Below are 57,671 nucleotides of genomic sequence, written 5' to 3' on the forward strand. Positions count from 1 at the left end.
GCACCGTCTTCGGCGAAACGTTCGATCTCCACCGTGGTGGCGTACGGCAGTTCTTCGCCAAGCTGGCGCATCAGCTGCTCACGGACCAGCTCGCCAGCCAGGAAACGCTGGCTGCGGTCGGTGATTTCGTCTTCGCCATACATCGGCGGGGCTTCCGGCACCAGACCAATCAGGTCGCGTACCAGCGACTCCAGGCCGTTGCGCTTGAGCGCCGAAATCGGGTGCACGGCGGCGAAGTCGCGGCCAACGGTGATCTCCTGCAGGAACGGCAGCAGCGCACCCTTGTCCTTCATCCGGTCAACCTTGTTGACCACCAGCACCACCGGGATACCGGCGTCGCGCAGCACATTGAAGGCCAGGGTGTCTTCTTCGTCCCAGCGACCGGCTTCGATGACCAGCAGGCCGGCGTCCACGCCTTCCAGCGAGGCACGGGCGGCACGGTTCATCACCCGGTTCATCGCTCGCTTCTGCTGGCGATGCAGTCCGGGCGTATCGACCAGCACCAGCTGCCCTTCCGGGTAGGTGGCGATGCCGAGCAGCCGGTGACGGGTGGTCTGCGGGCGGTTGGAGACGATGCTGACCTTGGCGCCCACCAGGGCATTGGTCAGGGTCGATTTACCGACGTTGGGGCGGCCGATGACGGCGACGCTGCCACAGCGATGAGAGGAGGTGTCGTTCACTTGGAATCCAATTGCTCTATTGCGGCGGCTGCCGCCTGTTGTTCGGCCAGCCGTCGCGAAGTGCCTTCGCCTTCGGTACTTACGGCAGGGTCAGCCACGCAACAGCGCACATGGAAGTGCTTGGCGTGGTCGTCGCCGGTCTCCGATACCAGCTCGTATACCGGCAGAGGCTTCTGCCGGGCCTGCAACCATTCCTGCAGACGGGTCTTGGGGTCTTTCTCGGGCTTGCCCACCGGCACCGCCGACAGCGAGGCCTCGAACCACGGCATGATCCGCGCGCGGCAGGCTTCGAAACCGGCATCCAGGTAGATCGCCGCAACCACCGCCTCGACCGTGTCGGCCAGGATGGAGTCGCGACGATGGCCGCCCGACTTCATCTCGCCCGGGCCCAGCGTCAGCCGCTCGCCCAGTTCCAGGGTTCGGGCGATCACCGCCAGGGCGCTTTCACAGACCAGCGAGGCGCGAGCACGGGTGAGCGCGCCTTCGTCAGCCTTGGGCCAGCGCGTGAAAAGCGCTTCGGCGATCAACATGTTGACGATGCTGTCGCCAAGGAATTCCAGGCGCTCGTTATGCGGCGCACCGGCACTGCGATGGGTCAGGGCCTGCTTCAGCAAACCCTGATCCTTGAATGGATGACCGATCAGGTCACCCCGTTGGAACGTTCTAGTCAACACTGCTTCCAGTCAATTCCTGCGAATTCTCGAAGTTGCCGACGATGTCCAGGTTACCCACCAGCGGACGGCGAACTTCGTACTTGACGTTCATGCGGACACCACCATCGATGCGCTCGAACTTGATGTCGTCACGCGTCACCGACTCGGAGCTGTTGATGTCCATGCGCTTGAAAAACAGCTCCAGCGCCTTGTTCGGATCTGAACTACCCGGTTCGCTGGCCAGCGACTTCATCGAGGTCTTGACCGCGTAGAACTCCTGGTACATCGGAAACAGCTTCATCCCCACGTACAGGCCGAAGCCCACCACCGCCAACACCATCAGGAACGAGGTCAGCGTCATACCTGCTTGCTTGTGCTTCATTGCGATCTCCCCAGAAACGCGTTGTCCACTCATTGAATACCCGTCCCGATACGCGACGGCTCGAAACTACCCTTGCAGAACCAGCCTTCACAGTTCAGCCAGATCAGGAAGGCCTTGCCGCGCAGATTCTCTTCCGGCAGGAAATGGGTCTGCTGCCAGAAGCGACTGTCCTCGCTGTTGTCGCGATTGTCACCCATCACGAAGTACTGGCCTTCCGGCACCACCCAGTCACCCTGCCCGCGCGGGTCGGCACGGCCCAGCAGTTCCAGGATGGTATGGGTGCGACCCGGCAACTGCTCGCTGAGCAGCGAGGCGCCGGTCATTTCCGCGCCACGGCCCTTGCCCACGTACTCGCCGCGGTCTTCGTAGACCATCGGCACGCCGTTGATCGACAAGGTATCGCCGTGAAAGCCGATACGGTCGCCCGGCAGGCCGATCACCCGCTTGATCCAGTTCTGGTCCGGCGCATGCGGCGGCTTGAACACCACCACGTCGCCACGCTTGGGCTCGGACACCGGGATGATCTTGGTGTTGGTGATGGGCAGGCGGAAACCGTAGGAGAACTTGTTGACCAGGATGAAGTCACCGATCAGCAGGTTGGGCATCATCGAGCTGGACGGGATCTTGTACGGCTCGGCCACGAAGCTGCGCAGGATCAACACCACCGCCAGCACCGGGAAGAACGCGCGCGAGTAATCCACTACCGCCGGCTCTTCGCTGTCCAGCAGGCTGGCCTTTTCGGCGCGGCGCTTGCGCAGGTACAACTTGTCCAGCAGCACCACCAGGCCCGAGCCCAGGGTCAGCACGACCAGGATGATTTCAAACCATTTCATTCGGTGTTCCTTCGGAATGGGACTGGTGACGGGGGCCGCCGGATTGGCAATTGCTGGAGCGGATGCTGCGCTCTCCAGTCACCAGTCCCAAGCCCCCGATCACTGTTACTTATCCATCTGCAGCACAGCGAGGAAGGCTTCCTGCGGGATCTCCACACGGCCCACCTGCTTCATGCGCTTCTTGCCTTCCTTCTGCTTCTCCAACAGCTTCTTCTTACGCGAAACGTCGCCACCATAGCACTTGGCCAGAACGTTCTTGCGCATGGCCTTGACCGTGGTGCGGGCGATGATCTGCGCGCCGACCGCAGCCTGGATGGCGACGTCGAACATCTGCCGGGGAATCAGGTCCTTCATCTTTTCGCACAGCTCGCGGCCGCGTCGATCGGCATGGCTGCGGTGCACGATCAGGGACAGGGCGTCGACCTTGTCACCGTTGATCAGCACGTCCAGGCGCGCGAACGGGCCAGCCTCGAAACGCACGAAGTGGTATTCCAGCGAGGCGTAGCCACGGCTGACCGACTTGAGCTTGTCGAAGAAGTCCAACACCACTTCTGCCATCGGCAGCTCGTAGCTGATCTGCACCTGGCTGCCCATGTAGTTGATGCCGATCTGGCTGCCGCGCTTTTCTTCACACAGCTTGATGATGCTGCCGATGTACTCCTCGGGGGTGAGGATGTTGGCGCGGATGATCGGCTCGCGGATTTCGGCCACGGAATTGCCGCCCGGCAGCTTGGCCGGGTTGTCCATCATCAGGATGCTGCCGTCGGTCTTGAGCACCTCGTAGACCACCGTCGGTGCAGTGCTGATCAGATCGAGGTTGTACTCGCGCTCCAGCCGCTCCTGCACGATTTCCATGTGCAGCATGCCGAGGAAACCGCAGCGGAAGCCGAAGCCCATCGCCTCGGAGCTTTCCGGCTCGAAGCGCAACGCAGCGTCGTTCAGGCGCAGCTTGTCGAGGGCTTCGCGCAGGTCCGGGTAGTCCTCGGCGTCGACCGGGAACAGGCCGGCGAACACGCGCGGCTGCATTTCCTGGAAGCCGGGCAAGGGCTCGGACGCCGGGTCGGCCATCAGGGTCAGGGTGTCGCCGACCGGCGCACCGTGCACGTCCTTGATGCTGGCATTGATCCAGCCCACTTCACCGGCACGCAGCGCAGGCATTTCCTTGCGCTTGGGGGTGAAGACGCCGACCTTGTCGACCAGATGCCAACGGCCGGTGGACATGACCTGGATCTTGTCGCCGGCCTTGATCTGGCCCTGCATCACGCGCACCAGCGAGACCACGCCCAGGTAATTGTCGAACCAGGAGTCGATGATCAGCGCCTGCAGCTTGTCGCTGCCACGGTCAACCGGCGGCGGGATGCGGTGCACGATGGCTTCCAGCACCTCCTCCATGTTCAGGCCGGTCTTGGCACTGACCGCCACTGCGTCGGAGGCATCGATACCGATCACCGCCTCGATCTCGGCCTTGGCACGGTCGATATCGGCCGTGGGCAGGTCGATCTTGTTCAGCACCGGCACCACTTCCAGGCCCTGCTCGATGGCCGTGTAGCAGTTGGCCACCGACTGCGCTTCCACGCCCTGGGCCGCATCGACCACCAGCAGCGCGCCTTCGCAGGCGGCCAGCGAGCGGCTGACTTCATAGGAGAAGTCGACGTGGCCGGGGGTGTCGATGAAGTTCAGGAAGTAGGTCTGGCCGTTGCGGGCCGTATACGGCACCGACACCGACTGCGACTTGATGGTGATGCCACGTTCGCGTTCGATCGGGTTGTTGTCCAGGACCTGCGCTTCCATTTCGCGCGCGGTCAAGCCGCCACACAACTGGATGATGCGGTCGGCCAGGGTGGACTTGCCGTGGTCGACGTGGGCGATGATGGAGAAGTTGCGGATCATCCGCATTGAATCGTGTGACATAGGTGGCGGCGGCGGCGCTGCGTCGTCAGGATAACGGGGCATTATCGCACGGCCGGGCCAAGCCCCGCACAGGGTTTGGCCGGCAGATGAACGAAAGGAGCCGCCCGAAGGCGGCTCCTGTAGCTGCGACAAGGCCTGTGCGGCTTATTCGCCGGCCCGGATCGGGACAAAGGCGCTGTTGGCGCCGGCGCGGACCAGCAACATCACCACATCACCCTTCTTGTAACCGGCCAGCTCGCGGTTCAGCGCGGCGACACTGCCCACCGGGACCCGCCCGACCTGCAGCACCACCATCCCCGGAGCCAGACGCGCCTCGCGGCCGGACTGGCTGTTGACACCGGTGATGCGCACGCCTTCACCGGCATCCAGACCCAGCTGGCGACGCTCGGCAGCGGTCAGGTCGGCCACTTCCAGGCCCAGCAGGGCGTTGGCGCCAACCTGCGGCTTGCCCTCATCGGCACCGGCGGCGGCGCTGCCCGGCCGTGCGGCATCTTCCTCCAGCTCGTTCAGGGTGACGGTGATCTCACGCGGCTTGCCGTCACGCAGGATGCTCATCCGCACCTTGCTGCCCGGCGCCATCGCGCCAATCATCGGCGGCAGTTCGCTGGAGGTGTTGATCTCGGTGCCGTTGACCGCGCGGATCACGTCACCCACCTCGATCCCGGCCTTGGCGGCCGCGCTGTCGGGCACCATCTGGTTGACCAGCGCGCCACGGCTATCGGGCAGCTTGAAGCCCTGGGCGATATCGCTAGTCACCTCACCAACCATCACGCCCAACTGGCCACGGCTGACCTTGCCGGTCTTCTTGATCTGCTCAACCGCATTCATTGCCAGATCGATCGGGATCGCGAAGCTGATGCCCATATAACCGCCGGACGCGGAGAAGATCTGCGAGTTGATGCCGACCACTTCACCGCGCGTATTCAGCAGCGGACCACCGGAGTTGCCCTGGTTGATCGCCACGTCGGTCTGGATGAAGGGCACATAGCGCTGCTCGTTACCACCGGTATTGCGGCCCAGCGCACTGACGATGCCGGCGGTGACCGAGTGATCCAGACCGAACGGCGAGCCGATCGCCACCACCCACTGGCCGGGCTTGAGCGAGTTGGAATCACCCACCCGCACGGTCGGCAGGTTCTTGGCCTCGACCTTCAGCAAGGCCACGTCGTACTGGGCGTCGCTACCGACCACCTTGGCGTTGAACTCGCGGCGATCGCTGAGGGTGATCTTGACCGACTCGGCGCCGTCGATGACATGGTGGTTGGTCAGCACATAGCCGTCATTGGAGATGATGAAGCCCGAGCCCATGCTGCGCCCGCGCGGACCGCTGTCCGGCCCCTGCTGGCCCGGCCCCGGCATCTGGAAGTCCGGCCCGAAGAAGCGGCGGAAGAACTCCGGCATCTGGTCCATGTCCGGGCCCTGCTGGGCAGTACGCGGATTGCGGCGGGCGCCGATCACGGTGTCGACCTTGACCACGCCCGGGCCAACCTGGTCGACCAGTTGGGTGAAGTCAGGCAGGCCCTGCACCAGCTGCGGCGCGGGCGCGGCGCGGGTAGCGGCAACCTGCTCGGCCGGGGCACTCGGCGCCGGGCTCTGTGCGCAAGCCACCAACGGCAGGGTCATCGCCAAAAGGCCAAACACCTTTTTTTGGATAAGTGGGGTCATCAGCTCGAGCCTCCAATTCAGTCAAAGCGGGAAAGAACAGCCAAGCCCGGTACGCCCAACCACAGCGCACAAACCTGGAATCCGGGGGAAAACCGGTCGCCCAGAGCTGGACGACCGGCAAGCAACACTTACTGACGCGGCAACAGCCTGCGCGACTCACCATCGTCGGCGTTTTGTGCCGGCATGCGCGGTTCAAACGGGTAGAACGTCGCCCCACCCTGCTCCTGCGCCGGGAAACTTGCGTTAAGCGCCCCCTGCGACAGCGACGGCGCAACCGACGAGCGCGGCCAGGGCCGGGCATGCAGCACGCCGTTGCCGGTGGCAAACGGGTCCTGGCGCAAGGCCGGCGTTGCCGGCAGTACCGGCGCGGCGGCAATCGCCCGCTGCGGCTCGGCCATGCGCGCAGTGCCGGCGCGTGCCGCCTGCTGGGTGCGGGTTGCGCTACCACGGCGGGCGGTGGCGTCCTGACGACGGCTCACCGCTGCGGCAACCGCAGGGGCAGCCGCAACCAGGCCAGCGACATTGCCCGCATCCGCCGAGGTCGGCGCAGCCGGTTGCACAGGCGCGGGAGCGACTTCGGCAGTGGTAGCGATCACCGGCGTGGGCGCATTGGTTACCGGCAGCTGCTCGCGGGCCATGAACAAGGCCACCGCCGCTACCGACGCCGCCAGCGCGGCACCGCCGCCCCAACGCCGCCAAACCCTGTGGGGCTTGCCCGGCGCAGCGGGCGCGACAAGCACCGGCCCGTTCTGCTGGGCATCGGCGTCCATCGCCTGGCGCACGCGCGCACTGAAATCCAGCGGGGCCGGTGCGCAGGCCTGGCCGCGCATCACATCGCCCAACACCTGCCAGCGCTCCTGGCAGGCAGAAAGCTCGCTGTCGTGTTCCAGCCGGCGCAGCATGAAGCGCGCCTCATCGGCCGCCAGCTCGCCATCCACCAGCGCCGACAGCTGCTGGCGGTAATGCAATTCGAATTTATCCGGCGCAACACCGGCCGGGTTACGGTCTTGCGTGCTCATACGCGACTCCGTTCACGGGTAGCGCTGGGGGTATCCAGCAAGGGACGCAGCTGTGCATCGATGGCCTCACGGGCACGGAAGATCCGCGACCGCACCGTTCCGATAGGGCATCCCATTTTCTGCGCGATATCCTCGTAACTCATGCCTTCCACCTCTCGCAACGTAATGGCCGAGCGCAGCTCTTCGGGCAGCGCGTCGACCGCCTTCATCACGGTCTGTTCCAGTTCCTGGCGCATCAACTCACGCTCGGGCGTGTCGTTGTCACGCAGCCGGACCCCGCTGTCGAACTGCTCGGCGTCACCGATCTCGATGTCGTCGGTGGGCGGGCGCCGGTTGTGTGCTGCCAGATAGTTTTTTGCGGTATTCACTGCGATCCGATGCAACCAGGTATAGAACTGGGCGTCGCCACGGAAATTCCCGATCGCGCGGTAAGCGCGGACGAAAGTGTCCTGGGCCACGTCCTGACATTCACTCCAGTCGGCGATGTAGCGCCCGATCAACGCGATGACCCGATGCTGGTACTTGCGTACCAGGACATCGAACGCCGCGCTTTCGCCGCGCTGCACACGCCGGACCAGTTCCAGGTCCAGCTCCTGCGGTGTTTCAACCTCGGCCATAACGGGCCGCACTCCTGTCAGCCCAACCGACGTCGGGCAATAAGACCGCTGTTCGCGGCAAAAGTTCAGCACCCTGTCGCAGCGGTACCGCACCAGCTTTTAACTCCCGTTCGGTTAGCCTTGCGGGGCGCTGACCAGATAAGCCCAACACACTTCCTGACATTGGGATTTGACGGCAGGGAAACAACCTCTGGATCATAGCGGTCTTCTCCATACACAACCGGATGGAACGTCCCATGCTCTCAGGCTTCGACGGGCTCCGCTTCAATCATTGGCACACCGAACTGCGCGAAGACGGCGTGGCTGTGCTCAGCCTCGACCGCAAAGACAGCCCGGTCAATGCCATGTCGCAGGACGTGCTGCTGGAACTGGGCGACATCATCGAGCGCCTGGCCATCGATCCGCCCAAGGGCGTGGTGGTGCGCTCGACCAAGGCCGCCGGCTTCATCGCCGGCGCCGATCTGAAGGAATTCCAGGAATTCGACCGCCGCGGCACCGTCAACGACGCCATCCGCCGCGGCCAGAGCGTCTACCAGAAGCTGGCCGAGCTGCCCTGCCCGACCGTGGCCGCGATCCACGGCCACTGCCTGGGTGGCGGCACCGAGCTGGCCCTGGCCTGCCGTTACCGCGTAGCCTCCAACGACCCATCCACCCGCATCGGCCTGCCGGAGACCCAATTGGGCATCTTCCCGGGCTGGGGCGGCAGCTCGCGCCTGCCGCAGCTGGTGGGCGCCCCGGCGGCAATGGACATGATGCTGACCGGCCGCACCCTGTCGGCATCGGCCGCCCGCGCCATTGGCCTGGTCGACAAGGTTGCCGCCCCGGCGGTACTGCTGGATGCGGCCGTGGCCCTGGTACAGACGGGGGTGACCCGCCCGTTCAAGCAACGCGCCACCGCCTGGGCCACCAACACCTTCCTTGCCCGCAAGATTCTGGCCCCGCAGATGGCCAAGCAGGTCGCGCGCAAGGCCAAGAAGGACCAGTACCCGGCGCCGTACGCGCTGATCAGCACCTGGGTGCGCACCGGCGGCAGCCCGATCCAGAAGCGCCTGGACGCCGAGCGCCGCGCCGTGGTCAAGCTGGCCAGCAGCCCGACCGCACGCAATCTGATCCGCATCTTCTTCCTGACCGAACGGCTCAAGGGCCTGGGCGGCAAGGACTCGGGCATCAAGCACGTACACGTGGTGGGTGCCGGCGTGATGGGCGGCGATATCGCCGCCTGGGCCGCCTACAAGGGCTTCACGGTGACGCTGCAGGACCGCGAGCAGCGCTTCATCGACCCGGCCATGACCCGTGCCCAGGCCTTGTTCGACAAGAAGGTGCGTGACGAGAGCAAGCGCCCGGAAGTGGCCGCACGGCTGAAGGCCGACCTGGCCGGCGACGGCGTGGCCCAGGCCGACCTGGTGATCGAGGCCATCATCGAGAACCCGGAGGCCAAGCGCGAGCTGTACCAGACGCTGGAGCCGAAGATGAAGGCCGACGCGCTGCTGACCACCAATACCTCCTCGATCCCGCTGGTCGAGCTGCGTGACCACATCCAGCGCCCGGCGCAGTTCGCCGGCCTGCACTACTTCAACCCGGTGGCACAGATGCCGCTGGTGGAAATCATCCACCACGACGGCATGGCGGCAGAGACCGAGAAGCGCCTGGCCGCATTCTGCAAGGCACTGGGCAAGTTCCCGGTACCGGTCGCCGGCACCCCTGGCTTTCTGGTCAACCGCGTGCTGTTCCCGTACATGCTGGAAGCCGCGACCGCCTATGCCGAAGGCATCCCCGGCCCGGTGATCGACAAGGCCGCGGTCAAGTTCGGCATGCCGATGGGCCCGATCGAGCTGCTGGATACAGTCGGCCTGGACGTGGCCGCTGGCGTCGGCAAGGAGCTGGCACCGTTCCTCGGCCTGCAGATCCCGGCCGCATTGGCGACGGTGGAGCCGAACAAGCGCGGCAAGAAGGACGGCCAGGGCATCTACAAGTGGGAGAACGGCCGTGCGGTGAAGCCGGAAGTGGCCAAGGACTACCAGGCGCCGTCGGACCTGGAAGACCGTCTGATCCTGCCCCTGCTCAACGAGGCCGTGGCCTGCCTGCACGATGGCGTGGTGGCCGATGCCGACCTGCTCGATGCCGGCGTGATCTTCGGCACCGGCTTTGCCCCGTTCCGCGGCGGCCCGATCCAGCATATCCGCGCCACCGGCGTTGATGTACTGGTCGAGAAGCTGAAGACCCTGCAGGCACGGCATGGCGATCGTTTCGCCCCGCGTCCGGGCTGGGACATGCCGGAACTGCGTGAGCCGGTTGCTTGAGCTTTGTGAGTCATTGATGGAATGCAAAACGGAGCCGAAAGGCTCCGTTTTGCGTAACAGCTGTAGTGCCGAGCCATGCTCGGCACTACCTTCAGCGGTGCACATGCCCGTGATGACCTTGATGATCCGGCCCATGCGCATGACCTTCGTGATCGTGACCATGCCCATCGTCGTCAGCATCCAGCCTGGGCTTCACCTCGGCGCAATCATCACCACAGTGATCAACCTCCACCTGCACCGTCACATGATCGATATCAAACCGCTCATGCAGCATGTCGGCCAATTGCCGACGCAAGCCGTCCGGTGCCTGCCCATCATTCATCACAACGTGCACGGTCAGGGCCGGCGTACTCGAGGCCAGCGCCCACACATGCAGATCATGGATACCGGCCACGCCGGGAAACGCACGCAATGCCTGCTCGATATCCGCCAGCACCACACCCTTGGGCACACCCTCCAGCAGCACATTGAGCGCATCGCGCAGCAGCACCCAGGTGCGCGGCAGCACCCACAAGCCGATCAGTACGGCAAGAATCGGATCAACCACGGTCCAGCCGGTGAAGTGGATGATCACACCGCCAATGATCACCGCCACCGAGCCGAGCATGTCGCTCCAGACTTCCAGGTAGGCGCCCTTGACGTTGAGGCTCTCGCCACTGCCCGCACTGAGCAGGCGCATCGCGATCAGGTTCACCACCAGACCAAACGCCGCCACCCACATCATGCCGGTGGAGGCGATTGCCTGTGGCTGCTGGAAGCGCTGTGCAGCCTCCCAGAGAATGTAGATGCCTACGCCGAACAACAGCAGGCCATTGGCCACCGCGCCCAAGGCTTCCAGGCGCGCATAGCCATACGTACGCTTGGCATCGGGCGGGCGCCGGCTTAGCCGCACGGCGGTCAAGGCGATCATCAACCCGAGCGCATCGGTGGCCATGTGCGCGGCATCGGACAGCAGCGCCAGGCTGTTGGTCCAGAAGGCGCCAATGACTTCGACCACCAGATAGGCGGTGGTCAGTCCCAGCGCCCACCACAGCGGCTTCTCGTGGCGGATTTCGCTGGGCAGATGGTTGTGGTCGTGGCTCATGACTGGCTCCTTTTAGCGGGGCCAGCTTAGTCAGCCTGCGGTGGCGGAGACTATTACATCGCCGCCACCGATTCAGCGATCAGCGTGGGCCGAGCACCGTCTGCATGTCATCACCCTGCGGCATGCCCGAGCGCATCTGCACGGTGCCATCGGCATCCTTGAACAGGATCCCCGGGGTGCCCTGGAAGCCCAGATCCAGCATCAAGGCTTCATTGGCGCGCAGCTTGGCCTGCACCGCCGCCGGCACCGTCGCCAGCGGCTTGATGCCGCCCTTGGCGAAGTCCCGCTCGTTCTGGATCAGCGCCTGCTCCGGCGAGCTTGCTCCCAGAATGGCAGCGGCCTTGTTGGCGCTGTCTTCGCGGATCACGCCAACCAGGATCTGCCGGATCTGCACCTTGCCTGCAGCCACCCACGGCTGCGCCGCTTCCCAGAAGCGATTGCAGTACGGGCAGTTGGGGTCGCTGAAAGAATAGATGACGCGCGGTGCATCGGCCTTGCCGTCGCGCACCCAATGGCTGGCTTCCACCTTGGCCCAGGCCTGCTGGCCCATTGGCCCGGACACCAGCTCCTTGAGCTTGGCCGCGCTGACATCTTCACCCTTGGCATTGACCAGGGTGCCCACCACGGCGTACTGGCCGTCCTTGGACACATAGACGCCCAGCGGACGTTGGCCGGCGACACCGGCGTAACCCGTCAGGCCAACCGGGGTTTCGAACGTGCCCATGAATTCCACGCCCTGCGAGCGCAGCGTGGCAACCACGGCCGGCTCGTTGGCCGCCGCCGGCTTGCCGGCGGTGGAAGCCGGGGCACCGGCCGTCTGTGCACAGGCCAGCGGTGACAGGGCAAGCAAGGAAAACAGCAACATCGAACGCGAACGCATCATCGTGTATCTCTTCCAGTAAGGGGTTATTGCATCGCGCGCAAACGCGCTTCCAGGGTGGCACGCGACAGCTCGCCCATATGCACATCGTGCAGACGGCCATCGGCGCCGAAGAACAGGGTGGTCGGCAACGCGCGCGCGCCGGTCTGCTGCATCACCCGCGAGTCGGCATCCAGCAACACATTGCCGAGCTGCATTTTCTCGGCACTCAGATACGCTGCGACCTCATCGTGGGTTTCGCCTTGGTTGGCAAACACGAACTGCACCTGCGGATGCGCCTGCTGCGCCTGCGCCAACACCGGCATCTCGCGGCGACACGGCCCACACCAGCTGGCCCATAGATTGATCACGGCCGGTTTGCCGGCGAATGCCGCCAGTGGCGCGGGCTGGCCCTGCATGTCCACCAGCACCGCATCGGGCAAGGGTATCGATGAACGCTGCAGCGCGAACAACGCCATGCCGCCTACCACCCACAACGCGGCAGCGGCGGACAAGCCCAGCAGCACCGGCTTGCGCAGAATGCGCTGCCGCGTCTTCCACAGCGCATAGGCCGCTGCAACCAGCAGCCCCGCCCAGATCGAAAAGCCACCATCACCCAGCCGGATGATGGACAGGGGTTGTGCCAGGTAGTCGCCTGCATGCAAGCCCACATGTGCCAGACGCGCGCCGAGCAGCCCCAGCAGGAATGCATCCAGCACCACGGCGCCGGCGCGGCTGCGCATGCCTTCCGCCACCGGCGTCAGCGCGCGCGCGAAGAACCATCCAACCGCCAACGCCAGCAAGGCAAGCAGGGCCATCAAGGGGAACGGACCGGCGCTGATCATCGGCTCAACCCACAATCGCGCAGCACAACCGCACTTGAACAAACAGTGAACACAGCTATCAACACAAAGTCCTCAAAATCCGCTTGTTGCTGCCGATAATGGTCGGCTGCCTCTTGGCACTTTAACGATCACACGCATGAATATCGCCCCCTCGCCCAATCCCTCTTCCGACACCGACAGCAGCGCGCTGGCCGATGCCTGGAAATACAGCCTCGAGGCTGCCGGCCCCGCTGCAAGCAGCGTGTTGGCCGGTCTGGCCGAGGGCCATGCCGCCGAACTTGCCGCGCATTTTTACAAGATCATGATGAACGACGCGCGTGCCTCACGCTCGATGTCACATGACCAGGTGCGGGTGCGCCTGCAACCGGCGATGCAACGCTGGGTCAGGGACCTGCTACGCGCCAGCACTGCCGACGTCGAACAGTTGATCGCCAACCAGCGTGTCATCGGCGATGTACATGCACGCGTGGGCATACCGGTGGATCTGGTCACCCGCGGCACCCGCGTACTGAAACAACGCCTGTTCCAATTGATCGGCGAACACGCCGGGCATAGCGAAACCGCGCATGCGGCCATCGCCAGCCTTACCGCTTCGTTCGATATCGCGCTGGAGGGTATGACACTTGCCTATTCCAATGCACGGGAACGTTCCTCACGCACCGATGCCGCCTACCGCCTGTTCTCGCTGGTGCAGAACGTCAGCACCGAGCGCGAACGCCAGCGCGCCCTGCTGCTGGACTGGGAAAACACCTTGCTTTACGCACTTGCGGCGCAGGGCGACATGGGCGGTTTCCAGACCCTGGCGCGTTCGGAATTCGGCCTGTGGTTCAACCACAAGGGCATACCGAGTTTTGGCGAGAGCTCGGAAACCCGCCAGATCAGCGCCCTGATCAACGAGGTTGACCAGCTGCTGCAGCACACCCTGCAGCAGGAAAGCGATCCGGCCGTGCGCACTGCACGGCTGCAGGATGTGCGGTCCAAGGTCAGCCAGGTGCGCAGCCTGCTGGGCATGCTGTTCGAGCGCATCGGCGAGTTGGATGCCGGCTGCGATGCCTTGACCAACCTGCTCAATCGACGCTTCCTGCCCACCGTGCTACGTCGCGAGATTGAACTGGCGGAAAAATCATCCGGCAGCTTCGGCGTGCTGTTGCTGGACCTTGACCATTTCAAGGCGATCAACGACACGCACGGCCACGAAGCCGGCGACCGCGCCCTGCAGCATGTGGCAGGCATCCTCAGCCAGTTCACCCGCGGCAGCGACTATGTATTCCGCTATGGTGGCGAAGAGTTCGTGGTTGTACTGGTCGCTGTGGAAGCGCGCCAGGCAATGGTGATTGCCGATGGCCTGTGCCGGCGCATGGCCGAGACCCCGGTCGTTCTGGCCGATGGCCAGCTGCTGGAGATCAGCGCCAGCATCGGCGTGGCCCTGTATGACGGCCACCCGGACTACGAGCGGGTGATGGCACGCGCCGATGCCGCCATGTACCAGGCCAAGAAACAGGGCCGCAACCGGGTGGTACTGGGCAGTGACGCCCTGCCCGCTGCCCCGGGACGCAACGCGCTGCGCCGCGATTGAGCGCGCGCAACCAACCGATAGCACATGCCGTGCAGGCAGCAGCGGCCTAGGCTGGGTTCGGGTGCATCAGGCCACCCGATTCCGGAATCCGCCATGCCCGTCGTAACCCGCGCCCTGCTGATCGCGCTGCTGTGCAGTGCCCTGCCCCTATCGCAAGCCATCGCCCGCGAAGTGCCTGAACCGGCCGACCATGTACAGGCCGATGGCCCCTACATCTTCCGCGACGGCACGCGGCTGCAGGCGCAATGGATCTGTGACGACCGCGTGGTGTCGCGGAAATACCGGGGCAACCGCAACAACGTACGCCGCGCAAGCCGCGATTGCGGTTACCCGCATACGCTGCACATCGCCCCGCTTGCCGATCCCGCCATCGCCATACTGCCGGCGGTGCCGCGCATCGTCGCCGTCTCCGACATCCACGGCCAGTACGGCCTGCTGCGGCAGCTGCTGCGCGCCAACGGCGTGATCGACCCGGACGACAACTGGGCACTGGGACGCGACACGCTGGTGATCGCCGGTGATGTGTTCGACCGCGGCCCACAGGTCACCGAAGCGTTCTGGCTGCTGTACAGCCTGCAGCAGCAGGCCGCACAGGCTGGCGGCGCGGTGCACTTCGTGCTCGGCAACCACGAAACCATGGTGCTGTACGACGACCTGCGCTACGTCAATCCAAAATACCTGCGCAGCGCGCAGCTGCTGGGCCGCAGCTACCCGCAGCTGTACGGTGCGGATTCGGTGATCGGCCAATGGCTGCGGACCCGGCCGGTGCTGCTGCGCATCGGCGATACCTTGTTCCTGCACGGCGGCATCTCGCCCGAGGCTTTGCCGTTGGCGCTGGATCAAACCGCAACCAATACGGCCTACCAGGCATCGCTGGGGCGGCCCAAGGCCGAGGTCAAGGCCGATGCGACAACTGCGCCGCTGTACGACGGCAAGACCAGCCCAATCTGGTACCGCGGCTATTTCGACGGCCGCCTGGATACGGCCGGCGTGCAGGGCGTGCTCGACCAGCTCGGGCTCAAGCGCATCGTCGTCGGCCACACTTCTATGCCGCATGTCAGCAGCTTTCACGGCGATCGCATCATCGCCATCGACAGCAGCATCAAGAATGGCGAGAACGGCGAACTATTGTTCATCGAAGACGGCAAGCTCAGCCGCGGCTTGCTGGATGGCAGCCGGGTGCCGTTGGCGATAGGTCAGATGGAAAGTGAGGACTGAAAAACGCGCCACGCAAAGCTCTCAGGAGTTGACTCTTTATGACATCAGGTTTCATCCGATATTCACGTAGTAATAACCTCATCTCGACCATGGTAAATGGGCAGGCTCGGCGCGGATTCGAGGGAGGCGGTCGGCGCGCGGGCAGCGGTTAAAACAGGATATCCCGTGGCCGGAATCCGTTCCGGCCGCCAATGGTGTTTCTTCCCCCGGAACACGCGATGAAACCACTGACGCTGGCCACATTGCTGCCCTTTGCACTGCTGCCTGCCACGGCGGGCGCGCAGGACTCCGTCGCTGCCCTGCGCGCGGAAATCGCCCAGGCCCAGCAGCATCTGCAGTCGCTCAACGCTCGGCTTGATGCACTGGAGCAGGGACAGGGCAGTCCTTCGGCAAAACCTCCACCATCTCCGGCTTCTGCATCGCAGATCTCAATCGCGCCGCCCAAGCCTGAAACTCCCCGCACCAATCAAACGTCGCTTGCGCAGGCCATCATCCCCGCCCGCGATTCGGTTGCCGATCCATCTACCGGCGCCTCGCGCCCGGACAACGCGCCCCCGCCCAACGACCCCGAACTGAAAGGCTTCATCGCCATTCCCGGCACGCAGACCCTGATCCGGCTCGGTGGCTACGCCAAGCTCGACGCCATCACCGATAGCCGCGCCGCCGGCGACACCGAGCAGTTCATTCCCTCGTCGATGCCGGTGGATGGCCCCCACCGCGATGTCTCGCATTTCGGCATGCATGCCAAGCAGACCCGTTTCAGCTTCGAGGCGCGCCGACCAACCACGCATGGGAACCTGCGCTTCTACCTGGAAAACGACTTCTTCGGCAGCAGCGACAGCTATCAGTTCCGCCTGCGTCATGCCTATGGTCAGCTGGGCAATACCTATGCCGGCTACGGCTATTCCACCTTCATGGATGCCGACTCGCTGCCGGACACGCTGGACTTTGCCGGGCCCGGTGCGGCCGGCTACCTGCTGGTTGCCGGCATCCACCACAGCTTTGCGCTGGGCAAGGGCAATACCTTGACCGTGGCCGCCGAAGACCCGGATTCGCAGCTGGCCAACACCGGCCAGAGCGACAGCAGCGTCGAGCATCTTCCCGATGTCAGCCTGATCGCGCGCATGGAGCGTGATTGGGGCCACCTGCAACTGGGCGCGGTGCTGCGCAGCCTGGGCTATGACGGCGATGGCCGCAGCGACCGTACGTTCGGTGGCGGCCTGCAGCTGAGCGGCTCCTATGCGGTGGCCGAGCGTGACCTGTTGCTGTTCGGCCTGGTTGGCGGCAAGGGTATCAGCCGCTATACCGCCGACCTCACCGGCTCCAACCTGGATGCCGCCATCGATGGCGACGGCCGGCTCAAGGCGCTACCGCTGCGCGGTGGCTTCTTCGGCTACACCCACTACTGGTCGGAGCTGTGGCGGTCCAACCTGATCTACGGGCAACTGCAGATCGACAGCGCCGACGCGCTCGCCAGCGATGCCTTCCGCCGCAGCCGCTATGCCGCACTGAACCTGCTCTGGAGCCCGGCACCGTCGTGGACCATGGGCATGGAGCTGCTGTATGGCCAGCAGCAACTGCAGGACGGCCGTGATGCGGACACGCTGCGCCTGCAGGGCAGCCTTCAATACAACTTCATCAAGTAACAGGCAGCTGATGCCTGCACGCGCCACGTGCAGCTCGCCACCCAACGATTCACGCAATGTCCTTCCCATCGAATGAACCGGCAATGCCGGTGAAAGGAGATAGTCATGGCAGGTCAGAAGAAAATCGGGGTCGTTGGCGCGACCTTCCTGGTGGCAGGCAACATGATGGGCTCAGGGGTGTTCCTGCTGCCATCGAGCCTGGCAAAGATCGGTACCGCCTCGATCTGGGGTTGGCTGGTAACCACGGCCGGCGCGCTGTTGCTGGCCTTCGTATTCGCAAAACTCGGCAAGCTGGCGCCCAAGGCCGGTGGCCCGTATGCCTATGCGCGTGACTGGTTCGGCCCCTATATGGGCTTCCAGACCAATACCATCTACTGGTTCGCCAACTGGATCGGCAATGTCGCCATTCCGATCGCAGCGGTCGGCTACTTCAGCTATTTCTTCCCGGTGCTGTCCGATCCAGTGCCCCGCTGCATCGCGGTGCTGCTGCTGGTGTGGGCATTGAGCTTTGCCAATGTGATCGGCCCGTCCTTCGTCAGCCGCGTGCAGACGGTGACCACCAGCTTCGCGTTGGTGCCGATCCTGGGCATTGCCATCTTTGGCTGGTTCTACTTCGACCCCGCCATCTTCAAGGGTGCCTACAACGTTTCCGGCCAATCCAATTTCGGAGCGGTCTCCAGCGCCGCGGCACTGACCCTGTGGGCCTTCATTGGCGTGGAATCAGCATCGGTCACCGCCGGCGTGGTGGAAAACCCGGAGAAGAACGTGGCCCGTGCAACCCTGGCCGGCGTGTTTCTGGCGGCAATTGCCTATATCGCCAGCTCCTCGGTGATCATGGGCATGGTGCCCAACGCCGACCTGCAGGTATCGGATGCACCGTTCGCGTTGGCCGCAGCCAACGCGGTGGGTGGCTGGGGCGGCGCGCTGGTGAGCCTGTGCGCCTTCGTCGGCGCTGCCGGCTCATTGGGCGGCTGGATCCTGTTGACCGCGCAGAGTGCCAAGGCAGCCTCGGATGATGGCCTGTTCCCCAGCGTTTTCAGCAAGATCAACAAGGACGAGGTGCCGGTCAAGGGCGTGCTGATCGTCGCGGTACTGATGACGCTGGCGGTGCTGATCACCTCCACTTCGGAAACCGCCTCGGCACAGTTCGACGTGATCACCTCGGCGGCGGTGGTACTGACCCTGCTGCCCTATATCTACTCCTGCGTGGCCTGCTATTTCGTGGTCGAGCGCTCGCATACGCTGGCCCACACCGGCGCGTTCTGGGTCCTGACCAGCATCACCGTCGTCTACTGCCTGTGGGCCATCTATGGATCGTCCGGCAGCATCGTCCAGTACGCCTTCCTGTTCGTACTGTTCATCACCGTGTTCTATCCGTTCTTCAGCGATGAGCGCCGCAAGCAGCGCCTGGCCAAATTCACTCCGAATGGCACCGCACGTGCCAGCACGAACTGATCCCCCGCTCGGTAGATAGGAACAACGCCATGTACTTCAAATCACTGGACTACCCGATCGTCATCATCGATGCCGACTACGAATCGCCGCGTATCGCCGGCATCCTGATCCGCGCCCTGGCCGATGAGCTGCGCAAGAGCGACCAGCGCGTGCTCACCGGCCTGAACCTGGACGATGCCCGTGCCGGCGCACGCACCTATGTGGCCGCGTCGGCGGTACTGATCTCCATCGACGGCACCGAGGACGATGACGACCAGTTCCAACGCCTGCTCGCCTTCCTGCGGGAGCAGAGCCAGCGCCGCGCCGACCTGCCGGTATTCCTCTACGGCGAACGCCGCACCATCGAGAAAATACCGAGCAAGCTGCTCAAGTTCGTGCACGGCTACATCTTCCTGTTCGAGGACACCAAGAGCTTCATCGCCCGCCAGGTGATGCGCGCCGCCGACGACTACATGGCCAAGCTGCTGCCACCGTTCTTCAAGGCGCTTATCCATCACTCCGCGCAATCCAACTACTCCTGGCATACGCCCGGACACGCCGGCGGCGTCGCCTTCACCAAGTCACCGGTAGGCCGTGCACTGCACCAGTTCTACGGCGAAAACACCTTGCGCAGCGATCTGTCGATCTCGGTGCCGGAGCTGGGCTCGCTGCTCGACCACACCGGCCCGATCCGTGACGCCGAAGCCGAGGCCGCGCGCAACTTCGGTGCCGACCATACCTTCTTCGTCACCAATGGCACCTCCACCGCCAACAAGATCGTCTGGCATGGCACGGTTGCGCGTGGCGACATCGTGTTTGTCGACCGCAACTGTCACAAGTCGCTGCTGCACGCGCTGATCATGACGGGCGGCATTCCGGTGTACTTCACCCCCAGCCGCAACGCGCACGGCATCATCGGCCCGATCAGCTTGGATCAGTTCTCCGCTGAAGCGTTGCAGAAGATGATCCAGGCCAATCCGCTGGCCAGCAAGGCCGTCAAGCCCGGCGTCAAGCCGCGCATAGCGGTGGTCACCAACTCCACCTATGACGGGCTCTGTTACAACGCCGAAAAGATTGCCGACAACCTCGGCTCAGCGGTGGACTTCCTGCACTTCGATGAAGCCTGGTACGCCTATGCCGCGTTCCACCCCTTCTACGAAAACCACTACGGCATGGCCAAGGGCAAGCCACGCGAGCAGGACGCCATCATCTTCACCACCCATTCCACGCACAAGCTGCTGGCTGCGTTCTCGCAGGCATCGATGATCCATGTGCGCAATGCGGCAACGCGCGAACTGGATGCAGAGCGCTTCAACGAATCATTCATGATGCATACCTCCACCAGCCCGCATTACGGCATCATCGCCTCCTGCGATGTCGCCTCGAAGATGATGGAAGGTGAGGCCGGTAAATCGCTGGTGCAGGAAATGCACGATGAAGCCGTTACCTTCCGCCGAGCGATGCTGCACGTCAGCGAGGATCTTGGCCGCGATGACTGGTGGTTCAAGGTCTGGCAACCCGATGGCGTGGAGCGCAACCTGGCCAAGGGCGACAGCTCCAAGCCGATGGTCACCTCGCGCCCGGACTGGTATCTGCGCCCGGATGCGCGCTGGCACGGTTTCGACAACCTCGCCGATGACTATGTGCTGATCGATCCGGTCAAGGTCACCCTGCTGACCCCCGGCCTGTCGATGGATGGCGAGATGGGCAAGCTCGGCATCCCCGCGGCGATACTGAGCAAATTCCTGTGGTCGCGCGGCCTCACCGTGGAAAAGACCAATCTGTACTCGGTGTTGTTCCTGTTCTCGATGGGCATCACCAAGGGCAAGTGGAGCACACTGGTCACCGAGCTGCTGGCGTTCAAGGACCTGTACGACACCAACGCACCGCTGAGCCAGTCACTGCCCAGCCTGCTCGAAGACAATGCTGCAGCCTACGCCGGCTGGGGCCTGCGCGACCTGTGCATGGCCCTGCACGAGTTCAACCGGGAGTTCCGTGTTGCCGAGGTGATGCGCGAGATGTATGTGGATTTGCCGGAGCCGGTCATCACCCCTGCCGAAGCCTATAACCATCTTGTGCGTGGCGAGATCGAGCGGGTGGACATCGACCAGCTCAGCGGCCGCGTCGCCGGCACCATGCTGGTGCCCTATCCGCCGGGTATTCCAACCATCATGCCGGGCGAACGCTTCGGCGCCAGCGACGAACCCATCATCCAGTCACTGCGCATCGCCCGCGAACAGAACGCGCGTTTCCCGGGATTTGAGTCGGATGTGCATGGCTTGATCATCGACAACAGCGGCGAGCAGCCGAGTTATCGGGTGGAGGTTTTGAAGATTTGAGGCAGGTTGCAGAAACAGCTGCAGGCATTCCCTTCTCCCGCTTGCGGGAGAAGGTGCCCCGCAGGGGCGGATGAGGGGAGCTTCTGGCTTCTGGCTTCTTGCATCTTTGTTTTTACTATCGCTCCGCTCAGCTCAAGATCTGCTCCACGTGCTTTCAAAGCGCCCTCACCCCAACCCCTCTCCCGTAAACGGGAGAGGGGCTTTTCAAGCCTGGCGCCCTTACATCCCGAACCGCCCCTTCGCAGAGCCAAATGACCAGCACACGCAAGGAACAACAGGTTTTGCAACGCTCGATCGCAGCAACCGTGCTGGTTGCGGCGATCGGTTTCTTTGGCGGCATGCTCGCCCGCTCGCAGGCGATCCTGTTCGACGGCATCTACAGCATGGTGGATCTGGCACTGACGCTGGTCGCATTGGCTGTGCTACGGCTGATGGCCAAGGAACAAAGCCCTCGCTTTCAATATGGTTTCTGGCACCTGGAGCCCATGGTCGAGGCGCTGGGCGGCGCCATCCTCAGCCTGGCCTGCATCTACGCCCTGGCCAATGCAGTGATCGGCCTCAGCGATGGTGGCCACGAGACGCGGCTTGGCCCCGGCCTGCTCTGGGCCGCGCTGCTGGTGGTGGTGGACCTGGCAATGGCGGTGTGGATCGGCCGCCATGCACGTCGCCTGCAATCGGGCCTGCTGACCCTGGATGCGCGCGCCTGGCTGCTGACCGGCATGATGAGCCTGGCGGTGGTGCTGTCCTTCGTCCTTGCGCTGGCATTGCGCGGTGGCGCGCATGAACACTGGATCCCCTACCTGGACCCGTTGGTGCTGGCCTGCATCAGCCTGGCCACACTGCCCGTGCCGCTGCGTGGCGCATGGAAGGCCGCCCGCGAAGTGCTGCAGGTTGCCCCCGACGAGCTGGACCAGCTTGTCCAGCAGGTGATGCAGCAGTTCGTCGCCAAGCATCAGTTTGAAGGCTTCACCAGCCATGTCGCCAAGATCGGCCGCATGCAGTTCGTCGAGATCCACATCCTTACCCGCCCCGACACCCAGCTGGGCAGCATCGGCGATGTCGACCGCCTGCGCGATGAGATCGCATCACAGCTGGACGCACGCTCCGGCCGTTTCTGGTTGACCATCGATTTCACCTCCGATCGGGCCTGGACATGAGCGCGGCAACATCGCGGAAAATGGGCCTGACCATGGCGACCATGCTGGTCGCCGGCAACATGATAGGCACCGGCGTATTCCTGCTGCCAGCCAACCTGGCCACGGTCGGCAGCATCTCCTCGGTGGGCTGGCTGATCGCCACCGCCGGCGCCATCGCGCTCGGGCTGGTGTTCGCACGCCTGTCGCAGCTGGATCCGCAACCGGGCGGGCCATACGCCTATGCGCGCGATGCGTTTGGCAACTACATCGGCTTCGTCAGCAACTATGCCTATTGGTTCGGCAACTGGATCGGCAATGTCGCCATTGCCCTGGTCGTAACCGGCTACCTCAGCCACCTGTGGCCATGGCTGCAGGATGTCTATCCACGACTTGGCTTCACCCTGGCGGTGATCTGGCTGCTGAGCCTGGCCAACGCACGCGGCGCCCGCTGGATCGGCGCGCTGGAAACCAGCACCCTGCTGCTGGCCTTGATCCCGATACTGGGCATCGCCATCTTCGGTTGGTGGTGGTTCGACCCGGCGCTGTTCAGTGCCGGCTGGAACGTCAGCGGCATGGACGACAGCGCCGCGATCTCGCGCAGTGCCTCCATCGCGCTGTGGGCGTTCATGGGTGTGGAGAGCGCGGCGGTATCGGCCGATGTGATCGACAACCCCAAACGCAACATCCCGCTCGCCACCCTGCTCGGGCTGGCGCTGGCGGCGGTGATCTACATCAGCTGCTCGCTGGTGATCATGGGCATGGTGCCGATGGCACAGCTGCGCGACTCCTCGGCACCGTTCGCCGATGTCGCCCAGCTGATGATCGGCCCCTGGGGCGCGCTGGTGATCGCCTTGTGCGCGATCCTCAAATCAGCCGGCGCGCTGGGCGGCTGGATGCTGCTGGTCGGGCAATCGGCCAAGGCAGCAGCCGAGGACGGCTTGTTTCCTCGGGTGTTCTGCAAGCTCAACAAACACGGCATGCCGGGCACTGGCCTGATGATCGTGGCAGTGCTGATGAGCGCCTTGCTGCTGGTCACCTCCTCGCCCACGCTGGCCCGCCAGTTCGACCAGCTGACCAATATCGCGGTACTGCTGACCATCATTCCCTACCTGTTCTCGGCCGGCGCGCTGATCTGCTCCACCCTGGAGCGTGGTGAACAGGGTTGGATGCGCGCTGCCAGCCTGTTCACTGCCGCCGCCGCGGTCGCCTACTGCCTTTACGCCTTGCTCGGTGCAGATGCGAAGCTGCTGGCTTACGCCACGGTGGCGATCCTGTTCAGCGCTGCCCTGTATCCATTCTTCCGCCAGCCTATGTTCGAAGCCGCAAAGGCCAACAAGAGCAAACGCGGATAGTCCTCGCCCACTGCGCTGGGGGCCGTGCCTGATCGGCCTCGAAGCTGTTGCAGTCATAACTCGGACACACGCAAAAAACGCCTGCTGTTGCGCTTGGGCGGCAATCTCGGTTGCCCTTGGTGGATTGCAGCCAGATACAACTGTCGTGGGAAGTAGATGATTTGACATGCCTATGCCTTTCTACGGTGGCGCCATCCGTGCATGACCATGAGCTCCCAACTGTTCGGAAAAGCGCAGAAAAACCTGTAGCCATTTCCGACGGCATGCTCAATCATCACTCCCACCGATGGCGCAGAACCATCACGCCAGCGCAGCAAACCTCAGCACTGCTGATCATGCGCGCGCCGCACCGCACCCATATCACCGTAGCCACTCTCGATAGAAATCAAACAGCTACCCCATACCGATGCGACTGTAACCTGCTCGTGGAATGTTCCAGTTCGCGCATCTCGCGCAACTGCCGTTGACAAAGATATCGCCACTTAAAGATCTTCCCTCCCGTAGATCATGAAAGTCATCGATCAACGTGTGTGGAGCCGACCCAGCAATGGAACGTACACCGGTATCGCAGTGCGGCATGCCAACTAACGGCATACCGCCTGCAACATTGAAGCTGACGGAACCAGCGTTCCGCGCAGGTATTTTCACTGTCTACTTCCCGCATAAGCCAGCCGCTGTTGGTCGCGACCACACTTCGATCAGGACTCCTGAAACAACGCCGATCGCCCCGAAAGTTTCCGGCGGTTATTTGGCCTACGGAGCCAAACCCATGAATGCTGCGCTCTGCGCAATATCCATGAGAACCGCGACAAGACCAATCATGCGAAGTGCACCTTCGGCGAGCCGACTTTAGGCACTACACGCATCGCCACCCGAGTTCTTCCAAACTCCAGTCCGCGCAGCCCTTCTACCAGAACCGTGTCCTGAACCCGTCCTGCGCTCAGCGCGCGGGACAGCGTGCCGGTGGGCAACGCCATGACCAAACACGATGGTTCACTGCCGCGCGCAGCGGCATGCGCCGCGTCACAAGAAACAACGTCCAAGCGCTGTACCGCAACACATAGATCGCTGTACACAACGCCGGCTAAGCCGGTCCCGCAAGCACCATCACCGGAGAGAAACGCGTGACAAAAGCCCCCCGACCAATATTTCGGCACACAGCTTCCAGGATCCGTTGCAATCACCTGTCATTGGCTCTGCTTTCAGCGTTGGCCGCTGCACACCCCGCGCTGGCCCAGGACGCGGCAGGTGGGGCTGAACCAACGACCAAGGACCTCGATACGGTCATGGTCAGATCCACACATCAGGTAAAGCCCCTGCAGAGCACACCGATCTCCATCAGCGTGGTCACCGCCGAGCAGCTTGACCGTACCAACATGAGCAGCATCTCCGATCTGCAATACGTCGCCCCGGGCGTATCTTTTTCCGCTACAGCGGGCACCGCGAATGGCGGCGGTTTCCAGGTGCGCGGCATAGGCACCCAGGCGTTCAGCGTCGCCTCGGAACAGACGGTTGGCACCGTGGTCGATGACGTGGTCATCGGCATCCCGCGTGACCCCGGCGTGGCGGGCTTCAGCGACATCGAGCACATCGAAGTACTGCGCGGGCCCCAAGGCACCTTGTTCGGCAAGAATGCCTCAGCCGGCATTGTGAACATCAGCACCCGCGCCCCGGAGATCGGTACCACCAGTGGCTCCGCCGCATTGTCGCTGGGTGAGCGCAATGAACATGTCGCGCGCCTCACCGCCAATCTGGGCATCTCGGACACTTCAGCGCTGCGTCTTTCCGCCTACTACAAGGACCAGGATGGCGCCACCGCCAATGCTTTCCACGACTGGAACATCGGTGACCAGACCGGGCGCGGCATCCGCGGCAAATGGCTGTGGAAGCCAACCGAACAGCTGGACATCCTGGTTGCGGCCGAACGCCAGACCTTGTTCAACCGCGGCGTCGCAACGCTCTACAGCTTAGGCACGGAAGAGAACTACAACGCCAGTTTCGCCGGATTCGGGCATATCGGCGGCGACAGCTTCACCAGCCAGGCCGACGCCGACGCATTTGCCTTCCAGGGCGTGACCGGCTTTTCGACCAAGGCCGACCTGCGTCTTGCCAACGACGCGCAGCTCACCTCAATCACCGCCTATCGCGCCTCAACCGTCAACCAAGTGCACGACATCGACCAGTCGCCTGCGGACTTCATCAACAAGAACATCACCACGATCCGTGCCCATCAGATCAGCCAGGAATTCCGCTTGGCCGGCGCCACACAGGACGAACGCCTGGACTACGTGCTGGGTGCTTACTACGCAAATGTCGACAGCACCTACGAGTACTACGCTTACGGCGGCTTCAATTTCGATCCCGTGCCGCCTAGCGTATATCTCTCCCTCACCGGGCCCAGGCAGCATATCCACGCCGACACCAAGAGCCACGCGCTCTACGCCAACTTGGGCTACAAGCTGACCGATCGCTGGTCCACCAGCGCTGGACTGCGCTACACCCATGACAAGGTGGTCGCCTCCATGACGCCCATCGAGATGCCCACCGCCGAAGGCAAGCCGGTGATCTACCTTGGCACTATCCTTCCCTCGCAGGGAGAGATCAGCAAGCAGAACGTATCTGGAAAGCTCGCCCTGCAGTTCCAGCAGAACGCTACGTTGATGTGGTACGCCAACATCGCCACCGGTTACAAAGGCCCCACCATTGATCCGATCTGGAACCAGTCCACCCTGATCCAGCCGGAGAAATCCACCGCCTACGAACTGGGCGCGAAATCGCAGTTCTTTGACCGCAGCCTCACCGTCAACGTCAGTTTGTACAAGACCGACTACAAGGATTTCCAGGCACAGGTCTACATCCCGCAGACCTTGGGCTGGGCCATGTCGAACGCCGGCGAGATGCGCACCAAGGGTGCTGAGCTGGAAGTGAGCTGGCGTCCCAGCGCGGATTTCTCGTTGATCGCCACCGGCGCGCTGACTGACGCCGAGTTCCGGGACTACTTCACCACCTGCGAGAACAACCGGGATGCTCCCTGTCGCCTCGTCGACGGCATTGTGCAGGCCGACCTGACGGGATTCACGCCGCCGTATGTGTCCAAGTACAGCTATTCGCTCAGTGGCAACTACTATCACGCCCTCGGCAACGGCCTGGCCGTCAACGCCAATGCCGGCTGGAGCTACAAGAGCCATTTCTACAACACCGCCGCGCAATCCTCCACGCGGACACCGGGATACGGCGTGGCCAACCTTTCCGTCGGCATCGGCGCCGAGGACGGTAAATGGGAAGTGTCGCTGTACGCACGCAACCTGCTGGACAAGCACTACCGTAGCCTCATTGACTACAGCCCCACCCTCAACAGCGGTGGCTTGATGCAATACCTGTCACCAGACAGCTTCCGCACAGCAGGGGTATCGCTGACCTTGAACTTCTAAGCAACGTTGCCCGACCATGACGGTAGTGCAGGCGCCCTTCCTCTCGTTGCCGGACGCAACCGGTCAACGCGCCTTCACTACGTCCTCGCTAGGCAGGCCTCATCCGCAAGGCAGATCAATACCAGACTCACTATCGGGCTTGCCCCCATCCGTGCTGCGCCTTCCAATATGAATCGGCCTCGGCATTCAGGGACTCGGCATGCATGCTCAGCGCCGCGATGTGGCAACGTCTGCTCCCGCAACCCGCTGGCGCTCGCCCCAACTGGCCTCGTCCATCCCCGACACTGCGCCTACAATAGCGGTCCTGTGCCCTTGCCCGGCAAATTGAAGTGGACTCCGCGTGACCGAGAAGAAGCCCGAACACACCCCGTTGATGAAGCAGTTCTTCGCAGCCAAGTCCGAGTATCCGGACCTGCTGCTGTTCTTCCGGATGGGCGATTTCTACGAACTGTTCTATGACGACGCGCGCAAGGCCGCGCGTCTGCTGGATATCACCCTGACCCAGCGCGGCAGCTCCGGCGGCGCGCCGATTCCGATGGCTGGCGTGCCGGTGCATGCCTTCGAGGGCTACTTGGCGCGGCTGGTGGCAGTCGGCGAATCGGTGGCGATCTGCGAACAGATCGGCGACCCGGCGCTGGCCAAGGGCTTGGTCGAGCGCAAGGTGGTGCGTGTGGTCACCCCCGGTACGGTCACCGATGAGGCACTGCTGGACGAGCGCCGCGATACCTTGCTGATGGCGCTCTCGCGCAGCAAGGCCGGTTACGGCCTGGCCTGGGCCGATCTGGCCGGCGGCCGCTTCCTGGTCAACGAAGTCGATACCGACGACGCACTGGAAGCCGAGCTGGCCCGCCTGGAACCGGCCGAGCTGCTGGTCCCGGATGAAGAAAACTGGCCCGAATTCCTGCGCCACCGCAATGGCGTGCGCCGCCGCGCACCGTGGTTGTTCGATGCCGACAGTGGCCGCCGCCATCTGCTGAACTTCTTCAAACTGCACGACCTCAGCGGTTTCGGCATCGATGACAAGCCGCGCGCCACCGGCGCCGCCGGCGCGCTGCTGGGCTACGTCGAGGAAACCCAGAAGCAGCGGCTGCCGCACCTGACCTCCATCTCGATGGAGAACGCCGGCGAAGCAATCGCGATGAATGCGGCCACCCGCCGTCATCTGGAGCTGGATACGCGTGTCGATGGCGACACCCGCAACACCTTGCTCGGCGTGCTCGACAGCACCGTCTCGCCGATGGGCGGGCGCCTGCTGCGACGCTGGCTGCACCGCCCACTGCGCCTGCGCAACGTACTGCAGCAACGCCACCACGCGGTTGCCACGCTGATTGATCGCGGCACCGACTCCGACCTGCGCGACAGCTTCCGCGCGCTTGGCGACATTGAACGCATCCTCACCCGCATGGCCTTGCGCTCGGCGCGGCCACGCGACTTTTCCACCCTGCGTGATGGCCTGGGCCTACTGCCGGCCATCACCGCGCAGCTGGATACGCTGGATTCACCGCGCCTGCAGCAATTGCGCGCCGAACTCGGCTCGCACGATGAAAGCGCGCAGCTGCTGGCCAGCGCCATCGCCGAACAGCCGCCGCTGAAGCTGTCCGATGGCGGCGTGATTGCCGAGGGCTACGACGCCGAGCTCGATGAGCTGCGCCGCCTGTCCACCCACGCCGACCAGTTCCTGATCGATCTGGAAGCGCGCGAGCGCCAGGCCAGCGGCATCGCCACCTTGAAGGTCGGCTACAACCGCGTGCACGGTTACTACATCGAAATCAGCAAGGGCCAGTCCGACAAGGCGCCGGTGCACTACACCCGCCGCCAGACCCTGACCAATGCCGAGCGCTACATCACCGAGGAGTTGAAGAACTTCGAAGACAAGGTGCTGTCGGCCCGCGAGCGCTCGCTCAGCCGCGAAAAACTGCTGTACGAAGGCCTGCTCGATATCGTCGCTGAGCACCTGGAGCCGCTGAAGCGCTGCGCCGGCGCATTGAGCGAGCTGGACGTGCTGGCTGCATTCGCCGAGCGCGCACAGGCACTGGACTGGTCGCAGCCGGAACTGCAGGAGGACGCCTGCCTGCGCATCGAACGTGGCCGTCACCCGGTAGTCGAAGCCGTGCGTGACACGCCGTTCGAACCCAACGATCTGGACCTACACCCGGACCGCCGCATGCTGGTCATCACCGGCCCGAACATGGGCGGTAAGTCGACCTATATGCGGCAGAACGCGCTGATCGTGCTGCTGGCGCATATCGGCAGCTTCGTGCCGGCCAGCCGCGCGGTGATCGGCCCGATCGACCGCATCCTGACCCGCATCGGCGCTGGCGACGATCTGGCCAAGGGCCAATCCACCTTCATGGTGGAAATGGCCGAAACCAGCTACATCCTGCATCACGCCACCGCCCACTCGCTGGTGCTGATGGACGAAATCGGCCGTGGCACCTCGACCTATGACGGCCTGGCGCTGGCCGACGCGGTAGCCCGTCACCTGGCCTACCAGAACCACTGCTACACGCTGTTCGCCACCCACTATTTCGAGCTGACCGCGCTGGCCGACGAAAGCCATGAAGGCGGCGCCAGCGGCATCGCCAACGTCCACCTGGATGCGGTGGAACACGGCGACACGCTGGTGTTCATGCATGCGGTGAAGGACGGCCCGGCCAATCGCAGTTTTGGTCTGCAGGTGGCCGCCCTGGCCGGCCTGCCCAAGTCCACCGTTGCGCAGGCGCGGCGTCGCCTGGCCGAACTGGAACAGCGTGGCGGCGAAACCCAGAGCGCAGCGATGGCGCCGCAGGCGCTGGATGCGCCGCAGCAGTTTGGTTTGTTTGCTGCGCCGAATTCGGCGGCGCTGGATGCCTTGCAGGCGATTGATCCGGACGAGTTGACGCCGAAGCAGGCGTTGGAGGCGTTGTATCGGGTGAAGTCGTTGATCTAGTCGGGCGCTGGCGATCCTGCTTAAGCCCCTCTCCCTTTGCGGGAGAGGGGTTGGGGAGAGGGGCGACGGAGTAGCAATGTAGGGCCGTCGAAGCGCCTCCACGAAGCCTGCTGTTGTCCGGAAAGGCCGGAAATGCCGGAAATATTGTCAGAGCATGATTTCCTCGGCGGTTTCCTTGCCTTTAGCTTCGCGGCTTACGCCGCTCCCACACTTGCGCTGCTTGCTGCTTTCCGGAAGCGCCGGGTAGATGACCGGAGCTTGATTTGCTTGGCGGTTCCCTTGCTCCCAGCTTCGCGGCTTACGCCGCTCCCACAGCTTCCACAGCCGGGATCAATGCATCATCCTTGGCGTTGCCACGCACTGCCGCTGGTCGCTGCAGATGCGGTGCGACGTAGTTCTCGAACGCCGCCAGTGGCTCCAGCTCGCCTACCCGCAGGTGGTAGCTGAGGAAGGCGGTCATATACAGATCGGCCACGGTGAAGCGGTCACCGACCAGATACTTCCTGCCCTCGACAGCGCCGACCAAGGTGCGCATCAGGTCTGCCTCACTGCCGTAGCCGGCCTCGATCGCCGGTGCCAAGGCACCATGGCGGCGCGCGGTGATGAAGGACTCCATCGGTCCGGCAGCAAAGAACATCCAGCGGTAGCACAGGCCACGCTCAGCGCTGCCAACCGGCGGCAGCAGGCCCTTGTCCGGCACCAGGTCGGCCAGGTGCAGGCAGATGGCCGCGTTCTCGGTCAGCACCACGTCGCCCTGGCGCAGTGCCGGCACCTTGCCCATCGGGTTGATCGCCAGGTATTCGGGCGACTTCATGCTCTTGCCGAACTCCAGCAGCACCTCGTCGTAAGGCAGACCGGTTTCTTCCAGCATCCAGCGGGCGATACGGGCACGGGAATAAGGATGGGTATAGAACGTCAGCGTGTTGCTCATGGCAGGCACCTTGTTGGAAGAGCCTGCAGTGTGCGCAGGGGCTGCTGACAGCTGCTGTCAGCAGTCAGCCATTGCGGTGCTGCAGCTGCAGCGCTCGCCAGCGCTTGAGCAGGCTGTGGCGCTGATCGGGATAGCGGCGGCCGGTATCCTCCAGGGCCAGCATCCGGTCGGCGCGGAAATGGCGGAAATCGCCACGCATTTCGCACCAGGCGGCGAGGAACCGCAGCTCGGCCATGAAGGCCATCGCAAACGGCCAGATCACCCGTTCGCTGGCCTGCCCTTCGGCATCGCAGTACTGGATGCGCACCGCATTGCCCTCGCGGATCGCCAGCCGCAGTGCCGGCAACCACGGCTCTGGCTCGCTGCGCTTCCATTGCGGGGCGAACAAGCCGCTGGTCTCCACCTGCAGCCGCAGCGGCTCGGGCAACACGCCGGTTAGCCTGTCCAGCGCGGTGCCGGCGGCAGTAGCCAGTTCCGGATCGGCATGCGATACCACCCAGCGCGCACCCAGCAACAGCGCTTCCAGCTCCTCGGCGGAGAACATCATCGGCGGCAGCAGGAAGCCCGGCCGCAGCTGGAAGCCAATACCCGGATCGCCGACGATCTCCGCGCCCTGCCCGCGTAATGCATCGATATCCCGGTACAGCGTGCGTAGGCTCACCTCCAGCCGTTGCGCCAGTTCGGCCCCGCGCACCGGCGTGCGCCGGCGCCGCAGTTCGTCAAGCAGGTGCAGCAATCGGGTGGCGCGCTGGCTCATGGAATGGTCCGGTGAATGGGGCATGGCAGCAGTGCCGGCACAAAGCCGAGCCGACACCGCGCTTGAAAGAGGCAGGATTGATTCAAGCATCCTGACTGATAGACAAACCCTATGGCAATGAACGGATCATTTGATTACTCATTTAACGGTTCCGTGGTTAAAGTCGATGAAAGATGTCCCCCAACGCCAGCAGGAGCCAGCCATGAGCAACGACACCAAGCCGACCTGTCCGTATCACCAGGCCCCCTCACCGGAACAGGCTGCGCAATCGCAGCGCGACACCAGCACCACGCCCAAGCAGAAGCACGGCGATGCGCCGGTAACCCCACTGACCACCGCCTTCGGTGCGCCGGTGGTGGACAACCAGAACAGCAAGACTGCCGGCCCGCGTGGCCCGCTGCTGATGGAAGATGTCTGGCTGCTGGAGAAGCTGGCCAACCTCAACCGCGAAATCATTCCCGAACGCCGCATGCACGCCAAGGGCTCCGGCGCGTTCGGCACCTTTACCGTCACCCATGACATCAGCAAGTACACCCGCGCAAAGATCTTCTCGGCGGTGGGCAAGCAGACCGAGATGTTCGCCCGCTTCACCACCGTGGCCGGTGAGCGCGGCGCGGCCGATGCCGAACGCGACATCCGCGGCTTCGCGCTGAAGTTCTATACCGAAGAAGGCAACTGGGACTTGGTGGGCAACAACACGCCGGTGTTCTTCCTGCGTGACCCGCGCAAGTTCGGCGACCTCAACAAGGCGGTCAAGCGCGACCCGCATACCAATCTGCGCAGCGCCCGCAACAACTGGGACTTCTGGACCCTGCTGCCGGAAGCGCTGATGCAGGTCACGGTGGTGATGAGCGACCGCGGCATTCCGCGCAGCTTCCGCCACATGAACGGCTTTGGTTCGCACACCTACAGCTTCACCAACGACGGCGGCGAGCGCTTCTGGGTCAAGTTCCACTTCGTCACCCAGCAGGGCGTGCAGGCGCTGACCGATGCGCAGGCCGAAGTGCTGGTCGGCAAGGACCGCGAGAGCCATGGCCGCGACCTGTTCCAGGCGATCGAGCGCGGCGAGTTCCCGAAGTGGAAGCTGTTCGTGCAGGTGATGCCGGAGCTGGAAGCGGAAACCTACCGCATCCATCCCTTCGACCTGACCAAGGTGTGGCCGAAGAGCGATTACCCGCTGATCGAAGTGGGCGAATTCGAGCTCAACCGCAATCCCGACAACTGGTACATGGACGTGGAACAGTCGGCATTCGCACCGAGCAACCTGGTGCCGGGCATCGGCCCGTCGCCGGACAAGATGCTGCAGGCGCGGTTGTTCGCCTATACCGATGCGCAGCGCTACCGGCTGGGCGTCAACCATCACCAGATTCCGGTCAACGCCGCCCGCTGCCCGGTCTTCAGCAACCACCGCGATGGCGCCATGCGCGTTGACGGCAACTACGGCGGCCTGCCGCACTACGAGCCCAACAGCTATGGTCAATGGCAGGAACAGCCGCAGTACCGCGAGCCGGCGCTGAAGATCCGTGGCGATGCCGACTTCTGGAACTTCCGCGAAGACGACAACGATTACTTCAGCCAGCCCGGTGCGCTGTTCCGCAGCTACAACGCCGTGCAGAAGCAGCGTCTGTTCGAGAACACCGCCCGCGCCCTGGGCGATGCGCCGGACTTCATCAAGCAACGCCACATCGACAACTGCAACAAGGCCGACCCGGCCTATGGTGCCGGTATTGCTGCCGCCCTGAAGAAGCTGGGCGAGGCCAGCGCGCCGGCCGATCCGTTCGCACCGCCGCCGCATCCGGGCAGTGACTTCCCCGCCGCCACCCCGGGCGCGGAGGACATCGAGCTGTAAGCCCGGCCCGATGCCGCAATACGGGTCAACGCACCGCCCGCCTCGCGCGGGCGGTGCTGTTTCTGCCCACAAACCAACACGTCATTGGCCTCTTCACTTACGCCCCCTTGCGGGGGTTACCATGCCGCTCGGCAACCCAACCTTCAAGGATCCACCCGATGAGCCTGACCGACGACCTTCTCTCCCAACTGCAGGGCGCACCGCTGCAGCAGGTTTCGCAGCAGCTGGGCATCGACAGCCAGCAGGCATCGACCGCGATCAGCGCCGCGCTGCCGCTGCTGATGGGCGCATTGGGCAACAACGCGGCCAAGCCGCAGGGCGCTGAAGCGCTGTTTGGTGCTTTGCAGAACAACCATAGCGGCATGGACATCGGCAGCGTGCTGGGTGCGGTGATGGGCGGCGGCAACAGCCCGGCTGCCAATGGCGCCGGCATCCTTGGCCACATCTTTGGTGGCAGCCAGGACCGCGCCGAAACCGGCCTGGCCCAGGCCACCGGCCTGAGCCCGAGCACCTCCAGCCAGCTGCTGAAGATCCTCGCCCCGATCGTGATGGCCTATATCGCCCAGCGCATGAGCAGCGGCGCCGCACCGGCCAATCCGGACGGCCTGGCGCAGGTCCTGGGCCAGGAGAAGCAGCAGGTAGCCCAAGCCGGCGGCATCGGCGGCGGCCTGCTGGGCAGCGTGCTGGACCAGGACGGCGACGGCCAGTTCGGCGTCAGCGACCTGATCAAGCTGGGCAGCGGCCTGCTGGGCAGCGGCAAGCGCTGAGCAGCCGAAGCTTGAATGAAAACGCCACCGCAAGGTGGCGTTTTTGTTTATGTAGTGCCGAGCCATGCTCGGCAGGGGCTTCACAAGCAATGCCCTGTAGTGCCGAGCCATGCTCGGCAGAGGCCTTACCGGTAATGCCCCCTGCCGAGCATGGCTCGGCACTACACCCCCTCCCTTGCGCCGAAGGCGGAGGGGAGGGTTGGGGAGGGGTCGGCTTTTGGGCCTTTCGCGCATCGCCAGCTTCACGGCTTACACCGTTCCTACAAATCGGTGCTACTGGTAACGCCCCTGCCGAGCATGGCTCGGCACTACATGTTTGGCTCTACCGGTAACGCCCCTGCCGAGCATGGCTCGGCACTACATGTTTGGCTCTACCGGTAACGCCCCTGCCGAGCATGGCTCGGCACTACAGGGCCTCCCCTTGCCGACCATCCTCAGAGCGCGTCCAGGTCGCCCAGGGCGCGGATCAAACGACGGGCGCGTTTGTCGGGGCGGTGTTCGGGGGCCTGGTAGCCGGTGCGTTCGGCGGCGCGGCGCAGGCGTAGTTCGTCGCGCGCCTGTTTGGACGCCTGCGTTTCCTCGTACAAGGCCTGGGCTACCGGCGCCGAGCCGCGGCTGGCGCTGAGCCCGCGTACCGCGATCTCGAAAATCTCGTCGCCACGCTGCACCCGCAGCGCGTCACCGATGCGGATCGCACGGGAAGATTTCGGGCGCTGCCCTTCGACGTCGACCTTGCCGGTATCGACGGCCTGCTTGGCCAGGCTGCGGGTCTTGAAAAAGCGCGCGGCCCACAGCCATATATCAAGACGGATGCTCGCTACTGCTACGACTTCACCACTCATTGCGCTGCCATGGCTCCTTGGTAGATATGCCGACGGTGATACCTGCCACCGCCGCTCTCACCTGCAAGATGCTAGTGTGCCAGCCCCGATCCCGACAACGTTGTCCATGTCGAAAGCCAAGCAAACCCGCTCGCTCACCGAAGGCCCGATCGGGTCCAGCCTGCTGATGTTCGCGCTGCCTATTCTGGCCGGCAACATCGCACAGTCGCTGAACGGCTCGGTCAATGCCATCTGGGTCGGCAAGTTCCTCGGCGAGGCGGCGCTGACTGCCACCGCCAATGCCAACAACATCATGTTTTTCCTGATCGGCTCGGTATTCGGCATCGGCATGGCCGCCACCATCCTGATCGGCCAGTCGATCGGGGCCAAGGACCTGGCGCAGGCGCGGCGGGTCATGGGCACCAGCGCCACCTTCTTCATCAGCCTGTCTGTGGTGATTGCGGTACTGGGCTGGTTCCTGTCACACCGTTTGCTGCTTGCGATGGGTACGCCGGCCGAATCGCTGCCGATGGCCGATGCCTACCTGAAGGTGATCTTCCTGGCGATGCCGCTGCTGTACGCCTTCGCCTTCATCACCGCCGCCCTGCGCGGCGCCGGCGATGCGCGCACGCCGTTCCGTTTCCTGCTGTTGGCGGTGCTGCTGGATATCGCCTTCAACCCCTTGCTGATCTTCGGCATCGGCCCCTTCCCCAAGCTGGGTATCGCCGGTTCCGCCTGGGCCACGTTCTTCTCGCAGGGCCTGGCGCTGGCCGGGCTGATGCTCTACCTGCGCAACAAGCGGCACATGCTGTGGCTTGGCCGCAAGGACATCGGCCTGCTGAAGATCGATACCGTCATCCTCAAGGCGCTGGTGATCAAAGGCGTGCCGATGGGCCTGCAGATGATCCTGATCTCGTTGGCGATGATCATGATGATCAGCATGGTCAATGGCTATGGCGTGGAAACCGCATCGGCCTACGGCGCGGCGATGCAGCTGTGGACCTATGTGCAGATGCCAGCGATGGCCATTGGCGCGGCCTGCTCGACGATGGCTGCGCAGAACGTTGGTGCCGGCCGTTGGGAGCGCGTGGATGCCACCGCACGCACCGGCGTGCTGTTCAACTTCCTGCTGACCGGCGCACTGATCGCACCGATCATCCTGTTTGATCGCAGCACCCTGGCACTGTTTCTGCCGGCAACCAGCGAAGCGCTGGAGATCGGCCGCCACCTGAATCACATCGCGGTGTGGTCGTTCCTGTTCTTCGGCGTCAACTTCGTGGTGTCCGGCGTGGTCCGTTCGACCGGTGCGGTAGTGCCGCCGCTGCTGATTTTGGCAGTGGCGATGTGGGGCATCCGGGTGCCATTCGCACTGTGGCTGCAACCACGGTTTGGCGCCGATGCGATCTGGTGGAGTTTCCCGGTCAGCGCGTTCTGCTCGATGCTGATGATCATGAGCTATTACCGCTGGGGCAACTGGCGCAAAGCCACGATCCTGGAAAAGCACGCGCAAGCCACGCCAGCGGAAGTGCCAGCCACGCCGCCCTCGCCGGTGGCCGATCCGGATCTGGAGCTGGAGCGCTAAGCCGCTTGGGAACCGCGTGGGAGCGGCGTAAGCCGCGAAGCTGGCAATGCGCGAAAGGCCTGAAAGCCAACCCCTCCCCAGCCTCCCCTCCGCCTACGGCGCAAGGGAGGGGGTGTAGTGCCGAGCCATGCTCGGCAGGGGCATTGCTGGTGAAGCCTCTGCCGAGCATGGCTCGGCACTACAGGTTTCGCTTTTGCCGAGCATGGCTCGGCACTACAGGTGCTTCCTATCAGTAGCTGCCGTCGAAGGCGAAGATCGGCTTGCGCTGCTGCCATAGGCCCTTGGTGAAGTCCGGGAACTCCAGGGTCTGGAAGCTGTTGGCAATGGACTGCTCGGACAGCGGGGTGATCGCACTCCAGGTCACGGCGTCATAGATGTCGATCGGCATCGGCGCCTTGGCCTTCAAGGCTTCAATGAAGGCATGGATCACGAACCAGTCCATGCCACCGTGGCCGGCACTGGCAGCGGTATCGGCATGCTGCTTCCACAGCGGGTGCTCGTACTGGTCCTGGTAGGTCTTGAACTCTTCCCACTGGTGCGGCGGGCTGCGACCTTCGATGTGGATGCCGTGGTTGACGTCCATCCACAGGCCCTTGGTGCCCTGCACGCGGAAGCCCATCGAGTACGGGCGCGGCAACGAGGTGTCGTGCTGCAGCAGGATGGTCTCGCCGTTCTCACAGGCCAGCGTGGTGGTGACGATGTCACCCAGCTTGAAATTCACCTTGGTGCTCGGATGGGTGGTGCCACCGCTCTTGGCCACGGTGTAGTCGTGCAGGCCGCGCGCCTTGCTGGCGAACGCATTGATATGGGTGAAGCGGTTGCCGCGGTTGATGCCGGTATACATCGCGCACGGGCCGATGCCGTGGCTGGGATACAGCTCGCCATTGCGCTGCACGGAATGCTCGGTGCGCCAGCGTGCCTCCGACCAACCCTTGGCACCAAACTCCACGCCGCTGTCATAGGGCTGCGACGGATCGCCGGAATTGAATTTCACCCCGCGCAGGTCGTGCTGGTAGCCGCCCTGCAGATGCACCAGTTCGCCGAACAGGCCTTGCCGCACCATCTGCAGTGCCGCCATCACGTCACGCCGGTAGCAGACGTTTTCCAGCAGCATGTACGGGGTACCGGTGCTGAGCTGGGTATTGAGTACATCCCAATGGTCCTGCAGGGTGATGCCGGCAACCACTTCGCAGCCCACCGCCACCTTGGCCTGCATCGCGGCAATCGCCATTGGTGCATGCAGCTCCCACGGCGTGGCAATGATCACACCATCAAGGCCACGCTGTTCCAGCAGGCGCTTCCAGGCATTCTGGTCGCGGTCGGCGCCGTAGGCCTGCGGCGCCGGCTTGCCGGCCTTGGCCACCATGTCCATTGCCCGGCCAAGCATGATCGGTTCGATGTCGCACAGGGCAACCACTTCCACGTCGTCACGGCGTACCAGTTCCTTCAGCAGCACCTGGCCGCGCATGCCGGTGCCGATCACACCCATCCGCATCTTGCGGCCGCGTGCCCAGGCCGGGGTTTCGGGCAGCAGACTGGTGGCGGCAAGGGCCGCACTGGCCATGATGAATTCCCTACGCTTCATTGTGTTTCCTCTTTCGTGGATCTTGCCGGCGGTGGCGTGCGTGCCACGACCTTGCTGACGTTGTCACTGTCTTCCCCCTCATGCAATGCATGAGGGGGAAGCGATGCTGCGGTTGACTCAGAACTTGTAGGTCGCGGTGACGCTGTAGATGCGGCCGAAGTTGTTGGCATAGCCGGAGAAGTTCATCCAGTCGTTCGGGTCGTAGAACGGCAGGCGGTTGAATACGTTCTTCACCGTCGCGCCCACGCTGAGGTGCTCGTTCGCCTGCCAATTCACACTCAGATTTCCCGTCCACCAGGATGGAGCGCCATGGCACTGCTTCGGCCCGGCATTGACGTAGCTGCCGGTACAGGTTTCAGCGTTGTTGTCCTCCTGGTCAATGCGGTCATAGGCCCACTTGGTCTTGCCGACATAGTTGATGTAGAAGCCGGTATCCCAGTTGCCGTAGTTCCAGTTGGCGTTGAAGGTCGCACGCACGCGCGGGTTGTTGTAGTAACCCACGGTGTTGCCGTAGTACCAGCCATCACCGTTGTCGGAGTTGTACATGTTGCGATTGGCAATGGTCGCGGCAACGCCGGTGGTCAGGCGGCCCCACTCGCCCAGGTCAAAACGCGCGCGCGCATCCACATCCAAGCCATCGATCAGCGTACGGCCACGGTTGCGGTACTGGCCGATCACGCTGGCCACATTGCCGGTGCTGTAGCCCGGCAGGGTCGACGGGCAGCTGACGCCGCTGGCCGGATCGCTGCACATGCTGGCCAGCGCGGCCAGGTTGGCAAGGTCGGTCTCGGTGATCGGGAAGCGCGTCTGCGCGCTGATCTCTTCTTCCTTGCTGTAGTCCGGTGCGACGATCTCGTCACGACGATAGACAAACCAGTAGTCAGCAGAAACCGACAGCCAATCGGTTGGTTCCAGCACGAAGCCCAAGGTCGCGATCTTGGCCTTCTCCGGCTTCAGGTCCTGGTTGGGCTGGGTCATGCGCGCCACGTTGCGGGCACAGTCGCTGTTCCACAGTGCGTTGCCCAGGTCCTTGTCCACGCCACGATTGGACTGGCGCAACAGGCCAGCGATGGCATTGGTTTCGGCACAACGGGTTTCGTCGCGGTAGCCGCCAATCTGCGCGTACACGCCACCGCTGCCGGCTTCGGCCAGGCTGGGTGCACGGAAGCCTTCCGAGTAGGTACCACGCAGCATCAGCTGCGGCAGTGCCTGGTACTTCAGGCCGATCTTCGGTGCGGCATTGGTGCTGAAGCCGGGATACTTGTCCAGGCGCAATGCCAGGTCCATCTCGAGCTTGTCGGTGAGCGGTGCCACGGCTTCGCCGAAGATCGCATAGGTATTGCGTTTGCCGTCGAACCACGAGCCACCCTGTTGGGTGATAAGGCCATTGGCAGCGTCCGGGTTGCCCGGCGTATAGAAGGTCTCACGGGTGGCATTGAAGCCGAACGCCGCACGCACTTCACCGGCCGGCAGGTTGAACAGCGGGCCTTCGATCTTACCGTCCAAGGTATGCAGGCGCGTCCACGACTCGATATCAAACGTCGGGAAGGCTTCACGGATCAGCGCTGCATTGGCCTGGCTGATCTCACCGAACTTGTAGGCGGGGTGATCGGAGATGATGACGCGGCCGGTGCCCGGATCGACGGTGTACGGGCCAAATGCCTTCTCAAAGCCCTTCAGGTTCACGTTGGTGGTCTGGTAGGTCACCGAATGCGAGCCAGCGGTAGCGAACGCGGTCTCCCAGTTCCAGTCACCCACATTGCCACGCAGGCCGGTGACCGCGCGGTAGCTCTTGTCGGTGTTGCGCTGGCCGAAATGGTTGCCGCCCACATCCTGCAGCAGATAGCCCAGGCCAACCACGCCGCCCATCAAGGCTTTCAGTTCCGGGCTGGCGTGGTTGTACTCGTTGTTCGGCCCCAACCACGGCGTCAGGAACTGGTTGACGGTATTGCCGGTATTGCGCGAGAACCAGCTCTGCGGATTGCCGGTGGTGGTGCCATAGGCGCGCGGCGTGCCGCCGTTGGCGCGCAGGTCGATGTCGGTGTACGTCAGTTCGGCGAATGCCTCGGTCGCATCATTGACCCGGAAATGGCCGTTGAGGTACGCCGTGACTCGCTTGGAATCGGCACCGCCATTGATCTGGCTGGTCATCCAGTCCTGCCAGATGCAGCGGGTGCCGGTGGCAACCTGCAGCACGTTCTCGCAACCCGGGGCCGCCTCGTCCACGCGCGCCTTGGTGACCGGATCAATGGCGTAGTAGTAGCCGGGGTTGAACACGCCCGGTGCGCTGCCGGTGTCCAGGCGCAGGTTCTTGATGTAGTCCGGATTGTTGGCGTAGTACTGCTTCGGGTGCTTCAGGTACCACTCGCGATTGGGGATGCCGGCACGCTCATACAGGTTGACGCTGCCATAGACGTTGTAACCGTCCTCGTCCATGTCGCCGAAGCCGCCGGTCACGCTGGCCTGCTTTTCATCGAAGGAATCAAAACGCGGTGCGGTGTCCCAGGTGCCGCTGACTTCCAGCCCCTGGTAGCTGCGCTTGGTGATGACGTTGATGACGCCAGCTACCGCGTCGGTGCCGTACACCGCCGAGGCGCCGTCGGTCAGCACTTCCATGCGCTCGATGACTGCAGCGGGGATGGAGTCGATGTTGACGAATTGGGTCTGGAAGCCCGCCGGTGCGCCGTAGTACGACAGGCGCCGGCCATTCAACAGCACCAGCGTGCCCTGTGCACCCAGGCCACGCAGATTGGCCTGCGAGGCGCCGTCCGAGCCGGAGAACAATGATTTGGAATCGACCTGGCCCGGACGTGCTGCCGGCAGGTTGTCGAGCACCTGCAGCAAGGTGCGCGCGCCCATGTTGACGATGTCCTGCTTGCTGATCACCTGCACCGGCGATGCGGTTTCCACATCGGTACGGCGGATGTTGGAACCGGTGACCTCGATGCGCGACAGCTCGGTGGTCTTGTCCTTTTCCTTTTCCTTCTCGGCGCTGCTCTGCGCGAACGCAGGTGCAGCGATGGCGAACAACACGCTGGCGACAGCCAACGATAGCGGGGCTGGCAAACAGCGTTTGGCACTGCGATTGGCTGGCAACATCGGGTTCTCTCCTGGCAAGGGCACGCGAAAAACAACAGTTGGCGGGCAAAGCGATCCCATGCCACGGTTCTGGGACCGTAGCCTGGGTAATCCGGTGGGGAGCGGTGTTACGGGTGGGTCATGGCGCGAGGATGTCGGCGGAATCGCCCTCCTCGCCGATCAGTACGGCATTGGCCCAGTTGGCGCAGACCTGGGACGGCTGGCTGCCCTGCGCGCCCAAGGTGCGCAGGCTGAGTTTGGACAGACCGCGGATGTCGAGCTCGGGCTTGACCACACCCGGTGCTTTCACAAAGCCGCTGTCATAGAGCAGGCGGTCATCGCCCCAGACCTGGAACTGCAGGCCACCGGCCTGACGGCATTGGTCATCGACACCCAGATCGGCGCGCAGCGTCTTCCACTGGCCCTTCAAGTTCATGTCGATGCGGCTCTGCGCACCGACGCCGAGACCGCGGCGGAACTGCAAGCCGTTCATGCGCATTGGCACTTCAGCGGCGAACGAACGGTCGGCATGCACCTGGGCGGCCAACACGGCCGGCAGCGGCAGCTGGGAGAGGTATAGCTGCCGCGCCGGCCGCTCGGCCGTTTGCTGCTCGAGGATATGGAAGGTGGACAGTGCAATCGGGCCAACATCGCGCGGCTGCAGTGCATCCACTGCACGTGCGCTGTTGCTCTGCGCTGCGGTCACCATCGGATCAGCACCACTTGCGCCATCGCCCTCCGGGCTCTGCACGCTGAGCACGCGGAAGCGCAGCAGGCGACCGGCGTGGGCCGGGAAGTCGATGCGCTGCAGTTCCTGCTTCAGCTGCAGGTGACCGCTGGCAATCGGCTTGCCCCACTCACCATTGCTGTCGGCCATGTAGATTTCATAGTCACGCACCTGGCCATGCTTCCAATGCTGGTCGTTGCGCGGCGCCAGCTCGATGCCGTCGATCAGCTTGCGCTCGCCAAAGCCCACCACCCATTCGTGGGCACCGGTGCGGATGGCCTGGTTGCGTACGCTGCGGAACCAAGTCGCCGGATCGTCGTCGAATGCGTTTTCCAGCGGATGGCCGGGCTCTTCGGCCGGGCGGTTGACCACCAGCAGGCTGTCGGAGGGCAGCGCGCGGCCCAGCTCTGGCGCGTTCGGGAAGGCATCGTCGGCCAGCGCGGCGGCTACCGGGAAATCCAATTGCAGTTTCAGTGGCGCACGGATGTCCTGGCTGACAGTACGCACATGCAAGGTGCCTTTGCGCTCACCAGCATCGAAGTACCAACCTTCTGCTGCGGCCTGCAGCGCAGCGGCATCAGCCAGCTGCGGCAGCGCGCGACCATCCTGCTGCACCGCCTTGGGCGCGCTGCGGTTGAGCACGCGCAGACCATAGCGGCGCTGCGCCAGCTGGCCCTGGTACTCGCCCTGCACCGGCGCGATCTCGACCTGCACCGGGCCACTGCCCTGCGCCGGTGCCTGCACGCGGATCTGCTGCGTGCTGGATTCGCCCTTCTGGTAACGGCGGGTGCTGCCATCGTCTTCGTACAGCGTGTAGCTGGACTCGCCCTGCGGATACAGATCGAAGCTCACTTCATCCAACGGCTTTTCGCCGTCGAACAGCATCTCCGGATACATCGGCAGGATCGCACCGGCACGCACGAATACCGGCAGCGTCGCCAGCTCGACCGGGCGATCCAGCTGCCGGCCTGCGGCACCAGCCTGCAGATGGCGGCCATCCCAATAGTCGTACCAACCGCCGGCAGGCAGATGGATGTCGCGGCGCCAGCCACGGCTTGCCGCCTGGCTGCGGTAGACCGGCGCAACCAGCAGATCGCGGCCGAGCAGGAACTGGTATTTGTAGGTTTCATCCTGCGCATGCGGGTCCTGCGGGTTGTCCCACATCAGCCCGCGTACCGGCGGTGCACCACTCTGTGCGGCCTCGTGCACCAGCCCGTACATATACGGGGTCAGGCGCATTTTCAGCTTGAGGTAATCGCGGTTGATCGAGCGATAGGGTTCGTCGAACCACCACGGGTGCTTGCGCGCGTTCGACGACCAGCCGGACATGCCCATCAGCACCGGCGTGAAGGTCTTCCACTGCAGGTCGCGGGTGAAGGTTTCAGCGCTGCCACCGAAGATCGCATCGACATCGCCGCTGGCGTAGGCCATGCCGGACAAACCGGAACCCACCAGGGTCGGTACGTGCCAGCGGATGTAGTCCCAGCTGCTGCTCTGGTCGCCGGTCCACGCCACCGCGTAGCGCTGGATGCCAGCCCAACCCATCACCGTCCACAGGAACGGGCGCGAGTCGGAATTGTTGAGGATGCCGTCGAAAGCCTGGCGGTTGGCATCCATCGCGAACTGATAGCCCTGGCCGGTCCAGGCCACGTCCAGCTTCTGCACGCGGCTGCCGGCCTTGCCCACTTCCCAGGCGATCTTGTCGACGCCGTTCTCGGTCCACAGACCGGTCTTGAAGCCGTACTTGGCCAGCCCCTGCGCGGTTTCCGGCAACTGCTTGTAGCCGCAGCCGTAACCATCATTCGGCAGGATCCAGCCACCGGGCATATCGTATTCGCGGTATTTGGCGGCAACGCTGTTGACCACATCGATGGTGGTGCCGGTGGGGCCATCGCTCCAGCCTTCGGGCACGCTGCCGGGCTTCTTGATGTTGTCGCCGTCGTTGTAGCAATCGGCATCGCCATAGGACAGCGCCCAGCGCGCGACCATGTTCGGCCGCCCGGTCAACTGCGTATAGCGCTCCAGCAGCCGCTGCAGATCATTGCCTACGAAGTAATACGCGTCGAAGCGGTCTTCGCGGTGCAGCAGCGTGGCCTGGTCGGGCTGGCGCAGGTCGTAGCTGCCGTCGCTCCAGGTATTGCGCAACATGCCCCAGCCGCGCGAACTGAGCAGCATCGGTGCCGGGCTCGGGCGGTCACCCTCTTCCCAGCCACCGGAATAGGAAACTTCCAGCTCGCGGCCCTTGAACTGGAAACGGCCGTTCTGCTGGCCGCCACCGTAGAACGCCTCATCGGCCTGCGAGGACAGCACCTGCACGGTTTGTTCGGCAGCCAGATCCAGCGGCTGCTGTTCCTGCCACAGCGGTACCGTCTTGCCGCCGTCCAGCCGCTCCAGGCGCAGCTGCAAGGGCTGGCGCTGCACATGCAGGACCAGCGCCGGGGTACGCACGCGGATTTCCTGCGCGTCTTCCTCCAGCTGTGCCTGCACCGGCTGTACCGGCTGCGGCAGCACGATGGGGGCCGCCTTGTCACCGGCCCCGCTCAACTTGCCGTTGCGGCCGGCCTGCACGTGCACGATGTCGTTGGCCAACACCTCGATGCGCAGGGTGCTGCCGTTGTCACTGCGCACGTCCCAGGCGCGTACGCCGTCGCGGCCATCACTGGCAGCGACCGAGCGCAGGTTGCCGATGGGCTCGGCCTGTGCGGTCACTGCCGGCAACAACAGGGCCGAAAGCAGAGCCAGCAACAGCGGCGATTGACGAACGCAGTGTTCCACCTTGCCTCCAACCCGTTCAACGGGCGTTTCGAAACCGAGTGCGCCGACTCTAGGGCAGTAAATCGAAAGATGTCAACAAAATGAAAGCCAAAAGTAAGTAAGATTTCTTACAAACGAAAGATGGTGCGGAGCAACACCTTTCATATCACCCAGCTGACTGTATTCATTGCTGCGAAAGCGTTTCGCGAGAAACCTTTCGCTTGGGACGGTTCTCAGGCAGGCAAAGCCGCTGAATTATTTTCTTTCGTTTTACTTTCGCTATTTGACATTTCGAAAGAAAAGAAAGATCGTGCGCTGGCCAATCAGGAATCACACATGGATGCCACCCTGCTTCACGATCTGACCGCCTGGCAGCGCCTGGGCGGAGCCGATACCGCTACCGAAATCGCCCAGCAGCCTGCGCTGTGGGAAACCCTTGCCGCCGATCTGCAACAGGCCAGCACGCGCCTGCAGGCCTTCCTCGGCCAGCGCCTGTCCGACCCACGCCAACGGGTGATCTTCACCGGTGCCGGCAGCTCGGGTTTCATCGCCGAGATGGTGGCCGACAGCATCAACGCGCAGTGGCCGGCCGAAGTGCGCGCCGTGCACACCACCAGCCTGCTCACCCACCCAGGGCTGTATCTGCAGCGTGACCGCCCGACCCTGCTGGTGTCGTTCGGCCGCAGCGGCTCCAGCCCGGAAAGCGTTGCCGCCGTCGACCGCGTCCGCGCCGACGTCGACGATGCCCGCTTCCTCGACATCACCTGCAATGCCGACGGCGAACTGGCCCGCCGTGGCGCCGGCCGCGACGACACCTGCACGTTGCTGATGCCGGCCGCCAGCTGTGACCGCGCCTTCGCCATGACCAGCAGCCTGAGCTGCATGCTGCTGACCGCACTGACCGTATTCGACAGCGCGCCCTGGGCCGAACGCGTACAGCGCCTGCAGCAGCTTGCCGCACTCGCGCGCCAGGGCCTGGGCAACTGGGATGCAGCGGTCGCCGCTCTCGCTGCGCAGCCGTACAACCGCGTTATCTACCTGGCCAGTGGTCCGCTGGAAGCGCTGGCCCGCGAGGCTGCGCTGAAGGTATTGGAACTCACTGCCGGCCGCGTGCTGGCACTGGCCAATACGCCGCTGGGTTTCCGCCACGGCCCCAAGTCCACGCTCAATGATGAAACCCTGGTCGTCGTGCTGCGCAGCGCCGAGCCGCTGTCGCGTCGCTACGAGCAGGACCTGCTGGAAGAACTGCGCGGTGATGGCGTTGCCGGCAAGGTATTGTCGATCGGCCCGCATTCTGACCTGGGCATCCATGACGACTACACCATGTCCGTGCCTGCCCTGCCCGACAGCTGGCTGGCACCGGTGTGGCTGCCGTTCGCCCAGCTGTACGCACTGCAGCGCTCGGCCGCACTCGGCCTGACGCCGGACAATCCGTTCCCGGACGGAACCGTCAACCGCGTCGTCAAGGGCGTCACCATCCACCATGGCTGATACCCGCGCCCCAGCCTGTTACGGCATCGACATCGGCGGTACCAAGATAGAACTGGTGGCCTGCGATGCCGCCTTGCAGGTTGTGTGGCGCAGACGCATCGCCACGCCGCAGGGGGACTACAACGGCTTCCTGCAGGCAGTGGAAATGCTGGTGGCCGAAGCCGACGCCGAACTCGGCCAACGCGCCGACGCCATCGGCATCGCCCTGCCAGGCGTGCGCGAACGGCGCAGTGGCCGCCAGCTCAGCGCCAACGTCCAGGCACTCACCGGTCAATGTGTCAGCGCCGACCTGCAGGCGCGCCTGCAACGGCCACTGCACTTCGGCAACGACCTGCAGTGCTTTGCCTTGTCGGAGGCACACGGCGGTGCGGCTGACGGTTACGCCAGCATGTTTGGCGCCATTCTCGGCACCGGTGCGGGCGGCGGTTACTGCCTGCACGGCAAGCTGGTCGGCGGTTTCAACGGCCTGGCCGGCGAATGGGGCCACTGGAGCGTGCCGGCCGATCTGCTGCAACGCCATGGCCTGCCGCTACTGGAATGCGGCTGCGGCCTGCGCGGCTGCGTGGAGCGCTATGTCTCCGGCAGCGGCGTGGCAATGATCGAACGCCACCTGGGCGGCACCGCCGCCAACGCCAGCCAGGTCATCGCCCTGGCTGAAGCCGGCGATGCCCGCGCCATGCAGGCGCTGGACATCCACCGCGACCTGCTGGGCCACAGCTTCGCCGCGCTGATTCTGGCGCTGGACCCGCACGTGATCGTGCTGGGCGGTGGCCTGTCGCAATACGCACCGCTGTACCAGCAACTCCCCGCAGCCATCGCTGCACATCTGTTCAATGGCGTGGAAGTGCCGCCGATCGTGCCACCGCGCTTCGGCGATGCCGGCGGTGCACGTGGCGCCGCCCTGCTTGCCTGCCAACCCGCTTACCTGATTCCCGGAGCCTGACCATGTCACCGCTGCAATCCCTGCTTGCCTCTCATCGCCAAGGCCACAACGTCGGCCTGTACAGCGTCTGCTGCAGCAACGAACAGGTGTTGCGCGCGGCAATGCACGTGGCCGCCCGCCACGGCACCGTGCTGCTGATCGAAGCCACCTCCAACCAGGTTGACCAGTTCGGCGGCTACACCGGCATGACCCCGCCGCAGTACCGCGCCTATGTGGAAGCACTGGCCGATGAAGAAGGCTTCCCGCATGCGCGGTTGATCCTGGGCGGGGACCACCTCGGCCCGAATGCCTGGCAGAAGCAGCCAGCCGCCGAAGCCATGGCCAACGCGCGCGTGCTGATCGACGCTTATGTCGCTGCCGGCTTCCACAAGATCCACCTGGATTGCAGCATGTCCTGCGCCGACGACCCGACACCGCTGCCCGACGCCACCGTCGCCGCCCGTTCGGCCGAGCTGGCGCGTATTGCCGAAGCCACTGCCAAGGCCATGGGCCTGCCGCCGCCGGTTTATGTGATCGGTACCGAAGTGCCGATCCCCGGTGGCGAAGCCTCGCTGGCAGGCGGCCTTGCGGTGACCACGCCAGCCGCCGCCGCGCAGACCCTGGCCATCCACCAGCAGGCGTTTGATACGCCGGATCTACGCGATGCCTGGCAGCGCGTGATTGCGATGGTGGTGCAACCGGGCGTGGACTTCGACCACAGCAGCGTGCACGAGTACGACGCCGCTGCAGCCAGTGAACTGGCTGACTTCCTGGAACAGCAGCCGCGCATCGTGTTTGAAGCGCACTCCACCGACTACCAGCGCGAATCCGGCCTGCATGCGCTGGTGCGCGATCACTTCGCCATCCTCAAGGTTGGTCCGGCGGCGACGTTCGCCTACCGCGAAGCCTTGTTCGCGCTGGCCGCGATTGAAGCCGAACTGTTGCCCGCAGCGCAGTGCTCCAAGCTGCCGCAGATACTGGAACAGGTGATGCTGGCCAAGCCGAAGAACTGGCAGGCGCATTACCACGGCGATGAAGCCACGCTGCGCCTGTTGCGCTCCTACGCCTTCAGCGACCGCTGCCGCTACTACTGGGGCGAGCCGGTACTGCTGCAGGCCGTGCAGACGCTGTTTGCCAACCTCGAACAACACGCCCCGCCGCTGGTACTGCTCAGCCAATACCTGCCGGGCCAGTATCTGGCCGTACGCGAAGGCCGGCTGGCTGCCACGCCGGCAGCGCTTGTGCAGCACCGCATCGGCCAGTGCCTGGACGAATACGCGCGCGCCTGTAGTGCCAACCAGGCAGGTACTCGCAAGCAAAGCGAAAGTTCGCATGCCGCGAACCTTGCGAACGGTTAATCTCCGCTTTCAAACGCACACGAGAGCTGACCATGCGCAATACCCGTCCCCGCCGACAACAGATCCTGCAGCGCCTGATCGACCAGGGCAGCGTGCAGGTCGCCGAACTGGTGGATCAGTTCGGCGTGTCGGCGGTGACCATCCGTACCGACCTGGGCCACTTCGAGGCGCAGGGTCTGGCGACGCGCACCCACGGTGGCGCCACGCTGGTACGCATGCCGCCGCAGGAGCAGGACATCCACGAGAAAGATGCGCTGAACCTGTCACTGAAGGAATCCATCGGCATGCGCGCCGCGCAGCTGGTGCAACCCGGCGACAACATCATCATCGACTCCGGCTCCACCACCATGACCCTGGCCCGGCACCTGCGCGATCACCGCGATGTCACGGTGATGACCAATGGTTTGAACATCGCCTGGGAGCTAGCCAATGCGCCGGCCGTCAATGTGCTGCTGACCGGCGGCCTGCTGCGCAAGCAGTCACTGTCGCTGCAGGGCAGCCAGGCCGAAGCCAGCCTCACCTCGTACAGCTTCGACACCTTGTTCCTTGGCGTCGATGGCCTGGACCTGCAGTTCGGCCTGACCACCCATGACGAAGCCGAAGCCCGCCTCAACCACCGCATGGTGGAGCGCGCGCGCCGCATCGTGGTGCTGACCGACGCCTCCAAATTCGGCCGCGTCAGCCTGCACCGCATCGCCCGCCTCGACCAGATCCACGCCATCATCACCGACCCCGGCATCGACGAGGCAACCCGCGAAGGGCTGCAGCGGCAGGGCATCGAAGTGATCACCGCCGAGCCACCGCTATGACCGATACCCGCAGCCTGTACGGCCGCATTCTCACCCCGCTGGGCTGGCGCCGCGGCCACGTCCATTTCGACCAGCAGCTGCGCACGCTGGAGGTGGACGATCACGCCGGTGATGGCGGCGAGCTACCGATCATCCTGCCCGGCTTCATCGACCTGCACGTGCATGGCGCTGCCGGCGTGGACCTGATGCAGGGCGGCGATGTCGCCCGTCGCATCGCCCACACCCACGCCCGCTATGGCACCACCACCCTGCTCGGCACCACCATGACCGCCGAGTACGGCGAGATCGAAAACGCCCTGCGCGGTGTGGCGCAGGTGATGGCAACGCCGGATGCAGATGCCGCGCAGATCATCGGCGTGCACCTGGAAGGCCCTTTCATCAGCCCGCAGCGGCTGGGCGCGCAACCTCCGCGCACGCTCGAAGCCACGCTGGAATCGGTGCAACACCTGCACGCACTGGCACCGATCAAGGTACTCACCATCGCACCGGAGATTGGCCAGCACACCGCCTTGATCCCGGCCTTGGCGGCGATGGGCATCCGCGTGCAGATCGGCCACAGCGCCGGTACTTATGAAGATGCAGTGGCCGCACTGCAGGCCGGTGCCAGCGGCTTCACCCATCTGTTCAACGGCATGACCGGTGTTGATCACTACAAGCCCGGTATCGCTGCCGCGGCCTTGGCGCATGCCGAGTACGCCGAACTGATTCCCGATCTGCAGCACGTGCACCGTGGCGCCATCCGCATGGCCGTGCGCGCGATCCCGCGCCTGTATGCGGTCACCGACGCCACCGCCGCCACCGGCATGCCCGATGGTGAGTACGCCTTGGGCGAACAGCGCGTGCACAAATGCATGGGCTGCGTGCGGCTTTCGACCGGCTCGCTGGCCGGCAGCGCACTGACCATGGACCAGGCGCTGAGAAATCTGGTCGATGTTGGGCTGGAACTGGCCGACGCCTCGCAGCGTGTTTCCACCATCCAGGCCGATTATCTGGGCCTGGAAGACCGCGGCCGCATCGCCCCCGGCCTGCGCGCCGACATGGTGGTGCTGGACCCGCAACTGCAACTGCAACAGGTATGGATAGCCGGCCATCCGGTCGACCCGAACTGACCCGCCATATGTAGTGCTGAGCCATGCTCGGCAGCTCTCCCTTCAGGCGTCCACATCGCCAGAAAGCGCCGCACAAACGCGCAGCAAGCCGAGCATGGCTCGGCACTACAAAACCCCGCCCCAGGAACGCGCCGATGACTGACACCACGTTTGCAGTGCCCGCCACCGACATCGCGCCGCGTTGGCCGGTGCGCTATCTACTGTTTATCGCCGGCCTCGGTGGCCTGTTGTACGGCATTGATATCGGCATCATTGCCGGTGCCCTGCCCTACCTGGAAGCCACCGCCAGCCATGCCTGGCAACTGAGCAGCCAGCAGATGGGCTTCGTGGTGGCGGCGGTGCTGCTGGGCAGCGTGTTGTCCTCATTGTTCGCCGGCATGATCGCCGACCTGATCGGCCGGCGTGGTGCAATGCTGCTGGCCGGCGTCTTGTTCACCGCCAGCATTCCGATCATGGCGCTGGCTTCGGGCTACACGCCGCTGCTGCTGGGACGCCTGCTGCAAGGCATCAGCGGTGGTTTGATCGGCGTGGTGGTGCCGCTGTATCTGGCCGAAGTACTGGGACCAGAGCGTCGCGGCCGCGGCGCGGCGATGTTCCAGTTGTTGCTGACGGTGGGGCTGGTGCTGGCGGCTTTGATCGGCCTGTACCAGGCGCATTCGGTGGACGCGGCGACCGAGTCGGTGCGCAATCTGCCACTGGTGCAGCAGGCGCAGCATCTGTTTGCGGTCAAGGACCAAGCCTGGCGCACCATCTTCTGGACCTGCCTGCTGCCGGGCGTGGTGTTCTGCATCGGCCTGTTCTGGCTCAATGAATCACCACGCTGGCTGGTGCGCCGTGGCCGCATTGATGCCGCACGCCGCGGCCTGCAGGCCACGCTGCCGGCATCACAGGTGGAAGCCACGCTGGCGCAGATCCAGAATCCGGTGACAGCCAAGGCCGATGGCGAGCGCGACCGGCTTTTCAGCCGCCGCTACATGGTGCCGTTCGTGCTGGCCTGCCTGGTGCTGGCCTTCACCCAGGCCACCGGCATCAACTCGATCCTCGCCTACGCGGTCAACATCCTCAACCAGGCCGGCTTGCCCGGTGCCGCGGCCAATGGCGCGGATGTGGCGATCAAGCTGCTCAACGTGATCATGACCCTGGTGGCCTTGTTCCTGGTCGATCGCAAAGGCCGCAAGTTCCTGTTGATGATTGGTAGCGGCGGCATCTGTCTTGCTCTGCTGGCCGCTGCGATGCTGTTCTTCAAGGCCGAACAGGGCCGCGCTGATGTGCAGCCGGCGTTGCAGCACGCGGTGCAGGGCGATGGCCTGCAGTTGCAGCTGGATCCGGCGCAATGGCATCAGCTGGCCGGCACCCGCAATCGCGACGGGCAACCCTCGCAGCTGACCGTGTCATGGAGCTACGGCGGTTTCAGCGACGTACGTTCGCTGCGCAGTGACAACCCCAGCGACCAGCAGTTGCTGATCGAACGCGCGACCACCGTGCGCGGCGATAGTGTGATTGGCCACTTCTTCCGTGGCCTGCATTTGAATCCGTTCCCGGATCCGAGCACCGCCGCCAATGCACCGCTGCGCATCGAGCAGGCCTGGATAGGCCCGGTGCCGCCGGCGTCGCATGGCTGGGCGGTGGCAACCTGCATCCTGGTATTCGTGGCGTTCTTCGCGGTGGGCCCGGGTGTATGCGTGTGGCTGGCCTTGTCGGAGTTGATGCCAAACCGCATTCGGTCGAATGGCATGAGCATTGCGCTGCTGATCAACCAGTTTGTGTCGACCACGATCGCGGCGGTGTTCCTGCCGACGGTGGGGCATTACGGCTATGCCAGCATGTTCCTGTTCTGGGCCACCTGTACGTTCGCGTTCTTCCTGATCGCCGCGTTCTGGCTGCCGGAGACCAAGGGCAAGACGCTGGAGCAGATCGAGGCGCATTTCCGCTGAGACCTGATTTGGCGGTAGCGGCAACTGCAGCGGCAACGGCATAAGCAAGCACAGGGCAACAGCGCCCTCATCCGCCCTCCGGGCACCTTCTCCCGCAAGCGGGAGAAGGGATAGCCAGGTTTTTCTGCTGCTTGATAGTTGGCCGCGCAGAGCACAAGCCAAAGCCAAAGCACAGGCCAAGGCGCAAGCCAGAGCGAAAGGCTAGAGCACAGGCCGGAGCGCAAGCCGAAGCGCAAGCCGAAGCGCAAGCAACACCTCAGCACACAGCAATGCCAGCCTTCCCTTCTCCCGCCTGCGGGAGAAGGTGCCCGAAGGGCGGATGAGGGGGCTTCTCGCTTCTCGCTTCTCGCTTCCCGCTTCTCGCTTCTCGCTTCTCGCTTCCCGCTTCTCGCTTCTCGCTTCTCGCTTCAGCCTTTCAGACTTCCAGCGTTCCCAAGCTTCCCAGCCTCCCCAAACCCCACAAACGCAAACGGCCACCCGAAGGTGGCCGTTGCTGCAAACAGGCTGGGCCTGTTGGCGGGATTACTCGGCAGAAGCCTTGGCAGCCAGGCGGGCAGCCTTGGCCTGCTGGGCAGCAGCCAAGTCTTCCTTGATGCGGGCAGCCTTGCCTTCCAGACCACGCAGGTAGTACAGCTTACCGGCGCGAACCTTACCGCGGCGCTTCACTTCGACCGAGTCGATGATGGCGCTGTGGGTCTGGAAAACGCGCTCGACGCCGTAGCCGTGCGAGATCTTGCGCACGGTGAAAGCGGAGTTCAGGCCAGCATTCTTGGTGCCGATGACGACGCCTTCGTATGCCTGCACGCGCTCACGGTTGCCTTCCTTGACCTTCACGTTCACCACGACGGTGTCGCCCTGGCTGAACTTCGGCAGTTCGCGGGTGATCTGGGCGGATTCGAATTCCGCGACGATGGACTTGTTCAGCTTGCTCATTGGGTTACACCGATTGTTCGGGGTGGGCGTGTCGGATCGACAGCTTGGGCTCATACAGTCGCCGGATTGCGCTGCACGTTATTGTTCTGGCTCCACGTAAGGCCATTCAGCCAACGGGAACTCGCAATTCTAACCTACTGATCGCCACCGGCGCCAGTAGCTTGCTTGAACGAATCTGCAAGCGCCTGCCGGGCTTCGGCCAGCAGCTTGCGGTCAGCCTTGTTCAGGCTGGCTTCGTCCAGCAGATCGGGGCGCCGCAGGGCGGTCCGCAGCAGCGATTGCTGGCGGCGCCAGGCGGCGATGGCGGCGTGGTTGCCGGAGCGCAGCACGTCCGGCACATCGCCCAGCGCATGGCTGGCCGGATGGCTGTAATGCGGGCAATCCAGCAGACCGTCACCTTCAAAACTGTCCTGGACGGCCGATTCGGCATCGTTCAAGGCGCCTTCCTGCAGGCGGGTGACCGCATCGATGATCACCGCCGCACCCAGCTCACCGCCGGACAGCACGTAATCGCCGATGGAGATCTCCTCGTCCACCTCGCTCGCCAGGAAACGCTCGTCCACACCTTCATAGCGGCCACACAACAGGATCATCCGCGGCAGCGCAGCCAACTCGCGGACCTTGGCCTGGTCCAGCGGCCGGCCCTGCGGGCTGAGGTAGATCAGCGGCGCCGGCGCTGGGTCAGCGGCACGTGCTGCTGCCAGGGCCGCGCGCAGCGGTTCGATCAGCATCACCATACCCGGGCCGCCACCGAACGGACGGTCGTCCACCCTTCGGTAATTGCCCTGGGCATAGTCGCGCGGGTTCCAGCCATGCAGCTCCAGCAAGCCCCGCTCCTGCGCACGACCGACCACGCCAAGCGCGGCCGATTGGGCAAGGAATTCCGGGAACAGGCTGATGACATCTACACGCACGGGCTTTAGAACTCCGGATCCCAGTCAACCACGATCAGGTTGGCCTCGAAATCCACCGATTTGACGAAGTCGCCCATCACGAACGGAATCATCCGCTCACGGTCGCCGCGCGTTACCAGTACGTCGTTGGAGCCGGTGCTGAACAGGTGCGAGGCAATGCCCAGCTTGACGCCGTCCACGGTCTGCACGTCCAGGCCTTCCAGATCCACCCAGTAATACTCATCCGGGCTCGGCGGCGGCAAGGCGCTGCGCGCGATGTAGATCTCGGTCCCGATCATGGACTCGGCCACGTCGCGGTCGGTCACGCCCGGGAAGGTCGCCACCAAGGTCTTGCCCGAATCGCGCCCACGCACACCGGTCAGCTCGGACTCCTGCCCCGCGGGGGTACGCAGAATCCAAGGCTGGTATTTGAAAATGGCGGAACGTGGCTCGGTCCAGGACTCAAGCTTCAGCTCGCCGCGCACACCAAAAACGCCGGCAACCCTGCCCAGCAGGATCCGGCGCTCGATATCTTTCTTCATATAGCAGTCGGGCCGCGCTTGCGCGCGGCCCGCCAGGATCAGGCCGCAGCGGCCTGGGCCTTGGTCGCTTCCTTGTACAGGTTGCGAACCTTGTCGGTCAGCTGAGCGCCGTTGGCAACCCACTTGTCGACAGCGGCGATATCCAGCACAACGCGCTGCTCGGCACCCTGGGCAACCGGGTTGTAGTAACCGACGCGCTCGATGTTGCGGCCGTCGCGGGCGCTACGGACGTCGGTGACGATGATGTGGTAGAACGGACGCTTCTTGGCGCCGCCGCGGGTCAGTCGAATCTTGACCATGGTGGTGTTTTCCTAAGTTGCCCAGTCGCCAGGATGGCGCGGTAAGCCGGCGATTATAGCGACGGTGGCGGCCCATTCCAAGCCTGCCCCCTGCTGCAAAGCTGAATACCCTCCAAACTCCCCTGCCCTCACGGCGAGGTCAGCGCCTGCAGCGCCGTGGCCGCGCTATTCCGGCATCGGCAGGTTCAGTGCCGATATATACGATTCATATATGATCCATGCATTCTGTTGCTGGAGCGCCTCATGGGCATCGTGAACATCGACGACGAACTGCATGACAACCTGCGCAGGGCCAGTTCGGTCTCGGGGCGTTCAATCAACGCGCAGGCCGGGTTCTGGATCAAAATCGGCATGCTCTGCGAGCTCAATCCGCAGCTGAGCTTCCAGGAGTTGGTCGCCCGAGAACTTGCGGCGGCCGGGGTAAGCCCGGTAAGCATGCGGGCAGCAGAAGCATGATCAAGCAGCCACATGAATTGGCATTGATGGCCGAATCCGGCCGCCTGCTCGCTTCCGTGTTCGAAGCGCTGCTGAAGCTGCCACTGGAAGGCATGACCACCCTGCAGGTCAACGACTGGGTGGAGCGTTTCATCGTCGAGCAGTTGCAGGCGCGCCCTGCCAGCAAAGGCCAGTATGGCTTCGCCTATGTACTCAACAGCTCCATCGATACGGTTGTCTGCCACGGCGTGCCGTCATCGAAGGACATCCTGCGCGATGGCAGCATCGTCAATCTGGACATCACCCTGGAGAAGAACGGCTACATCGCCGATTCCAGCCGCATGTTCCTGATCGGCGACGTCAGCCACCCGGCGCAGCGGCTGGTACGCATCACCAACGAGGCGATGTGGAAGGGCATTGCCACGGTACGCCCCGGCGCGACCCTGGGCGACATCGGCTACGCCATCCAGCGCCACGCCAAGGCCGCCGGCTATTCGGTGGTGAAGGAGTATTGCGGCCACGGTATCGGCCGCGAAATGCATGAGGAACCGCAGGTGCTGCATTACGGCCATCGCGGCACAGGGTTGGAACTGCAGGCCGGCATGACCTTCACTATCGAACCAATGATCAACCAGGGCCGCGCGGCAATCGACAACCATGACGATGGTTGGACGGTGACCACGCGCGATGGAAAGTTGTCAGCGCAATGCGAGCACACCGTGGAAGTGACGGAGACCGGCGTACGGGTGTTGACGCTGCGCGAGGAGGAACGCGCGTTCGCGGCAAAGCTGCTTGGCCCGCTCGTGTAGGACGCACCCATGTAGGAGCGGCGTAAGCCGCGAAGCTGGCATTGCCGCAGCCCTTGGCGGATACGCCATCTGATGGCTTATCTGCTTTGCGGCATACGCCGCTCCTACAAAACTCAGCGAACCCAGCCTGGTCACAGCCATTGTGGGAGCGGCGTAAGCCGCGAAGCTGATGTTGCTGCAGCCCTTGGCGGATACGCCATCTGATGGTCTATCTGCTTCGCGGCTTACGCCGCTCCCACAAAAACCGGCCAGCCCGCGCGCCGGTGTCGGCCAGACAAAAAGAAGGCCCGGCAATGCCGGGCCTTCTTCATTCAAGCGTTACGCACGATGTAGCGCAGTGATCACCAGATCACGACACGCTTGTCGTCGGCACGCACCATCGCATCACCGGCCTTGCACTGGAACGCAGCGGCATACGATGGCATGTTCGACGGCGCGCCATTGGCGCGGAAGTTTGCCGGTGCATGCGGATCGGTGTTCAAGCGCACGCGCAGCTCGCCATCGGTGAAGTTGCGACGCCACACGGTGGCCCAGTTCATGAAGAAGCGCTGATCCTGGCTATAACCATCGACCGGCACGTTGACCTTTGCATCTTCCTTCAGCGCCATCTGCAGCGCGTCATAGGCCACGGTCAGGCCACCGAGGTCGCCGATGTTCTCGCCCAGGGTCAGCTTGCCCTTGACGTTGACGCCCGGCAGCGATTCATAGCCGTCGAACTGCGCGACCAGCTGATCGGTGCGACCGTTGAAGGCACTGCGATCGGCATCTGTCCACCAGTTGTCAAAGTTGCCGTTGGCGGCGAACTGGCTGCCCGAATCATCGTAGCCGTGCATCATCTCGTGGCCGATCACCGCGCCAATGCCACCGTAGTTCAGCGACGGATCGGCCTTGGCGTCGAAGAACGGCGGCTGCAGGATGGCGGCCGGGAACACGATTTCGTTCTTGGTCGCGTTGTAATAGGCATTCACCGTCTGCGGGGTCATGCCCCACTCGGTCTTGTCCACCGGCTTGCCGATCTTGCCCAGCATGTAGCGGTAGTTGAAAGCCTGCGCGGCCTGCACATTGCCCAGGTAGCTGTCGCTGTTGGTGGTCAGGCCCGACCAGTCACGCCACTTGTCCGGGTAGCCGATCTTCGGGGTGAAGCTGGCCCACTTCTCCAGCGCCTTCTTCTTGGTGTCCTCGCCCATCCACGGCAGGCCTTCCAGGCGCGCCTTCAGCGCGACCGAGAGGTTCTGCACCAGGTGCTCCATCGCCACCTTGGATTCGGCCGGGAACACCGCGTCCACGTACAGCTGGCCCAGCGCTTCGCCCATCGAACCATTCACCGAGTCCAGCACGCGCTTCCAGCGCGGCTGCATTTCCTGCTGGCCACGCAGG

Annotated in this window: 43 protein-coding genes (2 of these 43 only partly in view); 21 read left to right on the top strand and 22 right to left on the bottom strand. The window is 64.0% G+C overall.

What is annotated here, in order from left to right:
• The 8 genes from era to rpoE all read right to left on the bottom strand — a co-directional run.
• Positions 1-680, bottom strand: partial view of a GTPase Era gene (gene era, locus ABB27_RS02075; RefSeq protein WP_057626568.1) — the 5' portion only. It extends 223 nt beyond the left edge of the window; the window shows 680 of its 903 coding nt (coding positions 1-680); the start codon lies at positions 678-680; its stop codon lies off the left edge, out of view.
• On the bottom strand, positions 677-1,354 hold the full coding sequence (gene rnc / locus ABB27_RS02080) for a ribonuclease III (protein WP_057626569.1): 678 nt from the start codon (positions 1,352-1,354) through the stop codon (positions 677-679). Before rnc ends, era begins: the two co-directional genes overlap by 4 nt.
• Entirely contained in the window at positions 1,344-1,715 is a 372-nt protein-coding gene (locus tag ABB27_RS02085) for a DUF4845 domain-containing protein (protein WP_057626570.1), read from the bottom strand. The genes rnc and ABB27_RS02085 overlap by 11 nt, the downstream gene beginning before the upstream one ends.
• Positions 1,716-1,744: 29 nt before the next feature.
• Positions 1,745-2,548, bottom strand: coding sequence for a signal peptidase I (lepB, locus tag ABB27_RS02090; RefSeq protein WP_057626571.1), 804 nt, complete (start codon positions 2,546-2,548; stop codon positions 1,745-1,747).
• A gap of 105 nt (positions 2,549-2,653) precedes the next feature.
• A complete protein-coding gene (lepA, locus tag ABB27_RS02095; protein ID WP_057626572.1) occupies positions 2,654-4,444 on the bottom strand; it encodes a translation elongation factor 4 in 1,791 nt (596 codons plus the stop codon).
• Positions 4,445-4,603: 159 nt separating this feature from the next.
• Positions 4,604-6,124, bottom strand: a complete 1,521-nt coding sequence (locus ABB27_RS02100) for a DegQ family serine endoprotease (protein WP_057626573.1) — start codon at positions 6,122-6,124, stop codon at positions 4,604-4,606.
• A gap of 128 nt (positions 6,125-6,252) precedes the next feature.
• Positions 6,253-7,143: a sigma-E factor negative regulatory protein gene (locus tag ABB27_RS02105; protein ID WP_057626574.1), complete on the bottom strand. Its 891-nt coding sequence runs from the start codon at positions 7,141-7,143 to the stop codon at positions 6,253-6,255.
• Complete coding sequence (rpoE, locus tag ABB27_RS02110; RefSeq protein ID WP_057626575.1) at positions 7,140-7,760, bottom strand: RNA polymerase sigma factor RpoE; 621 nt, start codon at positions 7,758-7,760, stop codon at positions 7,140-7,142. Before rpoE ends, ABB27_RS02105 begins: the two co-directional genes overlap by 4 nt.
• Positions 7,761-7,996: 236 nt before the next feature.
• On the opposite strand from rpoE, the gene ABB27_RS02115 reads away from it, so the two are divergent.
• On the top strand, positions 7,997-10,060 hold the full coding sequence (locus ABB27_RS02115) for a 3-hydroxyacyl-CoA dehydrogenase NAD-binding domain-containing protein (RefSeq protein WP_057626576.1): 2,064 nt from the start codon (positions 7,997-7,999) through the stop codon (positions 10,058-10,060).
• Positions 10,061-10,151: 91 nt separating this feature from the next.
• Here ABB27_RS02115 and ABB27_RS02120 read toward each other — a convergent pair whose 3' ends face one another.
• The 3 genes from ABB27_RS02120 to ABB27_RS02130 form a co-directional block, all read right to left on the bottom strand.
• Complete coding sequence (locus ABB27_RS02120) at positions 10,152-11,144, bottom strand: cation diffusion facilitator family transporter (RefSeq protein ID WP_057626577.1); 993 nt, start codon at positions 11,142-11,144, stop codon at positions 10,152-10,154.
• A 79-nt stretch (positions 11,145-11,223) separates the two neighbouring features.
• On the bottom strand, positions 11,224-12,027 hold the full coding sequence (gene dsbG / locus ABB27_RS02125; RefSeq protein WP_057626578.1) for a thiol:disulfide interchange protein DsbG: 804 nt from the start codon (positions 12,025-12,027) through the stop codon (positions 11,224-11,226).
• A gap of 23 nt (positions 12,028-12,050) precedes the next feature.
• Positions 12,051-12,848, bottom strand: a complete 798-nt coding sequence (locus ABB27_RS02130; protein WP_057626579.1) for a TlpA family protein disulfide reductase — start codon at positions 12,846-12,848, stop codon at positions 12,051-12,053.
• Between the two features lie 136 nt (positions 12,849-12,984).
• On the opposite strand from ABB27_RS02130, the gene ABB27_RS02135 reads away from it, so the two are divergent.
• From ABB27_RS02135 to mutS, 9 genes are all read left to right on the top strand, one after another.
• Positions 12,985-14,424 carry a GGDEF domain-containing protein gene (locus ABB27_RS02135; protein ID WP_057626580.1) on the top strand — a complete coding sequence of 480 codons (1,440 nt, stop codon included), beginning with the start codon at positions 12,985-12,987 and terminating at the stop codon, positions 14,422-14,424.
• A 93-nt stretch (positions 14,425-14,517) separates the two neighbouring features.
• Positions 14,518-15,642: a metallophosphoesterase gene (locus tag ABB27_RS02140; protein ID WP_057626581.1), complete on the top strand. Its 1,125-nt coding sequence runs from the start codon at positions 14,518-14,520 to the stop codon at positions 15,640-15,642.
• A gap of 218 nt (positions 15,643-15,860) precedes the next feature.
• A complete protein-coding gene (locus ABB27_RS02145) occupies positions 15,861-17,288 on the top strand; it encodes a DcaP family trimeric outer membrane transporter (RefSeq protein WP_057626582.1) in 1,428 nt (475 codons plus the stop codon).
• Positions 17,289-17,393: 105 nt separating this feature from the next.
• Positions 17,394-18,743 (top strand): arginine/agmatine antiporter, encoded by a 1,350-nt coding sequence (gene adiC, locus ABB27_RS02150; protein ID WP_057626583.1) that lies wholly within the window; start codon positions 17,394-17,396, stop codon positions 18,741-18,743.
• A gap of 29 nt (positions 18,744-18,772) precedes the next feature.
• Positions 18,773-21,061, top strand: coding sequence for an Orn/Lys/Arg family decarboxylase (locus ABB27_RS02155; RefSeq protein WP_057626584.1), 2,289 nt, complete (start codon positions 18,773-18,775; stop codon positions 21,059-21,061).
• Positions 21,062-21,312: 251 nt separating this feature from the next.
• Positions 21,313-22,218 (top strand): cation diffusion facilitator family transporter, encoded by a 906-nt coding sequence (locus ABB27_RS02160; RefSeq protein ID WP_057626585.1) that lies wholly within the window; start codon positions 21,313-21,315, stop codon positions 22,216-22,218.
• Complete coding sequence (locus ABB27_RS02165) at positions 22,215-23,549, top strand: amino acid permease (protein ID WP_083491096.1); 1,335 nt, start codon at positions 22,215-22,217, stop codon at positions 23,547-23,549. Before ABB27_RS02160 ends, ABB27_RS02165 begins: the two co-directional genes overlap by 4 nt.
• 1,286 nt (positions 23,550-24,835) lie before the next feature.
• A complete protein-coding gene (locus ABB27_RS02170) occupies positions 24,836-26,980 on the top strand; it encodes a TonB-dependent receptor (RefSeq protein WP_152984395.1) in 2,145 nt (714 codons plus the stop codon).
• 373 nt (positions 26,981-27,353) lie between these two features.
• Positions 27,354-29,909 carry a DNA mismatch repair protein MutS gene (gene mutS, locus ABB27_RS02175; protein WP_057626628.1) on the top strand — a complete coding sequence of 852 codons (2,556 nt, stop codon included), beginning with the start codon at positions 27,354-27,356 and terminating at the stop codon, positions 29,907-29,909.
• A gap of 298 nt (positions 29,910-30,207) precedes the next feature.
• Here mutS and ABB27_RS02180 read toward each other — a convergent pair whose 3' ends face one another.
• Both ABB27_RS02180 and ABB27_RS02185 read right to left on the bottom strand, forming a co-directional pair.
• A complete protein-coding gene (locus ABB27_RS02180) occupies positions 30,208-30,840 on the bottom strand; it encodes a glutathione S-transferase family protein (protein ID WP_057626588.1) in 633 nt (210 codons plus the stop codon).
• Between the two features lie 64 nt (positions 30,841-30,904).
• Complete coding sequence (locus tag ABB27_RS02185) at positions 30,905-31,597, bottom strand: helix-turn-helix transcriptional regulator (protein WP_057626589.1); 693 nt, start codon at positions 31,595-31,597, stop codon at positions 30,905-30,907.
• Between the two features lie 202 nt (positions 31,598-31,799).
• On the opposite strand from ABB27_RS02185, the gene ABB27_RS02190 reads away from it, so the two are divergent.
• Positions 31,800-33,446: a catalase gene (locus ABB27_RS02190; protein WP_244479105.1), complete on the top strand. Its 1,647-nt coding sequence runs from the start codon at positions 31,800-31,802 to the stop codon at positions 33,444-33,446.
• A 158-nt stretch (positions 33,447-33,604) separates the two neighbouring features.
• Positions 33,605-34,213, top strand: coding sequence for a DUF937 domain-containing protein (locus ABB27_RS02195; RefSeq protein ID WP_057626590.1), 609 nt, complete (start codon positions 33,605-33,607; stop codon positions 34,211-34,213).
• A gap of 434 nt (positions 34,214-34,647) precedes the next feature.
• Here the strand turns inward: ABB27_RS02195 and ABB27_RS02200 are convergent, their stop codons facing one another.
• On the bottom strand, positions 34,648-35,055 hold the full coding sequence (locus ABB27_RS02200; RefSeq protein WP_057626591.1) for an RNA-binding S4 domain-containing protein: 408 nt from the start codon (positions 35,053-35,055) through the stop codon (positions 34,648-34,650).
• Positions 35,056-35,161: 106 nt separating this feature from the next.
• Between ABB27_RS02200 and ABB27_RS02205 the strand changes: the two genes are divergently transcribed.
• The gene (locus ABB27_RS02205) at positions 35,162-36,616 is read left to right on the top strand and encodes an MATE family efflux transporter (protein ID WP_057626630.1); all 1,455 of its coding nucleotides are present in this window, start codon (positions 35,162-35,164) and stop codon (positions 36,614-36,616) included.
• A gap of 229 nt (positions 36,617-36,845) precedes the next feature.
• Here the strand turns inward: ABB27_RS02205 and ABB27_RS02210 are convergent, their stop codons facing one another.
• The 3 genes from ABB27_RS02210 to ABB27_RS02220 all read right to left on the bottom strand — a co-directional run bounded on the left by ABB27_RS02210 (position 36,846) and on the right by ABB27_RS02220 (position 44,781).
• The gene (locus ABB27_RS02210) at positions 36,846-38,201 is read right to left on the bottom strand and encodes a Gfo/Idh/MocA family protein (protein ID WP_057626592.1); all 1,356 of its coding nucleotides are present in this window, start codon (positions 38,199-38,201) and stop codon (positions 36,846-36,848) included.
• Between the two features lie 117 nt (positions 38,202-38,318).
• Positions 38,319-41,300 carry a TonB-dependent receptor domain-containing protein gene (locus tag ABB27_RS02215; protein ID WP_057626593.1) on the bottom strand — a complete coding sequence of 994 codons (2,982 nt, stop codon included), beginning with the start codon at positions 41,298-41,300 and terminating at the stop codon, positions 38,319-38,321.
• Positions 41,301-41,418: 118 nt separating this feature from the next.
• Positions 41,419-44,781, bottom strand: a complete 3,363-nt coding sequence (locus ABB27_RS02220; RefSeq protein ID WP_057626594.1) for a TIM-barrel domain-containing protein — start codon at positions 44,779-44,781, stop codon at positions 41,419-41,421.
• A 315-nt stretch (positions 44,782-45,096) separates the two neighbouring features.
• Here ABB27_RS02220 and ABB27_RS02225 point away from each other — a divergent pair, with 315 nt between their 5' ends.
• The 6 genes from ABB27_RS02225 (at position 45,097) to ABB27_RS02250 (ending at position 52,383) form a co-directional block, all read left to right on the top strand.
• On the top strand, positions 45,097-46,251 hold the full coding sequence (locus ABB27_RS02225; RefSeq protein WP_057626595.1) for an SIS domain-containing protein: 1,155 nt from the start codon (positions 45,097-45,099) through the stop codon (positions 46,249-46,251).
• Complete coding sequence (locus tag ABB27_RS02230; RefSeq protein WP_057626596.1) at positions 46,244-47,194, top strand: ROK family protein; 951 nt, start codon at positions 46,244-46,246, stop codon at positions 47,192-47,194. The genes ABB27_RS02225 and ABB27_RS02230 overlap by 8 nt, the downstream gene beginning before the upstream one ends.
• A 2-nt stretch (positions 47,195-47,196) precedes the next feature.
• The gene (locus tag ABB27_RS02235; RefSeq protein ID WP_057626597.1) at positions 47,197-48,531 is read left to right on the top strand and encodes a D-tagatose-bisphosphate aldolase, class II, non-catalytic subunit; all 1,335 of its coding nucleotides are present in this window, start codon (positions 47,197-47,199) and stop codon (positions 48,529-48,531) included.
• 26 nt (positions 48,532-48,557) lie between these two features.
• Positions 48,558-49,340: a DeoR family transcriptional regulator gene (locus ABB27_RS02240; protein ID WP_083491097.1), complete on the top strand. Its 783-nt coding sequence runs from the start codon at positions 48,558-48,560 to the stop codon at positions 49,338-49,340.
• Positions 49,337-50,449: an N-acetylglucosamine-6-phosphate deacetylase gene (gene nagA / locus ABB27_RS02245; protein ID WP_057626599.1), complete on the top strand. Its 1,113-nt coding sequence runs from the start codon at positions 49,337-49,339 to the stop codon at positions 50,447-50,449. The genes ABB27_RS02240 and nagA overlap by 4 nt, the downstream gene beginning before the upstream one ends.
• 134 nt (positions 50,450-50,583) lie before the next feature.
• Positions 50,584-52,383 (top strand): MFS transporter, encoded by a 1,800-nt coding sequence (locus ABB27_RS02250; RefSeq protein ID WP_057626600.1) that lies wholly within the window; start codon positions 50,584-50,586, stop codon positions 52,381-52,383.
• Positions 52,384-52,905: 522 nt separating this feature from the next.
• Here ABB27_RS02250 and rplS read toward each other — a convergent pair.
• The 4 genes from rplS to rpsP form a co-directional block, all read right to left on the bottom strand.
• Positions 52,906-53,316 (bottom strand): 50S ribosomal protein L19, encoded by a 411-nt coding sequence (rplS, locus tag ABB27_RS02255; RefSeq protein ID WP_057626601.1) that lies wholly within the window; start codon positions 53,314-53,316, stop codon positions 52,906-52,908.
• A 134-nt stretch (positions 53,317-53,450) separates the two neighbouring features.
• Positions 53,451-54,230, bottom strand: a complete 780-nt coding sequence (gene trmD / locus ABB27_RS02260) for a tRNA (guanosine(37)-N1)-methyltransferase TrmD (protein WP_057626602.1) — start codon at positions 54,228-54,230, stop codon at positions 53,451-53,453.
• Positions 54,231-54,235: 5 nt separating this feature from the next.
• Positions 54,236-54,751, bottom strand: coding sequence for a ribosome maturation factor RimM (gene rimM, locus ABB27_RS02265; protein ID WP_057626603.1), 516 nt, complete (start codon positions 54,749-54,751; stop codon positions 54,236-54,238).
• A 38-nt stretch (positions 54,752-54,789) separates the two neighbouring features.
• A complete protein-coding gene (gene rpsP, locus ABB27_RS02270; RefSeq protein ID WP_054664242.1) occupies positions 54,790-55,050 on the bottom strand; it encodes a 30S ribosomal protein S16 in 261 nt (86 codons plus the stop codon).
• 243 nt (positions 55,051-55,293) lie between these two features.
• On the opposite strand from rpsP, the gene ABB27_RS02275 reads away from it, so the two are divergent.
• The gene (locus ABB27_RS02275) at positions 55,294-55,506 is read left to right on the top strand and encodes a ParD-like family protein (protein ID WP_057626604.1); all 213 of its coding nucleotides are present in this window, start codon (positions 55,294-55,296) and stop codon (positions 55,504-55,506) included.
• Positions 55,503-56,294, top strand: coding sequence for a type I methionyl aminopeptidase (gene map / locus ABB27_RS02280; RefSeq protein ID WP_057626605.1), 792 nt, complete (start codon positions 55,503-55,505; stop codon positions 56,292-56,294). The genes ABB27_RS02275 and map overlap by 4 nt, the downstream gene beginning before the upstream one ends.
• A gap of 341 nt (positions 56,295-56,635) precedes the next feature.
• On the opposite strand, the gene ABB27_RS02285 is transcribed toward map, so the two are convergent.
• Positions 56,636-57,671: the 3' portion of a M13 family metallopeptidase gene (locus ABB27_RS02285; protein ID WP_057626606.1), read on the bottom strand. It continues 1,058 nt past the right edge of the window; only the last 1,036 of its 2,094 coding nucleotides appear in the window; its start codon lies off the right edge, out of view — the gene reads right to left on this strand; the stop codon is at positions 56,636-56,638.

It is taken from the genome of Stenotrophomonas terrae (assembly GCF_001431465.1).
GTDB lineage: Bacteria > Pseudomonadota > Gammaproteobacteria > Xanthomonadales > Xanthomonadaceae > Stenotrophomonas > Stenotrophomonas terrae.

What these genes read in the sequence shown, in the direction of transcription:
- ABB27_RS02085 (WP_057626570.1), bottom strand. Translation starts at nt 1,715, where the DNA reads ATGAAGCACAAGCAAGCAGGTATGACGCTGACCTCGTTCCTGATGGTG.
- lepB (WP_057626571.1), bottom strand. Translation starts at nt 2,548, where the DNA reads ATGAAATGGTTTGAAATCATCCTGGTCGTGCTGACCCTGGGCTCGGGC.
- lepA (WP_057626572.1), bottom strand. Translation starts at nt 4,444, where the DNA reads ATGCGGATGATCCGCAACTTCTCCATCATCGCCCACGTCGACCACGGC.
- ABB27_RS02100 (WP_057626573.1), bottom strand. Translation starts at nt 6,124, where the DNA reads ATGACCCCACTTATCCAAAAAAAGGTGTTTGGCCTTTTGGCGATGACC.
- ABB27_RS02105 (WP_057626574.1), bottom strand. Translation starts at nt 7,143, where the DNA reads ATGAGCACGCAAGACCGTAACCCGGCCGGTGTTGCGCCGGATAAATTC.
- rpoE (WP_057626575.1), bottom strand. Translation starts at nt 7,760, where the DNA reads ATGGCCGAGGTTGAAACACCGCAGGAGCTGGACCTGGAACTGGTCCGG.
- ABB27_RS02115 (WP_057626576.1), top strand. Translation starts at nt 7,997, where the DNA reads ATGCTCTCAGGCTTCGACGGGCTCCGCTTCAATCATTGGCACACCGAA.
- ABB27_RS02120 (WP_057626577.1), bottom strand. Translation starts at nt 11,144, where the DNA reads ATGAGCCACGACCACAACCATCTGCCCAGCGAAATCCGCCACGAGAAG.
- dsbG (WP_057626578.1), bottom strand. Translation starts at nt 12,027, where the DNA reads ATGATGCGTTCGCGTTCGATGTTGCTGTTTTCCTTGCTTGCCCTGTCA.
- ABB27_RS02130 (WP_057626579.1), bottom strand. Translation starts at nt 12,848, where the DNA reads ATGATCAGCGCCGGTCCGTTCCCCTTGATGGCCCTGCTTGCCTTGCTG.
- ABB27_RS02135 (WP_057626580.1), top strand. Translation starts at nt 12,985, where the DNA reads ATGAATATCGCCCCCTCGCCCAATCCCTCTTCCGACACCGACAGCAGC.
- ABB27_RS02140 (WP_057626581.1), top strand. Translation starts at nt 14,518, where the DNA reads ATGCCCGTCGTAACCCGCGCCCTGCTGATCGCGCTGCTGTGCAGTGCC.
- ABB27_RS02145 (WP_057626582.1), top strand. Translation starts at nt 15,861, where the DNA reads ATGAAACCACTGACGCTGGCCACATTGCTGCCCTTTGCACTGCTGCCT.
- adiC (WP_057626583.1), top strand. Translation starts at nt 17,394, where the DNA reads ATGGCAGGTCAGAAGAAAATCGGGGTCGTTGGCGCGACCTTCCTGGTG.
- ABB27_RS02155 (WP_057626584.1), top strand. Translation starts at nt 18,773, where the DNA reads ATGTACTTCAAATCACTGGACTACCCGATCGTCATCATCGATGCCGAC.
- ABB27_RS02160 (WP_057626585.1), top strand. Translation starts at nt 21,313, where the DNA reads ATGACCAGCACACGCAAGGAACAACAGGTTTTGCAACGCTCGATCGCA.
- ABB27_RS02165 (WP_083491096.1), top strand. Translation starts at nt 22,215, where the DNA reads ATGAGCGCGGCAACATCGCGGAAAATGGGCCTGACCATGGCGACCATG.
- ABB27_RS02170 (WP_152984395.1), top strand. Translation starts at nt 24,836, where the DNA reads ATGGTCAGATCCACACATCAGGTAAAGCCCCTGCAGAGCACACCGATC.
- mutS (WP_057626628.1), top strand. Translation starts at nt 27,354, where the DNA reads ATGAAGCAGTTCTTCGCAGCCAAGTCCGAGTATCCGGACCTGCTGCTG.
- ABB27_RS02180 (WP_057626588.1), bottom strand. Translation starts at nt 30,840, where the DNA reads ATGAGCAACACGCTGACGTTCTATACCCATCCTTATTCCCGTGCCCGT.
- ABB27_RS02185 (WP_057626589.1), bottom strand. Translation starts at nt 31,597, where the DNA reads ATGAGCCAGCGCGCCACCCGATTGCTGCACCTGCTTGACGAACTGCGG.
- ABB27_RS02190 (WP_244479105.1), top strand. Translation starts at nt 31,800, where the DNA reads ATGAGCAACGACACCAAGCCGACCTGTCCGTATCACCAGGCCCCCTCA.
- ABB27_RS02195 (WP_057626590.1), top strand. Translation starts at nt 33,605, where the DNA reads ATGAGCCTGACCGACGACCTTCTCTCCCAACTGCAGGGCGCACCGCTG.
- ABB27_RS02200 (WP_057626591.1), bottom strand. Translation starts at nt 35,055, where the DNA reads ATGAGTGGTGAAGTCGTAGCAGTAGCGAGCATCCGTCTTGATATATGG.
- ABB27_RS02205 (WP_057626630.1), top strand. Translation starts at nt 35,162, where the DNA reads ATGTCGAAAGCCAAGCAAACCCGCTCGCTCACCGAAGGCCCGATCGGG.
- ABB27_RS02210 (WP_057626592.1), bottom strand. Translation starts at nt 38,201, where the DNA reads ATGAAGCGTAGGGAATTCATCATGGCCAGTGCGGCCCTTGCCGCCACC.
- ABB27_RS02215 (WP_057626593.1), bottom strand. Translation starts at nt 41,300, where the DNA reads ATGTTGCCAGCCAATCGCAGTGCCAAACGCTGTTTGCCAGCCCCGCTA.
- ABB27_RS02225 (WP_057626595.1), top strand. Translation starts at nt 45,097, where the DNA reads ATGGATGCCACCCTGCTTCACGATCTGACCGCCTGGCAGCGCCTGGGC.
- ABB27_RS02230 (WP_057626596.1), top strand. Translation starts at nt 46,244, where the DNA reads ATGGCTGATACCCGCGCCCCAGCCTGTTACGGCATCGACATCGGCGGT.
- ABB27_RS02235 (WP_057626597.1), top strand. Translation starts at nt 47,197, where the DNA reads ATGTCACCGCTGCAATCCCTGCTTGCCTCTCATCGCCAAGGCCACAAC.
- nagA (WP_057626599.1), top strand. Translation starts at nt 49,337, where the DNA reads ATGACCGATACCCGCAGCCTGTACGGCCGCATTCTCACCCCGCTGGGC.
- ABB27_RS02250 (WP_057626600.1), top strand. Translation starts at nt 50,584, where the DNA reads ATGACTGACACCACGTTTGCAGTGCCCGCCACCGACATCGCGCCGCGT.
- rplS (WP_057626601.1), bottom strand. Translation starts at nt 53,316, where the DNA reads ATGAGCAAGCTGAACAAGTCCATCGTCGCGGAATTCGAATCCGCCCAG.
- rimM (WP_057626603.1), bottom strand. Translation starts at nt 54,751, where the DNA reads ATGAAGAAAGATATCGAGCGCCGGATCCTGCTGGGCAGGGTTGCCGGC.
- rpsP (WP_054664242.1), bottom strand. Translation starts at nt 55,050, where the DNA reads ATGGTCAAGATTCGACTGACCCGCGGCGGCGCCAAGAAGCGTCCGTTC.
- ABB27_RS02275 (WP_057626604.1), top strand. Translation starts at nt 55,294, where the DNA reads ATGGGCATCGTGAACATCGACGACGAACTGCATGACAACCTGCGCAGG.
- map (WP_057626605.1), top strand. Translation starts at nt 55,503, where the DNA reads ATGATCAAGCAGCCACATGAATTGGCATTGATGGCCGAATCCGGCCGC.